Raw genomic sequence first — 57671 nt, 5'->3', positions numbered from 1 at the left:
CAACAACTTTTACACCTACGGCTTTGCCTTGTTCGTAAATAAATTCGTCTACCTTTGCATAGTTAATCGCTTTTGCACCGCATTCGACTGCCTTTTTCATAACTTCAATCGTCAAGCGGGCATCGTCAGTTCGATATTCGACATAATATCCTCCGCCTAATAATCCATCTTGCTTTAATAAAGGTTCTTTATCAATAGTTTGCTTCGCATTCAACATCGTTCTTCGTTCGCTTTTCTTCACGTCAGCAAGGTAATCATAAATTTTCAGTCCAATGGATGTGCTCCATTTACCGAATGTTCCTCCTTTATAAATCGGAAGAAGCATCCATTCAGGTGTAGTTACATGCGGGCCATTTTCATAGACGATCGCGCGTTCTTTCCCAACTTCAGCGACTAACTTCACTTCCATCTGTTTTAAATAACGGAGGCCTCCGTGCACAAGCTTCGTGGAACGGCTTGAGGTTCCTGCGGCAAAATCCTGCATCTCAAATAAAACTGTTTTCATTCCACGTGTTGTTGCATCAAGTGCAATTCCTGCACCTGTAATACCACCGCCAATAATGATGACATCAAACTGTTTTCCATCGACGTCTTTTAATATTTCTTGTCTTTGATAAGCAAATACATTTTTGTTCATTTGTTATTCCTCCTGTGATCCGTCAAAAGTCCTAAAAAAAGAGACCACATACACACTACGCTTCTTCTACAGACGTAATGCTATGTGGTCTCTCCTTGTCTCCAACCGAATATTAACTTTGAATGTATTATAGCATATTCTTCATCTTCTGAAAATTCTTTTGTATGCGAATTTAAAATTCAAAGCTTTTCCCCATAATGAACTTTTCTTTATTCAGCTGATAAAGAATCAGTGTTTGAAGACGCTATTGACACCATCGCACAAGCCATTTTTTCTTCATTCAATTGATGAAGATGGCTTGCGTCTTTCATGCCTTCTACAGCGTTTCTGAAACTGAAAGTCTAAAACTGCCGCCAAAACCTAAAGCATCGAAAAATTGGGTAGGCATTCAAAATAAATTATGACTGTTCAAATTCTTTCCATAATTGCTTATTGGATGTTGTCACGGCTGCAGCACCAGCTTGTAAAGCATTGTTGACATCGTCAATACTGCGGATAAATCCACCAGCAAAGATCGGGATTTGAATTCGTTGATGAATTTCAGCAATAATGTTCGGCATGGCGCCAGGTAAAACCTCAATCACATCGGGTTTTGTTTTTTCTAATAAGGAATAGCTTTTTTCTAAAGCGTTTGAGTCAATGAGAAAAACTCGTTGAATGGCCAATACGCCTTTTTGTTTCGCTTTCAAAACGACACTTGCTTTTGTCGAAAGCAGTCCATAGGGCTTGAAGGACTGGCATAAATATTCGGTTGCGTATTCATCATTTTTAAGACCATGTATTAAATCAACATGCAATAACAAGTTTTTACAATGCTGCTTAGAAATATTGACGATATTTTTCAACTGGGCAATATGGACATCTAATAACACACCATATGCATAGGAACTCTGAAGAAAAATTTCAAAATCCTTCATATTGCGAATCGCTGGAATAATTTTTTGATCTTTATATTCCATTGTTCGTTCCACCTTTTTTATTATTGGCAAAAAATCAGTGTGAATTCAGCTTTCAAACTTAATTGAAACAGAGAAGAGGTCTTTGCTTCAAGTCTCTAGAAAAAAAGAAATCCACAACAAAACACCCCTTCATCCAAACGACTAAAGGGAATTGATGTGGATCTCCTTCTCTCCGCTACAATTTATTAACTTATTAATATTGTACCATAAACAAAAGCGCTGTCAAAGCAATGAGAACATCCACGCATGATCGTTTACAGGGTGAAAAAATTTTTTTAATCGTGAGATTCATAACTACTATCTTTTTCAAAAAATTTTCCAGTAATCCTGTTAACAAGTATATTAAAATGGAAAAAGGGAGGGGATTTCATGTTCATTAAATTAACAGTTTACAAAAAGAACGGTCTTCATGTCCGGATGGCAGCAGCTTTTATTTCGCTGCTTCAAAATCTCATACAAAATAAAGAGATATTAAAAAAGACGTACGTTCTCTATCAGGATAAAAAAGTTCAAGTGAATAATCTATTATCTTTAGTGTCCTTAAAGATTGGACAAGGAGAGGAATTTATCCTGCATTTTGAAGAAAAAATAGACGATCAAATCGTCCAGCAGATAAAAAATTTTTTTGAACAAACGGATCTTGAAGATTCCCAGCAAGCAGAAACAGATCGACTTCTCATGGAAAATTCCATTACCCTTCATGAGGCCATATCTGCTTTACCGAATGGAATCGTCGTTGTGAATAGCGACAATATCATCACTTATGTCAATGCAGCTGCAGCAAAACTTTTGGAAAAAGATCCTCATGAGCTTATCAATCAACGTGCTGACGAAGTGATTCCCCATTCAAGATTGCATGAAGTACTGAAGACAGGAAAAATGGAATTATCCAAAAAGCAAGAAATCAACCATCATACATTGTTAACAACCCGTTCGCCAATTATTTTTAATGGAAAAACGATTGGGGCTGTTGCTATTTTTCAAGATATATCTACCATTGAGAAAATCAGTAAAGAATTGAATGAAGTAAAAGAGCTGCAGCAGCGATTAAATCTTGTTTTAAAATCTGTCTCAGATTTAATCGGATTAACAGATAAAAATGGAAATTTTATATACAAAAATGATGAAATGGATGTTTTGTTAAAAAAATTAAACAGTGTCCCAAACATTCAATCAATAATCGGCCAACACGAGTGGGAAAATATTAAAAGCACTCAAAATCAGATTATGAAACTAATTCAAGTAAACCAACAATCTAGTTATATTACAAAAATAAATCCTATTTTCGTTGACGATGAATTTCGCGGAACAGTTGCCACCATGACTCCATTCGATGATATTAAAAAGCTCCTCGAAAAAATTGATCTAATGGAGCAAAGAACGAAATATTTGGAAATGGAGCTGTCCAAACATCAAGGATTTGATGAAGCATTTCATAAGATTATAGGAAACAGCGAGACATTAAAAGATTCCTTAACAATCGCCGCAAAGGTTGCAAAAACAAATTCGACAGTGATTATTACAGGAGAAAGCGGAACAGGGAAAGAACTTGTTGCTAAGGCTATTCATGAAGCAAGCGACAGAAAGAATAACCTATTTATTCGAGTGAATTGTGCAGCCATCCCTCCTCAATTAATGGAGAGCGAATTATTTGGTTATGAAAAAGGAGCCTTTACAGGAGCGTATAAAACACATCGAGGAAAATTTGAACTCGCTAATAAAGGTACGATTTTTTTAGATGAAATCGGTGATTTAAGTTTGGATTTACAAGCAAAAATTTTACGTGTGCTGCAGGAAAGGGAAGTGGAAAGAATTGGCGGATATGCGCCCATTCAGCTTGATGTTAGAGTAATTGCCGCGACTCACCGTGATCTCAAAAAAATGGTAGATGAGGGCAGTTTTCGCGAGGACCTTTATTATCGGTTGAATGTTGTCCCAATTCATCTGCCCCCTTTAAGGGCAAGAAAAGAAGATATTCCGCTTTTGGTGGAGGCGTTTCGAAAACAATTGAATGCTAGATTGGGAAAAAATATCAAAGGGTATGAAAAAGGATTTATGGAAGCATTGTGCAGTTACCATTGGCCAGGAAATATTAGAGAATTACAAAATGTGATTGAACGGTTATTTAATCTCGCAGATGAAGAAATTATGCGATGCAAGGATTTACCTTACTACATTTCGAACCCTCAATGTCAAGAAAATAAAAAAATAATGCAGAAACAGAGTATCAATTTTGGCAACGAAGTGCTGACCTTCAAAGAATATGAAAAACAAATTTTTTCCTTTGCTTGTCAATATTACCCAAGCTATAACAAGTTAGCAAAAGCGCTTGGGATCACTCATAAAACGGCAGCTAAAAAAATAAGAGAATATGGATTAGAGCATTTAGTTGGGAAAAAGTATCAAATGGATTGATATTTTTTCCCAATGAACTCGCCATAAAAATATGAAAACGCATCCGTAAAGCGCTTTCGTTGTTGGCATCATTTTTGCATTAATAAAAAGTGCAAAGTTAAGAGGAGGTATGTCTATGAAAAAATTAATCAATGATCCTAATCAAGTAGTTGAAGACATGTTAGCAGGGATGTTGGCGGCTCATTCTAATCGAATGAAGAGATTGCCAAATACAAACGTAATCGTAAGAAAAGAAGCACCTATTCAAGGAAAAGTTGGCTTGGTTAGCGGCGGAGGAAGCGGTCATGAGCCTTCACATGCTGGTTATGTAGGTAAAGGCATGCTAGACGGAGCGGTATGTGGAGAAGTGTTCACTTCCCCAACCCCAGATCAAATTTTTGAGGCGATTCAAGCGGTTGATAGCGGAAATGGGGTGTTATTGATTATTAAAAATTACACTGGCGACATTATGAATTTTGAAATGGCTGCCGAAATGGCTGAAGCAGAAGGAATCAACGTAGCAAAAGTGGTTGTGAATGATGATGTAGCTGTGGAGGATAGTACATATACGACTGGCCGGCGGGGAATAGCAGGTACGGTTTTCGTTCATAAAATTGCCGGTGCATTAGCGGAAAAGGGTGCAACGCTAAAAGAAGTAGAAGCAGTAGCTAAGAAAGTTGTGGAAAATGTTCGGTCAATGGGAATGGCCTTAACTCCATGCACTGTTCCAGCAGCAGGAAAACCTGGCTTCGAGCTCGGAGAAAATGAAATCGAAATTGGAATGGGGATTCACGGAGAACCTGGCATTGAAAAAACACAAATCCAGCCAGCGGATGAAATCGCACAAATACTTCTTGAAAAAATTTTAGATGACTTAAAACTTGAGGAAAACGACAAGGTTGCGGTCATGATCAACGGTCTAGGTGCAACACCATTAATGGAATTATATATTATGAACAAAAAAGTCTCTGAGGTCCTAAAGGATAAGAACATTTATATACATGAAACGTTTGTTGGTGAATTTATGACATCGCTTGAAATGGCTGGCTGCTCTATTTCGTTATTAAAATTAGACGATCAACTCATTGAGTTGTTAGACGCACAAGCGGATACAATCGCATTCAAAAAATAGCAATCTCGCTTTCTTGCAGTCTGTCTATAGAAGGAATATGAGGAGAGATGATCAATGACATTTGACGTTGAACAGGCTAAAAAATGGATCATAACTTTTAACGATAAAATTCAGGAAAATAAGGAGTATTTAACGGAGCTGGATCAAGCAATTGGCGATGGAGACCATGGATTAAATATGGCACGGGGATTTCAGGAAACCGTCAAGAAAATTACAGAAGGCAAATATGATGATCTTGGTTCTTTGTTTAAAGATGTTGGCATGACTTTAATTGCTAAAGTAGGCGGAGCTTCAGGTCCGTTATATGGAACAGCTTTCATGAAAGTTTCTCTTGCTTTAAAGGGTAAAAAAGAAGTTGATATAAAGGCTTTAGTTGAGGCATTAGCAGCATCATTGGATGGGTTAAAAGTTAGGGGAAAGGCACAAGTAGGAGATAAAACGATGATCGATGTTTGGGAGCCTGTCATTGAGTATATGAAAAATCGTGAAACGATTCATTCTAAAGAGCTTACTGATTTATCTAAAGAGAAAATGGACGGCACAAAAGAACTTGAGGCAAAGAAAGGCCGTGCGGCTTATTTAGGAAAGCGTTCTATTGGTCATATTGATCCTGGGGCAGCTTCATCGTATTTATTGTTTGCTTCCTTAGCTGAATTGCTCGAAGAAGGAGAGGTGGCCCAATGAAATATGTAAGTCTTGTCTTAATTTCACACAGCTATGAAATTGTAAGCGGCCTAAAAAAGCTTCTGAATCAAGTTCAACCTGAAGTATCTGTAGCCATCGCTGGAGGGGTTGAAGGCGATATCGGAACAAATGCATTAGACATTAAGGAAGCAATTGAATCAGTCTATTCTGAGAAAGGCGTTGTCGTTTTGTTTGATTTAGGGAGTGCACTCATTAATGCTGAAATGGCTATTGAGATGCTAGAGAACAATGAAAACATTATAATAGCCGATGCTCCTCTCGTAGAAGGAGCTTATGCAGCGGTCGTTGAGGCTGGTTTGGGAAGCTCGATTGAAGAGGTCGTTCGAGCTGGCGAGAGTGCAAAGGAACTTGTCAAAATCAATGACTAGCGAGAAAAATTAGGAGTGAACTCAATGATCGAAAAAGAGATTACTGTGACCATTGAAAATGGTCTGCATGCCAGACCAGCAGCAGATTTTGTGAAAAAAGTAAACCAGTATAAAAGCAAGGTTGAGTTAATGATCGGCGACAGAAGGATTAACGCGAAAAGTATTCTTCAGCTTATGAGCGTTGCCATAATGGAGGGACAGACGATCAAAGTGATGACTGATGGAGAAGATGAGAAAGACGCATTAGCGTTTATTGATTTTTTTCTCCAATCAGGTAAAGAATCGTAATCAAGCCTTTGCTTTTGAATTGTTGCAAAAATTCATATTAGGTTCATGGGTCCCATTTCCTAGAACTTACTTCAAAACAAATAATATCATAATTCAAAAAAAGTGATTGACAACGCTTTCTTTTTGTAATAATCTGAAATCAAGTTAATATTTGTGATGGAGAAATGGAGATCCACAGTAATTCCCTGTATGCAGCCTGCATACTAAGGGGGGAATTTGCTGCGGATCTTTTTTATTGACCAAAATTGTAGTCTTTTCGCAAGAGAAAAAAATATATGAAAAAGGAGGGGGGAATTTGCTGCGGATCTTTTTTATTGACCAAAATTGTAGTCTTTTCGCAAGAGAAAAAAATATATGAAAAAGGAGGAAACTTTGATGTCTGCATTTTTAGGTGAGTTAATTGGCACGATGATTTTGATTGTTTTTGGGGGTGGAGTTGTCGGCGGTGTTGTACTTAAAAAATCAAAAGCTGAAAATTCAGGCTGGATTGTTATTACGATGGGATGGGGTCTTGCCGTAGCGATGGCGGCATATGCTGTAGGTCAATTTAGCGGAGCCCATCTTAATCCGGCTGTAACCATCGGATTAGCTGCAATCGGTTCTTTCCCATGGAGTGATGTACCGACCTATATTATTGCCCAAATGATTGGCGCATTTATCGGTGCTGTGATCGTTTATTTGCACTATTTGCCCCACTGGCAAGCAACCGATGACCAAGGTGCAAAATTAGCCGTATTCTCAACAGATCCTGCAATCAAAAATCCTGCAGCGAATCTTTTAAGTGAAGTCATTGGTACATTCATTTTGTTGCTTGGATTGTTGGCACTTGGAGCGAATAAATTTGCAGAAGGAATGAACCCGTTCATTGTTGGATTTCTCATCGTTGCAATAGGTCTCTCCTTAGGCGGAACTACGGGTTACGCCATCAATCCTGCCCGTGATTTAGGTCCGAGAATTGCTCATTTTATTCTGCCGATTCCAGGTAAAGGAAGCTCTAACTGGGGTTATGCTTGGATTCCTGTTGTAGGGCCGATTATTGGGGGAACGTATGGAGCGTTGTTTTATAAATGGGCTTTTGAAGGAGTCAGTACCTCTGCTTTTTGGATTTTCACAATTGTTGTAGCAGCTATCGTTGTGGCAGCGCTAGTAAGCAATAAAGAACAAAGCTTGAATGTCTATAAGAAAACGAAAGCAACACTTTAAGTTTATAATTTTAATAAAATTAATGAGGTGAAGAAAATGGAAACATATGTTTTAGCTCTAGACCAAGGAACGACAAGTTCACGTGCGATCATTTTTAATAAAAAAGGGGAAATCGTTCATATTTCACAAAAAGAATTTGCGCAATATTTTCCTAAACCAGGCTGGGTAGAGCATAATGCCAATGAAATTTGGGGTTCCATCTTATCCGTCATCGCCACTTCCTTGTCTGAGTCAGGAATAAAACCTGAGCAAATTGCAGGCATCGGAATTACGAACCAACGCGAAACAACGGTTGTTTGGGATAAAAACACAGGTCAGCCGGTATATAATGCCATTGTTTGGCAATCACGGCAAACGGCAGATATTTGTGAGGAGTTAAAGGCGAAGGGATTAAATGATACATTTCGTGAAAAGACAGGTCTGTTAATTGATGCATACTTTTCAGGAACAAAAGTCAAATGGATATTAGATCATGTTGAAGGGGCTAGAGAAAAAGCGGAAAGAGGAGAGCTTTTATTCGGAACAATTGATACTTGGTTAATTTGGAAGCTCTCGGGTGGAAAGGCACATGTGACGGATTATTCAAATGCTTCAAGAACATTAATGTTCAATATTCATGAGCTGAAATGGGATGATGAACTGTTAGAAATTTTAACTGTGCCTAAATCCATGCTTCCGGAAGTACGTCCATCTTCAGAAATTTATGCACATACAGTTCCGTATCATTTCTTTGGGCAAGAAGTTCCGATTTCTGGAGCGGCTGGGGATCAGCAAGCAGCACTATTCGGTCAGGCTTGTTTTGAAGAAGGCATGGCGAAAAATACGTACGGTACGGGCTGCTTTATGCTTATGAACACGGGCGAAAAAGCTGTTGCTTCTAACCACGGACTATTAACAACGATTGCTTGGGGATTAAACGGAAAAGTGGAATATGCTTTAGAAGGAAGTATTTTTGTTGCAGGATCTGCCATTCAATGGTTAAGAGATGGACTTCGTATGTTAAAAAATGCTGCTGATAGCGAACAATATGCAGAACGTGTAGAATCCACAGACGGTGTATATGTAGTACCGGCGTTTGTCGGGCTAGGAACACCGTATTGGGACAGCGATGTTAGAGGAGCTATATTTGGTTTGACACGGGGAACGCAAAAAGAACACTTTGTTCGTGCAACTTTAGAGTCCCTTGCCTATCAAACAAAAGATGTGCTGACTGCTATGGAAGCGGATTCGGGAATTTCCTTGAAAACCTTGCGTGTAGATGGCGGGGCAGTAAAAAATAATTTTCTAATGCAATTCCAAAGCGATTTGTTAGGTGTCCCTGTTGAACGTCCTGTTGTCAATGAAACTACTGCTCTTGGAGCGGCTTATTTAGCCGGCTTGGCGGTTGGATATTGGAAAGATCAATCAGAGATCGCGACACAATGGAACATTGACCGTACATTCGAACCATCTATGAATAAAGAAAAACGTAACAAATTATATGAAGGCTGGCAAAAAGCTGTAAAAGCTGCGATGGCTTTTAAATAAGGTTCTATGTCAATTGTTGGGGTGCACTTGATGTGAAGTGCACCTCTTCTATATGTATGAAAGGTAGATCAGAGAGCATTATTCCTTATTTCTGAGACGATCAAAGTTGCGGAAAAACCATAAAAAATTTTTTCTCGGTATAAGTTATTCATCTCAAAGTGTATTCAGCTTACTCTAACTTACGGATATCATTTTATATGAAGTATAGTATAGTTATTCTAAATTCTTTAGTATACTTCAATGAAAAAGGAATCCAAAGTTAGAAAGATGATATTTAATGTTCAAATTGGTAAGAATGCTAAAATTGCGAGATCTAGAATTGTTTCGTATAGATAATCAAGATAATGAAACTATCTGTATGCTGTTGATTTTAGATTACAGAAGACCAAGTGTTTTGGATGATTTTCCAATTTTAAAGGAAATAGAGGATGAAAATTCATTTGAAGGCGCGGAGAATTATATCCACACTGTAATAATTTCAGAGGAAAGATTAGAAGAAAATATTGTCGGTCGAATTATTGAAGTAATTGAAGGATTAGTGGAGCATAAGCCAAATTGTGACAATAACAATTCATTTTATATTAGTAAATTTCCTGATCATTTTGAGGCTGGTGCACATTTAATAGAATATATTAAACCTATTTTAAATAAGATGAATTTTGGAATTGATCTAACATATATCACTGATAAACATTTCAATTATTTAACTCAAGAATAATTTTTTCATTAAAAGTAAAAGCGGTATCAAAAATGGAGATCTACTTTTAACTTCTGCTGAACTCGGGGGAACGAAAGGAAGGAATCCGGAGAAGCTAAAGGCAGAGCGATAACCCCGCCTTCTTGTACTAAAATTTAAGTTCGGCATTGCATGTATCAAGGATTCCTGCTGAATGTAGGAATCCCTTTTTGACACGATTCCGCACTAGAAAATCTGATTAAGTATTTCTCAAAGTATCCCTTGTGAAATAGTTGAACATGAGAAAATAAATTTGATGGCTAAAAAAGGATAAAACATGTGGTAAAATAGTGAAAATTAAAAATTAGAGGAGCGTTGTTTGTGATAAATTATAATGGCCGCAAGTTTGTTTCAATTGAAAATACAGATAATGGAGAAGTTTCTTCAGAAACGCTTTTTGAATATAAACAAGAAGGAAATATAATCTCAGCAACGTATAGCGGTGGAGAAATTATAAAAGGATTCTTAATTGGGATAGTAAAAGAAGATGGATGCTTAGAGTTTAGGTATAACCATGTGAATATCAAAAACGAGATTAGGGGCGGAAAATGTACTTCTACTCCAAAAATCTTACCAGATGGGCGAATTAGACTGTATGAGAATTGGAAATGGCTCGATGATAAGGAAACGGAAGGAAATTCAATTATTGAAGAAGTTGTTGAAAATCATTGATATATAAACTTGAGTTGAAAAATAAAGATTGCTGCGCTGCTGGTAGTATAGTGATGAAAAAGAAAAAAAGAATTTAAAGTAGGTGCAACAGCTTTAGTGGAGGAGCAATAATGATTAGCATACAAAAAGATTCGGATGCTGCAATTATCTTGTTCACGAAATTTATGGAATCAATCAACATATGAAACATGTTTGTCAATCATTATCTGAAATTCGACTTTGATGTCTTCTGTTCGAATATGTTAGAACAGGAAACTCCTTTTGATTATTCTCAAGAGGAAGATGCTTACTTTAATTTTATGGAGAACATAGGTTTTACAAACGCTTTGGTCATGATTAAAAGTTTGTTATCGGAGATTAAGGATGGATATAAAAACATATTTGTCGCCGGATTCAGTGCAGGAGCAACCGTTGCATGGCTATGTAGTGAAGAACGACTTGTTGATGGAATTATTGGGTATTATGGTTCCGTATTAGAAATTATATGGAAATATCGCCTCAATGCCCGGAATTGCTGTTCTTTCCAGAAGAAGAAAAATTGTTTAATGTTGATGAGTTAATTTTAGCTTTAGAAAACAAGCATAATGTTGAGGTTCATAAGTTGAATGGACAACATGGATTCAGTGACCCATTCTCTTTAAAATATAACGAAGCATCAGCAAAAAAAGCTTTTTACTAGATGTTGTTTTTTCTTTTGGAAACATTTAGACGTATTAACTCCGATGGAAAAGCGGACTAACTTCTTTATCTGTGGTGAAGCTCCCTTCATGATTGACTAATTGGCAGGCTAGCTGGAGAAGGCAAGGTTTAGTTTCAAAACAATGACGATATTTTTTCTGGTATGAATTTTGAAACAAACGCAGTACATCACATCACCCAAGTGTGAAAAAAAGTCGTCGACCTCCAATCGTGTAAAAATCCCTGGAGATCGACGACAGCTGTTTTTTGAAGGAAACAGCAGAATAATGGGCCATTGCGAAAATTTTCCATGTTCGTTATAATTAAAACCGACATCCGCCATTATTTAGAAAACATACTAACATCAACGTTTTTTTGGGTTTTTATCTTAACTATAAGGAATTGAAACTTATATGCCCAAACTGCGGAGAAAATAAAATTCAACCGTTTTTATCTTAACTATAAGGAATTGAAACTAAAGACGGTAAGAATCCGTTACTACTAAACTACCGTTTTTATCTTAACTACTGTAGTTGAGCAATTTTCATTACAATAATTACCATGTAAAAAGAGACAAACGGAGTACCCCTTATGCCACATGGAGCTGTTTTTTAACGACATCAATGGGAATATCTTGCTTCGCTGCATGGTAAATGAACTCGACGAGACTATCCCTTTCTTCGTTCGGAGAAGATCAAGCCCAGTAGAGAAATCCCGGTTGGACTCGACCATACTGTACACATAAGCGAGTTGCACCAAGATCCAATACCGTTTCACCGCACGACGTTGACGAACGCGGTACCCATCGAGCTTCAGCTGGTCTTTCGCTTGTCGAAAAAAGCATTCGATCGACCAACGCTGGGCATAGTAGCGCAAGATCTCTTCATCGCTTAGCTCCCGGTCGGTGCTCAAGACGCAGTGAAGATGTTCAGGTGTCATCGGCTGATCGGCTTTCCAAGCCAACAACACAACGGCATCATCGAGACCTTTCAGCGATCCCTCGTAGCGATACACGCGATAACGCTCTTCTCCCACCGTGACGAGACGGGTGTCGTTCGGTTCGATATAGCGGGCAAACTGTTTGGCTTGGATGGCGATGCCTTTCGGATAGAGAATCCGGTTCGTTTTGAGCATCTCGATGACGTGAAATCCTTTTTTCAGACAGGCTTCCACGAGCGCTTGCGATGGATACCACGAATCCATCAGCACATAAACGGGACGGCGTACATCCAAAGAAGAAAGCATCTCGATCGCGAGTTCCCCCTTGCTTTTCCCAGCCGCCTTGTCGTAGAGGCGGAACGCAAAGGGAAAAGCCTGGGTCATCGTATGAACCATGAGCCAAACGAGAGAATGTCCCCAGATCGACTTTTTCTCTGTGTGAGAATAGTGCCAATCACACCCTTGAATGGCGTGCGTTGCCTGTGACGAAGGCTTGGTTTTTTGGCAAATCGTATCATCGATCGAAACAAAAAGGGGTTGATTCTCCTGTTTGGCGATGCGTTCGACACGACGAAGCATCCACTGTTGAAGTTTGCGAAGCAGCGTCTCTTCATCCCAAGGGCTTTTCGTGAAAAAATGGCTGAGTGTCGTTCGATGATTGGGGTGAAAGCTCCAATGATGAAGATCGGTCAACGTTCCAGAAAAGCCTTTCGTGATCATCGCATCCACGATATGAACGAGATGCTTCATGACAGGTTTTGAAAAATAAAGTGCCAACCCCAACATCGTGAAAAACTTGTGGATTCCTTGATGATGTGCTAATCTATTCATGAGACATGAACCTCCTTGTGAATAATTTTGGTGACACATCTATTCTAATCAAGGAATCGGGTTCATGTCTCTTTTTTTGTTTGGTTGTAAATTTATGTTAGCGAATTTGCTCATCTACAGTTAACTATAAGGAATTGAAACGATTTTCCAAAACGAAACACAACTGAAATTGACGACTTTTCCATTATTAAAATTCAAAACAAGGGTCCCACGAAAAGAAGGGTGAAAATTCAGCTTAACTAACCTGTTGAGTAGGTCCATTACATATTAATTTGAATACCTATGTTAAATGTATCTCTATGTTTTAGTTTGCGGTGAAATATACTTAAAGTTACGGATGCTTTAATCAAAAAGGAGTAGAGTTGTTCCACTATGGGCAGGTTAGTCGAACCGAAGAGTTCTGAACGACTTCATCGGCGACGGCTGTTAGTGAATTAAGTGGAAGGGGCTGTACAGATGTTTGGAATAACTGGTTACGGAATTTATTTACTTATGGCCATATTTATGAATTTAACCCCTGGCACTGACACTATGTATATTATTAGCAGAAGTATATCACAAGGCAGAAAAGCAGGTATTTACTCTGTACTTGGAATTTCAACGGGTTCTTTCATCCACACTTTATTAGCTGCTTTTGGTTTGTCTATTATTTTAGCAAAATCTATTGTATTATTTACTGCAATTAAAATAATGGGTGCTGTTTATTTGGTTTATCTTGGTATAAAAATGTTGTTTCAACATTCATCCCTAGCATTTGAAGCTTCAGCATTACAGCATTTAGAATTCAAAAAGATCTATATGCAGGGAGTTATAACCAATGTTACAAATCCAAAAGTGGCGTTATTCTTTATTTCTTTTCTCCCGCAATTTATTATGACAGACAATCCTTACGGTCCCATTCCCTTTATGATTTTAGGAATTTCGTTTATTATTACAGGCACTCTTTGGTGTTTAATCGTTGCATATTTTGCTTCATTCGCAACCGAAAAACTAAGGGAAAACACAAAAATAGCAAACCTATTAAACAAATTATCGGGGATTATTTTTATAGGACTAGGTATAAAATTATTTCAAACGAAAGCGTCTCAATAAATTTAGACGGGGTTTGCATCAACCAAAAGCATAAACTAGGCGAAAACCGTATTGAAATTCCGTAATTTTTGCACCAGATTGGAAGCAGATTACTCGGACTTATGCAAGATAAAACTTTCCGTACTTATGGAACTCTAAATACCGCCAAACTGGATAAGCGTGGAAAAATAAAATGAAAGCTCTCTGCTTCTCTTTGAGGTTCACCTTTTCAAAGAGGAGTATTTGTTTTGATAGTATTCTTTCTTAACTAGTAGGTGCTCTCTGATGTCAGTCTATATAGACACAATGAGCAGATAATTGTATAGTAAATCTATCGATCATGTCTATAATGAAATGGCAAAAGGTTTCTGCCAATGTGAAGATTTTTTACAAAGAATTTTTTAATCGTTGCGCTACATGTAAACACTGTACATGACTAACTTTGATCGTTTGGAAATGAATCGATGCTCTGGCAAAGCTTCAGCAATCGCAGCTCATATAGTTGAATGGAATCATGATTAAAATGCTAATTTTTGTTTTTTTCTAATGAGCTTTATATCGCCTATTATCATTACTACTCGACACTAAGTTTAGGTCAATGATCCGAATTTTTTATTTACGGCTGATGAAAAGAAGTAAGTTTAAGTTGACAATATAAACTGTAATCATTATTATTACACTTAGGAGGAAGGTTCAATATGAATAGCGATTTTTCGATTGCCGTTCACTGCGTTGCGTATCTGGCTGAAAAGCAAAATCAGCGAGTAACCAGTGAAGACATTTCTCAAAGTGTTTCTGTCCACCCAGTAAGATTAAGAAAAATCTTAAGCATATTAAGAAAAGAAAATATAATTGCTTCTAAAGAAGGGGCAAAGGGCGGATTTTCGTTAAACGCTCAGCCTGAACAAATTACGTTAGACAAAATTTTTAGAATCACTAGTGAGGAAACGCTTGTGCCGAAATGTCCCGATTCCAATGACAACTGTATAATAGGCAAACATCTGTCAGATGTACTCATTCGTATTTTTCATAATGCAGAAGAACATTTTTTAAACTATTTAAAAGGTGTGACGGTCCAAGATATCATTAATGAAATTCATAATAATAGCTCAAAAAATTCGTTTCATGCCTGAAACAAAATAGTTTGTTGCGGCAAAAATTTTTTTTAAATAAAACTGTAATCAAAAACGTTTCAGTTTAAGGAGGTGAATGATGTTGAAGAAAAAACGAGTAGTCGTCGGATTGTCTGGAGGAGTGGATTCCTCTGTAGCTGCTTACCTTCTTAAAAAAGAAGGGTACGACGTCATCGGGGTATTTATGAAAAACTGGGATGATACGAATGATGATGGTGTATGTACGGCAGCTGAGGATTATGAAGATGTTAAACGAGTTGCCAACCAACTCGGGATTCCTTACTATGGCGTCAACTTTGAAAAAGAATATTGGGATCGTGTATTTACGTATTTCATGGATGAGCTGAAGCGAGGCCGAACACCGAATCCAGATGTAATATGCAATACTGAAATTAAATTTAAAGCGTTTGTTGACTATGCTCTTTCACTTGATGCGGATTATATCGCAACGGGTCATTACGCAAGAATCAACAGAGAAAATGGCCAAATCACCTTGCTGCGTGGAAAAGATGCGAATAAAGATCAAACGTATTTTCTTAGCCAGCTAACGTCGGACCATTTGTCTAAAGTTCTGTTCCCGCTGGGTGAGTTAACGAAGGGTGAGGTGCGAAAAATCGCCCAAGAATTGAACCTTATTACCGCCAATAAAAAAGATAGTACCGGAATCTGTTTTATTGGAGAACGAAATTTCAAAAACTTTTTAAAGAATTTTTTGCCGGCACAGCCTGGAGAAATTCGTTCGCTTGATGGAGAAGTGCTCGGTACTCATGATGGTTTAATGTATTACACAATCGGCCAACGAAAAGGGCTTGGCATCGGCGGCAAAGGAACAGGAGAACCTTGGTATGTCGTCGATAAAGATTTAGACAACAATGTTTTACTTGTTGCTCAAGGCAAAGACCATCCGGCATTGTTCTCTACTGGACTGATTGCATCAAACCTGAACTTGATAAATGGGGATGTTCGTCTTGGTACGTTTGCATGTACAGCTAAATTCCGCTACCGTCAAGAGGATCAAAAGGTGCGTGTCCATATTCGTCCGGATGGAACGGTGTTTGTAGAATTTGAAAAACCAGTTAAGGCTGTGACACCGGGGCAAGTAGCGGTATTTTATGAAGGTGAGATTTGTCTTGGCAGCGCCATTATTGACAAAGTGATAAAAGACGATGCTGCTATTGCCGCGGCTGCATCATAAAAAGTTCGTTACAGATATAATATATGTTTTTTTTGTTCATATCGGTAAAACAAATTATTTTTAACAGGGCCTTTCCTTTATATACGGCCCACCTTTTCTTAAGGAGTGGTAAAAACAATGGAAAAATTTAAAAATCATAAAGGGTATTCACGCATGTATCAAGAGAACAAACTGACTTTAGGGCTGTTCTTTCCGATTGAATCGTATATGGGAGACGTCCCTGAGATGAATATCGAAAAGCAAATGAAGCTGGCAAAACGAGCAGAAGAGCTGAATTTTGCTTCATTGTTTGTGAGAGATGTGCCGCTGCGCGATCCAAATTTCGGTGATGTTGGACAAATGTATGATCCGTTTACGTATTTAGGGTATGTTGCGGCTCACACAGATAAGATTGCTTTAGCAACTGGAAGCATTATTTTAACGCTGCGTCACCCACTTCATGTAGCAAAAGCGGCAGCTTCTGTAGACAGATTATCTGGTGAAAGACTCATTCTCGGCGTCGCAACTGGTGACCGTCCAATCGAGTTTCCGGCATTTTCTGTGAATCCTGAAGAACGGAGCGAATTATTCCGAGAATCAGTAGCTGCTATAAGAAAGGTTTGGCGTGACCATTTTCCTACGATTAACACGACACGAGTGCATATGACAAGCGGAGATATGCTGCCAAAACCAAAATTGTCAGATATACCATTAATGGTAACAGGTCACAGTGGACAATCTCCTGAATGGATTGCTGAACATAGTGATGGATGGATATACTATCCGCGTGGAATTAAGTTTCAAAAAGCATTAATCGATAATTGGCGTTCGCTAACAGAAGAATTTAAGCCATTTTCCCAATCTCTTTACATTGACTTAACGGAAGATCCAAATCATGTACCAATTCCGATACATCTTGGATTCCGTACGGGGCGAAATTTCGTAATTGAATTTCTTGGAGCTTTACAGGATGCAGGTGTGAACCATGTCATCATCAACTTAAAATATGGACAGCGTCCAGTCGAAGAAGTGATTGAAGAATTAGGCGAGTATGTGCTTCCGCATTTCCCTGCTTTAACATGATAAGAAAATTTAAAAACCATCAATATGAGAAAGGATGGATATGATGAAAGTTTTGGTCATTGGAGCCAACGGACAAGTAGGACAACAAATAGTAAATTTGCTTCATGAGCATGAACAGCATTCTGTTCGTGCAATGGTTCGAAAGCAAGAGCAATTGGAGGATTTTCAGAAAAAAGGAATTGAAGCGGTGCTCGCTGATTTGGAAGGCACTGTCGATGAAATTGCTGAAGCGGCCAAAGGCTGCGATGCGATCGTATTCTCAGCTGGTTCAGGGGGACACACAGGCGCTGATAAAACATTGCTGATAGATTTAGACGGCGCTGTAAAAGCCATGGAGGCTGCGGAAAAAATCGGAATTGAACGTTTTGTTATCGTGAGCTCATTCCAAGCCCACAATCGTCAGAACTGGCCGGAAAACCTTAAGCCATATTATGTCGCCAAACATTATGCAGACCGTGTGTTGATGAATAGCGGCCTAAATTATACGATTATTCGTCCTGGTTATCTAAAGAATGAAAAAGGTACAGGACTGGTTACTGCAGCTGAAAACTTACCTGTCGGTTACATTCCTCGGGAGGATGTAGCAAGAACGATTGTTCAAGCTCTTGATGAACCAAATACGTATAGAAAAGCATTCGATTTAATGTCAGGAGATAAAGAAATTAGCGAAGCGTTGAAATCACTGTAATGTACCGTTCAATGGAAAAGGGAGGGAGAAATTAGAAAATGGCTTACCCTTTTTACGCAATGGATTTTGCTTTCTATAATTCAATGGGTATTTATAGTTTTGAAGCTCGATGTGAAATGTTAAAGGAAATTGGCTATGACGCAACCCATTTATCCGTCTGGCACGGAGAGCGATGGAGAGATGTAGAAAAGCTCAAAAACGTTAAGGAGAAATATGGGCTGGACGTCGCAGGCGTGTACGTTGTGTTAGATCTTTCACTAGGCGAGGACCATCCAAGAAATGCAGGCATTTTAAAGATGCTGGAGATTATGGAAGGGTGCAGCACGGTTGAGCTGGCGATTCAATCTGTCGGAGAGCATATCCGCCCTTCAGATCCAAAAGGGGACGACATCGCAGTAAAATGGCTGGAAAAAGCATTGAAGATTGCCGAACGAAGAAATATTAACATTTTGCTTTACACGCATCTATCCTTCTGGATTGAACGCCATGAAGATGCAGTGAGACTATGCAAACGCCTGAACCATTCTAATCTTGGAATTGTCTTTTGTGGCTACCATTGGTATGCGGCAGATGGAACAAATCTAAAAGGAACGATTCAAGCGGTAGCTCCTTACTTAAAACAAGTAAACATGTCCGGCAGCAGCCGCAATCCGCACGGTTTTGGCGGAGTGGCAACAATCGAGCCTTTGGATGTTGGGGAGTTAGATAATTTTGCGTTGCTTGGACAGTTAAAAAAGATCGGTTATAACGGAATGATCGGCTACTTAGGTTGGAGTGAAGGCGGCGACGCTTATAGTAAGCTGAGACGTTCACTCAATGCGTTCCGTGATATGGAGCGTAGAGTTGAGGCACACCCGCACTGGGCGGATTTAAAATTAACTCCATAATGAAAAATATTGAGGTGCTAGTCGAACAATAATAAGTTCAACTAGCACCTCGTGCATTCAGCTAATGTACTGCGGTATTCACCGAAGTACATTTTTTTTTGAAGTTTTTAAGATCCTTTATTTTTCAACAACTGCCTTTTCATTTACAGCCGTTTTTTTCACATACATCGTTACGCCGATGATGATAAGAATAAGAAGCAGCTGCGGCACTACTGTTTCAATCGTCGGATAGAAACCGATTGGTTCAATATAAGGAACATTCGGCAATGAATGTGTTGGCAGCGTGTTTGCTATCTGCATGGCATGAATACTGATTCCGAGCATTTTGAATGATAATACATAAATAAGCAGCGTTGCGCTCATAAAGAACGGACGGACGGGAATCGCTGAACTAAAGCGGATGATAATAAACCCGAGGATCACTAAGATCGCCATGGCGATAGCGATTCCTAAAATTAACTGGCTGATTTCCATCGACGGAGCCATTCCGGCATAGAAAATAATTGTTTCGGCACCTTCGCGAAAAATTGAGAGAAAACTTAGCAAGGCCATGGAAAACAAGCTTCCTTTTGCCAATGCGTGTCCGAGATGCTCTTTAATATATTGATTCCAGTGGGCGATATTTGACTTTTTGTGAAGCCAAGCGCCAACCGTCAGCATCATTACAACAGCAGTGATGCCGACGATTCCTTCGATCGATTCGCGGCTTCCGGCAACAGTTATTTTGGAGAAAAACATGTTCATGACAACAGCTAGAATAGCACTAGAAATGATGCCGCACAAAACGCCGATCCAAATCCAACCTTGTTTGTCGGCATGATTCGTTTTCTTCAAAAATGAAAGCAAACCGGCGATGATTAAAAGAGCTTCAAATCCCTCACGCAGTAAAATAAGCATAGCATCTATATACGTATAGCTTGTTTTGGCTGCGATGAGCTGAAGGGAATCATACAATTCACTAATCATCGTTTGAGCTTTTTCTACGTTTTTATTGTCAGACTGCAATAAACTGATTGCGGAGGGAATTTCAGTTTCCATGCGATTGTATAGGGAGTAGTCTTTTGTCCGAACCTCCCCTTCAACTACCGGCCATATAAGCAATATTTTGTTTAAATGTTCTGATGCCTCGGATGGGTTATGATCTTTTAGCGACTGTACGCTTTTTTCCAATAAATCTGTTACATCACTTAATGTGTATTCATTTCCAGCGGATTTTCCCGCATTTTTCCCGCTTAAAAAATTTTCAACAGAAGCTGTCAGATCCTTGAGGCTCTTTAAAGCCTTCTCTCGATCAGGCGGAGTTTGCGTCAGTGAAATTCTTAACAAAGCAAGCTGTGTTTCAATTTCGCCATACGAAACAACGCTTTCGGTACGAACAATGTTCTCGTTTGCCGTCCAAGTGGAAAGTAATTGCTGATATTTCATGGCCGCCTGATCAAAATTATTGTTTTGAATCATTTTTTCGATTTCATCAATAAATTGATACATCTGTTTTAGCTTTTCTTTTTCTTTTTGCGGATCTGTCGGATTTTGTTCTTCTTCGTACGAAGTAAGCGCTTTTGATAAAGCGGACAAATTTTCACTTATTTTCGTTGCATCTTTTTCAGATTGAGCCAGGGCGTTTTTCGCATTTTTTAACTGTTTATCGACTTCAGCTGTTTTTTTGCTATCAACAGCTTTTACTTCGTTCCATTGCTGTGAGAATTGTTCCAAATTGTCCTGTACGACATCCCAGTTCGCTTCCTTTGTTTTCATGATGGCATCGCCTATCAAAACATATAAATCATCAAGGTTCTCTGCGGCTACGGCTTTATTTGAGAAAATACCCATTGTGAAAAGAATTGCGAAGGCAATAAGCCCTAATTTTTTATACATCAGCTTCAACTCCTATGAAAGAGAGAAAGGGATTATGAAAATAACGTTTCTCCAATATATCCGCCTTTTTTTACTCCAGGAAGACAGGCAAATACAGCACTTCCTCGATGGACGATATATTCGTTTAATTCATCCATTTGCGAAAGCCGCTTTTGAATTGGGATAAATTGCTTGCTTATGCTGTGCTGAAAGCTGATAAACAATAATCCGGCATCAAATGTTCCAGTTTTTGCATCTATTCCATCCGCATATGAATAAGAACGGCGCAAAATTTTCTGTTTTCCGTCACCGTGAGCGACTCGAACATGGGCGGTCATTGGAATGTAGTATTCTCCGTTTTCATCCTTCTTTTCAAAATCCGGCGGATCGAACTCATTTTTTTGCCCAAGGTATGCACCTGAATCCCGATATCTGCCAAACGTATTTTCTTGTTCCTTTAAAGTAGTCCGATCCCAAACTTCGATAAACATTTGAATCCGCCTTACTACTAAATACGTTCCGTTCACGAGCCAATCAGGTCCGTCACCGGGCTGCACCCAAACGTATTGATTCATTTCAGCAGAATTTTTCACATTTGGATTCACTGTTCCATCCTTAAAGCCAAATAAATTTCGCGGCGTTTCCTTTTTCGGACTCGCTTGCTTTGTACGCTGGAAGCCGGCCTGTGCCCAGCGAAGAACCGCTTTGCCGCGGGCAATTCTCGCTAAATTTCTAACCGCATGGAAGGCAACCTGCAAATCATCCGAGCATGCTTGAATACAAAGATCTCCGCCTGTCCACTGCTCTTCCAATGAATCAAGCGGAAACTTCGGCAGTTCTTTTAGTTCATCCGGCTGCTTTTTTTGCAAACCAAATCTATCCTTGTTGTTTTTTGTAAAAAGCGTCGGGCCGACGCCGAAAGTAATGGTTAAATTTGACGCATTAAGTCCTGCAGCTTCCCCCGTATCATCTGGAGGAAGGTATTTATTATTAGCTGGATCTCCAACCGATTTGCCTTCTGTCATAGCTGCGGCAGCCTTCGTCCATTCTTTAAAAAGCTGAATAAGCTCGTTTCTGCCTTCAGCCGTCACGTCAAAAGCAGCAAAATAAATGTGGTTTTGCACTTCAGTTGCAATGCCTGCCTGATGTTTTCCGTAAAACGGAACAACCGCATTTGTATTTTCTTTTTTTTTGAGAGGTCGGCAACACGTCAGCCAATGCTAGCGCTCCACCAATGCCGGATGCACCGATTAGCACGCCGACTCCTCCGATGCCCGCAGCCTTCAACACATCTCGTCTAGATACGTTCTTGTTAAAGACAGATGTCGTTTCTTTTTTATCAGGTTCAGACATTGGTTATCCCTCCAGTACAACCCCTAGTTTAGAAAGAGGCTCTGCCAGTTCATTGATCGATTGGCTCAATTCTTTTACTTGATCCTTGGTCAGCTCAGTATATGAAATATACCCGTCGCCTTTTTTATATTTGTCAAGAAGTGCATAAACTGCTTGAAACCTCTGTTCGATTTCCTTAGCGAGCGCCTCATCCTTTTCCTTAAGGGCAGGGCTCATTAATTCATAAATCTTTTCAGCACCCTCAACATTGGCAACAAAATCGTATAAATCTGTATGGGAATAACGATCCTCTTCCCCTGTAACTTTTGATGTTGAAACTTCATTTAAAAGGTCGACTGCGCCGGTGATCAAAAGATCGGGTGTCACATCAACAGTTTCAACTTTTGCGCGCAAAAGCTTCACATCTTTTATAAGCTGCTCAGCATATTTTTCATAGCCTTTCGTCGTATTTTTAACCCAGAGTCCCTTTTCAATCCGGTGATAACCTCCCCACTCTGCATCAGGGACATCACCTTCACGAGCGTCAATTTTCGGATCGAGTTCTGCAAATGCTTCAGCAATCGGTTCAGAACGCTCATAGTGCATGCGAGCCGGCGCATAAAGTTCTTTTGCTTTTTCCACATCCCCAGCGATCACTGCATTGGCAAACTCTTCTGTCTTTTTAACAAATTCATCTATTTCAGCGATCGCAAACGTGCGATAATCTGTAGATATTTGATTTAAATCAACTTGGGAGCTTTCTTTCGCTGTCTCTTTTTTTGCCGGTTCCGTTGTTGAACTTTCATTTGATTGGGAACAGCTAAACAACAAACTGCTTGATAAAAATAATATGACAGGCAATTTATAGCGCTTCATGCGATCAACAACAACCCCTCAAATTAATGATTTTCATTCTCAATTATATTGAGAATGAAAATCAACTTCAATAGTTTTTTCCTGTTACTAGAACTTAAAGGTGAAAATTGTATGTCAATATTGCTCGCTAGATACACCTATACGTTTTACTGCATGAAAATATTGAATGACTAACATCCTCGAAATGCAAATGTTAAGATACTTCCAGAATTTCAGTCTTTTAGTTTCATATATTTGATTATGACGAAAAACCATTTAATCAATGTTTGGTCAACACAACGTTTCATTGTTTTCACCGCATCATAATGATCTGATTTTGACAATGAAAAGTTCCATGGCTGTCGCTTGGATCGTTTTCATTTTCACGATGACCTATGAAGCGTTAATCTAAAAAACTTTTTCAGACAATAAAATAAAAAACTGTTCAACAGTAAAAGCTTTAATTCAACGATTAGCGTATTTCAAAAGGAATTTTGCATAAAAAGTCGAATGTTCATATTGGTGGAAAATGTGGGAAGGAGGAGAAAAATGAGTATCGTTGATCCTTTGAAACACGAAATTTGGCGCCGTTTTGTTCGGGAGGGAGTATTGGATCATGGGAGGATGAATAAAAGAATTGAAGAGTCATGGTATATTTGCCGGCGACAAAATGTCGATCCTTACGATGGGAAAGGAAGGGTTGTGCTCGATTCGCAGCTGTTGACGGAAAGAAGGAAAAAGAATCAAAGGTTGCTTCAAATTGCTGGTCCGATATTAGAACATTTGGAAAAAGTGTTTCAAGAAACGAAATCAATTCTTCTTCTCGCTGATAGTAACGGATACGTTTTGTATATGAACGGCCATAAACAGGCCATGAACAAGGCAGAAACAATCAAATTTATTGAGGGGGTGAAGTGGACTGAAGATGAGGTGGGGACGAACGCAATTGGAACAACATTGAGGATTCGTGAACCTATTACGGTTACTGGGTTAGAGCATTACTCTCTTGCTTCTCAGCAGTGGGTATGTTCAGCCACGCCGATCTATGACGAAAAAAAAGAACTTGTCGGAATTATCGACTTATCTTACCCCATCGACTGCTCTCAATTTTCCAACCATGCCTTAGCCACTGTTGTCGCTGCAGCGTATACGATTGAACAACAATTTCACATGAGAAAAAAGGACGATATGTTGGAGTTGCTTAAATATTCATCGAAAGTGAAAAATCCTCATTTCCCTTCAATGATATGTGATGATCAAGGGAAGATTGTATGGATCAACCATTGTTTACGTTCTTTCTTCGCGAGCATGATGGATCAACCGCTTGAAGAAATTTGTGATAAAAATTGGCGAATCAAAACGAAGACTCCTATTTTTTCTTCCATTTACCATGATTTGATTGGCTATGAAGTTACCCTGCAGAAGACGAATCATCATGAAGCTTTTCCATTTCCTACAACAATTTATCACTTTGAAGGAGTAGTTGGAAAAAGCTTATCATTTCAAAATCTTCTGAAGATCTGTGAAAAAGTTACAAAAACGGAGTCGACTGTTTGTATCATGGGAGAAACAGGAACAGGAAAAGAACTCATTGCTCGTTCGATTCATCAAAATAGTGTGAGAAAAAATGAGCCGTTTGTTGCAGTAAATTGCGGAGCTATTCCAAAGGAATTGATCGGCAGCGAGTTATTTGGTTACGTTGACGGAGCATTTACAGGAGCCAAACGGACGGGACATAAAGGGAAATTTGTTCAGGCTGACGGCGGAACCATTTTTCTTGATGAAATCGGCGAAATACCGTCGGAAATGCAAGTAGCGCTTTTAAGAGTGCTTCAGGAAAAAGAAGTTGTACCGATTGGCGGGGAAAAGCCCGTTCCTGTTGATATAAGAGTCATAACTGCAACACATCGCAATTTATACAAATTAGTAAAGGAAGGAAAGCTGCGTGAAGATTTATTTTACCGCATTTATGTATGCACGCTTAACGTTCCGCCATTAAGAGAGCGTAAAGAAGATATCCCATTCTTTATTGAGTATTATTGTCAAAAAAATGATTGGCTCATTTCTTTTCCAGATGATGTCATACAGTTGTTTTCAGCTTATCACTGGCCCGGAAATATAAGGGAGCTGTTTAACGTGCTCGAGCGTATACGAGTGGAATATGGAGACCGTATTCCATCCATTTCCCACTTGAAATCCATGCTGATTGCTTGGGAGCAAGAACAGGAAAATTCCGAAACATTCCATAAAGGTAATTTGTCGTATCGGGATCAGCTAGAAAGAGAACGCATTCTAAATATGTTGAAGAAAACAAATGGAAATATTGGTGAGGCGGCTGCTGCGTTAAATATCTCTCGAAGTACACTGTATCGCAAATTAAAAAAATATAAATTAAGCTAATTTGCGACAAAACGATAAAAATTAGGACAAAATGAGATGAAAAAAATATTTTTTATAAAGCGCTTACAAAGAATGTTGATTTGTAAGCATTTTTTTATTGGCATGAAAGTTGCAAATGAAAAAAGTGAAGCCAATCAAATAGGAGGTTATCTTTATGACGATTGCCAAATCAACATCTACTCCCATTACACAAGAAAAAGCAAAATGGATATTTCAGAAAATGCATGAAATTCGCCAGTTTGAGGACAAGGTTCATGAAATTTTCAGTAAAGGAGTGCTGCCTGGCTTTGTCCATTTATATGCTGGCGAGGAAGCGGTCGCTGTAGGAATTTGCGCGCATTTAGATGACAAAGATTATATCACAAGTACGCATCGCGGACATGGACATTGCATTGCCAAAGGCTGTGATTTGAACGGAATGATGTCTGAAATTTACGGAAAGGCAACAGGATTGTGTAACGGAAAAGGAGGATCGATGCATATTGCCGATGTTGAAAAAGGAATGCTTGGGGCCAACGGAATTGTCGGCGGGGGGTTCCCGCTAGCTGTTGGGGCAGGCCTGACAGCAAAATTGAAGAAGTCGGGAGCGGTTGCAGTTTGTTTTTTTGGAGACGGCGCGAACAATCATGGAACATTTCATGAAGGTATTAATCTTGCAGCTATATGGAAATTGCCTGTTGTTTTTGTGGCGGAAAACAACGGATATGCAGAAGCGACCCCATTTGAATATGCATCCAGCTGTAAAAACATTGCGGATCGGGCTCAAGCCTATAATATCCCGGGAGAAGTGGTCGACGGCAAAGATGTGGTAGCTGTATATGAGGCGGCAGAAAGAGCAGTTGCACGAGCTCGAAATGGAGAGGGCCCGACATTAATTGAATGTAAGACATATCGGAATTACGGACATTTTGAAGGTGACGCCCAGACTTACAAATCTGCGGAAGAAAAACAAAAGCATTTACAGGAGAATGATGCAATTGCAAAATTCCGCCATTACATTCTTTCCAATCAATTAATATCCGAACAAGAATTATTAAATATCGAACAACAGGTAACAAAAGCGGTTGAGGAGGCGGTACATTTTGCTGAAAAAAGCCCGTTTCCGTCTGCTGAGGATCTTTTAAAGGACGTTTATGTATCTTATTAAATCAAAGGAGTTAGGAGGAACGAAAAATGGCAAGAAAAATTTCTTTTTCTGGTGCGGTCAATGAAGCTATGAAGCTGGCAATGCGCAAAGATCAAAATGTTATTTTACTTGGAGAAGACGTTGCAGGAGGAGCGAATGTGGATCATTTGCAGGACGATGAAGCTTGGGGAGGAGTAATGGGGGTTACGAAAGGTCTTGTTCAAGAGTTTGGAAGAGAAAGAGTGTTGGATACGCCTATTGCGGAGGCCGGCTATATTGGCGCAGCAGTTACCGCCGCAGCAACAGGACTAAGACCGATTGCCGAATTAATGTTTAACGATTTTATCGGCAGCTGCTTAGATGAAGTTATGAACCAAGCGGCAAAACTTCGTTATATGTTCGGAGGCAAGGCGAAGGTGCCTGTAACGATACGAACAATGCACGGTGCCGGTTTTCGAGCGGCGGCGCAGCATTCTCAAAGCCTGTATGCCCTTTTTACCCATATCCCCGGTTTAAAAGTCGTTGTTCCTTCTACACCGGCGGATGCGAAGGGACTGTTGCTTACCTCCATCTTTGACGATGATCCCGTTATCTTTTTTGAAGATAAAACACTTTATAACCTGAAAGGAGAAGTAGAGGAAGGATTTTATACGATCCCGTTTGGAAAAGCGGATATCAAACGGGAAGGAAGCGATTTGACCATCGTAGCGATAGGGAAGCAAGTGCACACGGCCTTGAAGGCTGCCGACATATTAAAAACGAGAGGAGTCGAAACGGAGGTAATTGATCCGAGAACACTGTCCCCGCTTGACGAAGAAACGATTTTATCTTCTGTATCGAAGACAGGCCGGTTAATTGTCATTGATGAGGCAAATCCTCGCTGCAGTGCAGCTGCTGACATTTCCGCTCTTGTAGCAGATAAAGGATTTGATTATCTGGATGGACCAATTAAGCTGATTACGGCTCCGCATTGTCCGGTTCCTTTTTCGCCTGCGCTGGAGGATCTTTACTTGCCGACACCGGAAAAAGTGCTTAAGGCAGCGGCTGAAATAATTGGAGACGAAGCGATCGTGACCGCATAAAAAAAGCTGTGCGTGTTGATGAATGGAGACATCAACACGCATGGCATTTCTAGTATTCATCAAAGGAGAGATGAAACATGACAGTTGAAATTATCATGCCAAAGCTGGGAATGAGCATGGAAGAAGGAACGGTAGTAGAGTGGTTAAAGAAAAAGGGCGATCCAGTAAAAAAAGGAGAACCAGTTGTGGTGATCAGCTCTGATAAGATTGAAAAGGATATCGAAGCACCGCAAGATGGCGTGTTATTAGAGATTGCTGCCGAGCAGGATGAAACAGTGGAAGTAGGAAAAGTCATTGGCTATATCGGTCAAGAAGGGGAGGTAATCAACAACATAACGAACGAAGCTGCCCAAGAAGTGGCGACAACCATTTTGAAAGAAGAAAGCTTATCTTCTCAAACAACAATTCGCGTTTCACCTGCCGCCCGAAAACTAGCACGTGAAGCCGGGATTGATTTGAGCAGTATTTCGGGTTCAGGGCCAAAAGGAAGAATTACAAGAGCGGACGTTGAAAAAGCGATTCAATCGAAAAAAGCATCCCCCCATTTAGAACCTGAACAAGAAGCAGTAATCCCGACAAATAAGCCGGCGGAAGAGCAAGAAGATATTGCAGTAAAAACTGTCACTGGCATGCGTAAAGTGATTGCATCAAGGATGTTTACAAGTCTGCATCAGACAGCACAGCTGACGATTCATATGAAAGCCGATGTGACCTCTTTATTTGAACTGCAAGAAAAGATTAAAAGCGAACTGCAGGATGAGCAGAATTTAAAATTGACTATTACTGACTTTGTAGCTAAGGCGGCCATTCTGTCGCTGCGAAATCAAAAGCAAATGAACAGTTTGTATGAAAATGGGCAGATTCAAACGTATGATTCAGTGCATTTAGGCATTGCAGTTGCATTGGAGAACGGGCTCGTTGTGCCGGTTTTGCGCCATGCCGACAAGCTTTCCTTAAACGAAATTTCGAAAAATATCAAGGAACTAAGTAAGAAGGCAAGAGAAGGAAATTTAAGCAGCGAAGAAATGAGCGGCTCGACCTTTACGATCACCAGTTTAGGGGCTTACGGCGTTGAATTTTTCACCCCGATTTTGAATCCTCCGGAAGTGGGCATTCTCGGAGTAGGAACAGCTGCGGATACGGCAGTGTTTTCAGGAGATACCATTCAAAAGAGAAAAATTTTGCCGCTCAGCTTAACGTTTGACCATCAAGTAATTGATGGAGCTCCGGCAAGCCAATTTCTCGGGCTGGTGAAAAAATATTTAGAAAAGCCGTATCAGCTTTTATGGCTGTGAGTTTTCGGCTTTCAAGCTTGCTTGATTTTTTCACAATCAAAGTAATGTGTTAATAAAACAAGCGGATCTTTCATGATCCGCTTGTTTTAGCTTACGGGCAGCATTTAATTCTCATTCACAATAATTTTTATTTATTTAAGAAGTGCTTAATTTAAATTTTCCCTTTTTCATTAAGCAAATATCGTAGCTGCCGAGTTGTAATGTTTAGTGCTTCTGCTGTTTTTTTTCGATCTCCTGTATGTTTTTTAAGTGATTTGAGGACAAATGATCGGCCAATTTGTTTTTCTAATTCTTTAATGGAATCCAATACTTGTTCAAGGTCGATGTCATCTTGCTGCTTCCATAACGATAAAATATGTTTCGTCCAATTCGATAAATAAGCTTCTAAATCATCATGAACTGTGCTAGCTTTTGGAAATTTTGTTAGTTGGAAGCTGAAGCTGGTTTTTAATTTGTCGGGTAAATATTTTGGCGTAATTATGTCTGTCTCTCCATCTGCCAATGTTGCGGCTCTTTTGACAATGTTAAATAGCTCTCTTACATTTCCCGGCCAGTTATAGTTTTTCATTAGTTCAATGCTTTCATCTGAGAATGTAAGATGTGAAGCGTTTATCTTTTTTAGAAAATAATCCAAAAACAGCGGGAGATCTTCTATTCTGTTTCGCAGTGGGGGAATTCTTAATTTCACTACATCTAAACGATACAATAAATCTTCTCGAAACGTTTTTTCTTGGACAGCCTCGGCCAAATTTTTATTCGTGGCCGCAATGATCCGTGTATTCGTTTTACGAATCGATTCACCGCCTACTCTGAAATATTCCCCCGTCTCTAGTACTCTTAGCAGCTGTACTTGAATGGCCTGGCTTGCTTCACCAATTTCATCTAAAAACAGTGTACCGTTATTGGCTATTTCAAATATTCCTTTTTTCTGTTTAATGGCTCCAGTAAAAGCACCTTTTTCATGCCCGAATAATTCACTCTCCAATAACGTTTCGGAAACAGCTCCGCAATTTATTCGGACAAATGGTTGATCGTATCTTAAGCTCATGTTGTGAATAAAATGGGCAAGCACCTCTTTGCCTGTTCCTGTTTCTCCTTCAATTAATACATTTATGTTTTTCTTAGCAATTTTTTCCGCCAGCTTGACTAATTCATTCATCTTTTTATTGTTGCCGATAATAAATCCAATCGTATCGGCCAGTTTGTCGGTGTTTGCTGGTGAAGAAAATTTCTCGCTATTTAATAAATCTTCTAATGTTTTCTCTAATTGGCTTATATCATCGAACGGTTTTTCAATATAATCATTTGCACCATTCTTAATGGCCTCTACAGCCGTTTTCACTGTGCTGTATCCTGTCATAATGACAGCTTTACAGGAAGGATGAGCTGCTTTTAATTGCTTAAGCAAATGCAGACCATCTGTACCAGGCAGCTTGACATCAATTAGTGCTAAATCAAAGGAATGGAGCGAAATTAAGTTGGAAAAATCTTCAGCATTCAAACCTACTTTTACATCATATCCTTTTTCTTCTAAAAGATGTCGAAAAAAGTTTCCTACTTCACGTTCGTCGTCTATTACTAGTACCTTTTTCATTGCAAATCATCTCCCTTTCTATTCGTGTCTAACTGGGAGCTTTAAAATAAATTCACTGCCTTCTCCGTATTTACTGTTCACGACAATTGTACCGCCGTGTGTTTCAGCGATCCCTAAACTAACGGACAACCCTAGTCCAGTGCCTTTTCCTGGACTTTTCGTGGTAAAAAAAGGATTAAATATTTCCTGCAAATGCTGGTTTTGAATTCCGATTCCATTATCTGTTATGGACAGTGTGATCCATTTTTTGTTGTCTTCAATTATTTCTTTTGTTTCAATCTTGATGATCTTCTTCGGTATATTTTTTTCTTCCAAGGCATCCTTTGCATTAATTAATAAGTTTAAAATGATCTGTCCGATTTGCTGAATATTTCCTTTCACATGATCTATATGCTCAGCCAGTTCTTGTTGAATGATGATATTTTGTTGCTTAAACTGGTCGCTAAAAATTCCTAATACTTGTTCCACCGCTTCATTGATAGAGCATTCTTCGAACACATATTCATCTTGACGCGAAAAAGTAAGTAAATTTTGGATAATGGATTTACACCTTTTTCCACATAAATATATGTCTGATAAAAGTTTGTAGGAGCGGTCGTCCTGTTTGAATGATCTTAATAAAAGCTGAGAATTGCCAAGGATAGCTGTTAAAGGGCTGTTCAGTTCATGTGCGATTCCGGCTGCCATTTCTCCAATAGCCGCTAATTTTCCAGACTGAATTAGTTGAGCCTCCATCTTTCGTTTTTCTGTAATATCGATAATGTAGATGATATATGAATAAACCTCATGCCTCCTATTAAAGATCGGAAATGAGCGGAATTCAAAGACGTGATTTTTTAAATGAAACTCATCAATAATATTTTCTTTGACTGAGAGATATTTTTCCTGAGTAGCTTCCTTTTTATCGATTTCTAATAACTTGTGTATATTCTGTCCGATAAGATCGGTTTTAAAATATTCTTTTGCAGAATCATTCGATTTTAATATATTTCCTTCTAAATCTGTAATAAACATCATATCTGATACCGCACGAAACGTTTCTTCCCATTCTTTTTTGGCTGTTAAGACTTTATGATAAAGACGGACATTTTCGATGCAAACGGCAATTTGATCGGATAGCTGCTGAAAAAACGCAAGGTCCGATTCATCGAAATGATTGATTTTTTTGCTTCCAATGCTTAAAAGACCGATAGCCGCTTCTTTGCTTACGAGGGGAATGACTAAGGCGCTTTGAATACCTAATGATTGATACGCCTTTTTTTCAATGAAATAATGAAGATCATTATTCATTTGGTAAAAAATTTTTTGTGACGACTCAATTGCCTGCCAATATAAAGAATCTTTTTTTGGAAAAATAAATCCAATAGGAAAATATAAAGAATTGGGAGGATATACATTTGTTAGCGTCAGCTTATCATGTTCATATAAAGATAAACTGATTCGTTCAAGCGGAAAAAAAACTTTTAGCTTTTCAAATATATTTTTCAGCATTTCATCTATTGACATATCGATATTGAAGCTTCTATTTACCTCATTTATCACCTCTAGCTGCATGTTTTTCTTTTTGAGCTCTTCAACCATGATTTTCAATTCATTATAGTAGCTTTTTTTAGAAGACTGGACGCCAGTCAGCTTGCTGATCATTTCTTCCCGATCTTTTAGCAACATTTCTACCAAGCCTTTCTGAAAAGTTCTTCAATAATTTCGACAGTGACATCCCTTGGATTTGTGATCATACATGCATCATTTAAAGCAGTTAAGCTCATTTGAGGAATTTCTTCTTTTTTTACATGAATTTCAGAAAGCCTTTGCGGAGCTCCAACATCTTGAATTAATTCCTTCACAAGGTCAATCGCCTTTTTGGCTGCTTCCATTTTCGATATGTCGCAATCATTTAATCCAAGGAGATACGCAATATCTGCAAATTTTTGAGGATTTGCTAAATAATTAAATTCCATGACATGAGGCAATAAAATAGAATTCACATCGCCGTGCAAAATAGGATATCTGCCACCAACTGCATGAGACATGGCATGAACAGCTCCTAAAATGGCATTGGAAAAGGCAATTCCAGCTTGTAAACTTGCCATTGCCATATTGGTTTTCGCCTCTTTATTTAATTTAGAGGCGACAGAAGGCCGTAAATATTTAGCGACAAGCGATATAGAATTTTTGGCATGAACATCAGTTAGCGGTGTTGCGGCCAAACTAATATACGATTCAATCCCATGTGTTAAAACGTCGATTCCTGTTGAAGCAGTTAAATGGGAACTTTTCGTCACGAGTGTTTCAGGGTCAATAATAGCAATATCAGGTATTAACGATTTTGAAATAATGGTCATCTTTTTCTGTTTTTCTGTATTTAAAATAATAGAAAATTGTGAAACCTCTGATCCCGAGCCGGCTGTAGTAGGAATCATGATTTGAGGCGGGAGGGGATGCTTAATTTTGTCGACGCCTTCATAATCATGAATGACTCCGCCATTTGTCGCTAACAGAGCAATAGCTTTGGCTGCATCAATAGCGCTGCCTCCGCCAATCCCGATCACCGAATCGCATCCATATTTAAGATATATATTTCGACCTTTATCCACTTCTGTATCCTTTGGGTTAATCGTAATATCAATGAATGTCTCATATTTTAAACCGGCTTTCACGCAGCTATCAATGACTACATCCAGCCAACCGACCTCCGAAATACCGCGATCACTGACGATGAGCACATTGGATGCGCCCAAACGTAAACAGCAGTTGCCGACTTCAGAAATAGAACCGTTTCCAAATATTATCTCCGGCATGACAAATTTATGAATGTTCATTATGTCCCCCCTTTAACATTGACAGTTTTTCCATAAATACATAATTCCATATAAAAATAAAAAAATCCTTTTAATATGTAAAAGGTAAACAAAATATAAGTGGCAAGCAACAATTCATTGCTTACCACAACATACTGAAAGTAGCCGGCATCCGCCAGCTACTTTCAGACAAAAATACGAAATCAAGTAGAGAAAAACGATTTGTTTTTCTCTACTTGAATTATTTAGGGGCTTATTGAGCACTCCCCTATTTTGTATTAATTCTGGGCAATCCAGACGCTTTTCACTTCTGTATAGTTGTCTAATGCATAGGATCCCATTTCTCTTCCTATGCCGGATTCTTTATATCCGCCGAACGGACTTGCAGCATCAAAGACGTTGTAACAGTTTACCCAAACTGTTCCAGCACGGAGCTTGTTAGCAATGTAATGAGCTTTTGTAACATCGCGCGTCCAAACGCCTGCTGCTAATCCATAATTTGTATCGTTTGCACGTTCAATCAACTCGTCTATATCTTCATATGGCAAAGCGGCGATTACCGGTCCGAATATTTCTTCTTTTGAAATGGTCATAGAATCTTCAACGTTGGCAAAAATAGTCGGCTCTACAAAATACCCTTGTTCGGAAGGTTTTTGTCCTCCTGTTAAAAGTTCAGCACCTTCTTCCAGCCCTTTTTCAATATATCCAAGGACTCGGTTTTGCTGCTCGGAAGAAACAAGCGGTCCCATTTCTGTATCTGCTTTTAGTCCAAATCCTTGTTTAATAGATTTTGCATGGGATACCATATCAGCCACAACATTGTCATACTGTTTCTTCTGAATGAAGACGCGGCTGCCTGCACAACAAACTTGTCCTTGGTTGAACATGACGCCATTTAAAGCACCCGGAATTGCTTTTGAAAAATCAGCATCAGGCAAAATGATGTTCGGTGATTTACCGCCTAGTTCTAACGTAACGCGTTTAAGAGATTTCGAAGCGTTTGCCATAATTAATTTTCCGACTTCAGTTGAACCTGTGAAGGCAATTTTATCAACTTGTGGATGTTTGACTAATGCATCACCTGCTGTTTCACCAAATCCGGGAACAATATTGACAACACCGGCAGGAAAACCAGCTTCTTCAATAAGTTCAGCTAAATATAAAGCTGAAAGAGGTGTTTGTTCAGCTGGCTTTAATACAACTGTACAACCGGTTGCAAGCGCGGCGCCAAGCTTCCACATTGCCATGAGCAATGGAAAGTTCCAAGGAATAATTTGCCCTACGACGCCAACTGGTTCATGACGTGTATAGTTAAAATACGGTCCATTGACTGGAATTGTTTGTCCGACAATTTTCGTAGACCATCCAGCATAATAACGCATGTGTTCAATTGCCAACGGTACGTCGGCATTGATTGTTTCACGAATTGGTTTCCCATTATCCAATGTTTCTAGCTGAGCCAGTTCTTCTTTATTTTCCTCCATTAAATCCGCCAGTTTATACATGAGCCTGCTTCTTTCTGCTGCGCTCATTCTTGACCACGGTCCACGGTCAAACGCTTCTCTGGCTGCCTTCACAGCGCGGTCGATATCTTCAGCATCTCCTTCATAAACTGTTGCCAATCTTTCTCCCGTTGCAGGGTTAGGAGTGTCAAATGTTTTTCCTGAAGCGCTTTCAACAAAGCTGCCGTTTATATACATTTTTTTCTTACCGGATAAAAACTTTTCAACTTTTTCTTTTAATTTAGGGGCTGCAATTGAGCTCATCATCAATCCTCCTTCAATTTTAGTACGATACGACCGTTGATTTTTCCTTTTTCCATTCTTTCAAATACTTCATTTATTTCTTCTAATTCAGCGGTTTCAACAATTGGACGGACTTTTCCGCGAGCAGCAAAATCTAATGCTTCCTGCATGTCCTTTCTTGTACCGACGATGGAACCTTTAACGGAAACGCCGTTTAATACTGTATCGAAGATCGGAATAGGCAGATCAGCATTTGGCAGACCGACAACAACTAATGTGCCTCCCCGTTTCACTGACTGATAGGCCTGTTCAAATGCTTTTTTATTCACCGCTACACTAATAGCAGCATGAACACCGCCTACTCGATCATGTATCGCTTTGACAGGATCTTCTTTTAAACCGTTGATTGCAATATCTGCACCTAAATCTTTGGCTAATTTTGATTTTTCATCACTGATATCAACAGCTACCACATTAAGTCCCATCGCTTTGGCGTATTGTAATGCAATATGACCAAGTCCTCCAATACCGTAAATGGCCACCCATTCACCTGGCCGAGCACCTGATACTTTCAACGCTTTATATGTCGTTACGCCTGCACATAAAATTGGCGCCACTTCAACTGGATCTAAGTTATCAGGAATTTTCGCCACATAATCTGCGGGAGCTTTACAGTATTCCGCATATCCGCCATCAACGGAATATCCGCCATTCAATTGATGCGGGCAAAGTGTTTCTTGACCAGTTAAACAATATTCACATTCACCACATGCAGAATATAACCATGGGATGCCGACGCGATCTCCCACTTTTATTGATTTAACTCCCTTTGCGACTTCTACAACAATTCCGACTCCTTCATGCCCCGGAATTAACGGCAATTTCGGTTTAATCGGCCAGTCACCATGGGCTGCATGTAAATCCGTATGGCACACACCGCATGCTTCGATCTTAACTAAAACTTCACCTTCCTCTAGTTTTGGTCTTTCCACCTCTTTAATTTCAAGTGCTTTTTTAAATTCGTTAACTACTGCTGCTTTCACTCAAAACAACCCCTTTCATTTTTTTTTCGACTTTATATCATGCAAGAACCGTACCAAAATTGAAAGCGCTTAATTTGCGGAATATTAGAAAAATACAAAATAGATTTTTGCCGAATTTTTGGCAGACTTGAACAAAATATTGGCAGAATTGTTGCATGAAAAGAAAAAGCAGGTTGTTCCAGTGGGAAACCTGCTAAAAATATAGTGTTCAGTTTTTGCTCAAGCATGAATGATCACATTGCTTTCGGCACTGACGATATGCTTCCATGCAGATATTTTTTGGGGCGACATGTTCGGATTAAAGAGATTTTAAATCCTTCATCCAACTTTTTTTCGTAATTCCGAAATAATTGTGTAATTGCTGATATATTTGAAATAATTTTTTATATTTTTCTACATGGCTGAGAATTGGTTTGTAAGTTTTCAAAATTGGTTGTTTCATCCTTTCAACAGCCTCTTCTACGCTATCATATCCTCCATTTTCCTTGCCAGCTGCAACAGAGCCAAGAATGGCAGCGCCAACTGCAGGGGTATAATCGCTGGCTGAAACAATAATCTCTTTATTTAAAACGTCTGCATATATTTGCATGAGTAAATCATTTTTTTGGGGCAAACCACCGCAAGCAAATATTTCATTAATTTTTAATCCTGCTTGTTCATAATTTGAAATAATGATTTTTGCGCCAAATGCTGTAGCTTCCATATATGCTCTATAGATATCCTCAGGTTTGGAAGCTAGGGTCAGTCCTACAATCATTCCTGAAAGATCTGCATCTGAAAGTATAGATCGGTTTCCATTATGCCAATCTAATGCAATGAGACCAGATTGACCAGGCTCTAGGTGAGATGCCTTTTTTTCCAGTAAATCAAATACTGAAATTCCTTGTTCTTTCGCTTCTTTCATCAATGATTGTGTGAGTAAAATGTTTGTGGGAGAAATTCTTAGAATCCCCCCTCATCGGGCTCACCAAGCGAAAGCGCGGTAGGATCCCAAGCAGGAAACATGAAAAAAGGACTCTCTCCCTGGTAAGATGATCATTGTCCACACCATCAAACAGGAGGAGAGAGTCCCATGAATATTCAACAACATCTTACTACAAATTCGTTGACGCTGAAAGAGATCGAGCGTGACTTATTTCGAGCCCTGCAAATCGCCTTCGCTGAGTTGTTTACGGCTCTGTTGGAGGACATCGACTGACAATTGGCGGAAACCCGGGACAAGCGCCGGTACCACTTGAAAGACAAACGACGCATCACGATTCAAACTCTTTTTGGCGAAATCGCCATCGAGCGCAACTACTATCTAGACCGAGAACAAAACCGTTACACGTTTTTGCTTGACTCCTTTCTAGCGTTTGATGGATCGCAGTCAATCAGCCCTTGTGGGATTGGCTTTGGAGTGCTCTTCCTATCGCAAAGCGGCTCGTACGCTTGCCCAGATGGTCGGGTATCCGGTGATGAGCCATGAGGCGATCCGCCAGTTGGTGCTCGAGGCTGAAGCTCCGCTGCACTGCCCGGTTGACCAGCGATATGGACGGGTGCTGTTTGTGGAGGCCGATGGACTGTTTGTCTCTCGACAAGGGAAGGGAAAACGGGCCAAGGAAGACAAAATCCTGACCGTTCATGAAGGGGAAGCGCAACGGCATGAAAAGAGAATAATATAAGAATAGAAAAATTTAAATTGTTAGGAAGTTCGACTATGTTAGCTCTTGAAAGGCAAAAAAAAATAGTAGAATACGTAAAGGAAAAGAAAATTGCTACTGTGGCTGAATTGGCTGTATATTTTCATGTCCATGAGGCAACGATTCGAAGAGATTTGTCGCTATTAGAATCAGAGGGGAAATTGAGAAGGACCCATGGCGGCGTTGTCATTGAGGAAGATAAAGTAAAATCGGAGCCGTCTTTTCAGGATCGGGAAACCGTTCAGTTCGAGGAAAAACGAAGAATTGGCATGCGTGCTGCACAGTTTATACAAGATGGCGAAAATATTATACTAGACTCAGGAACAACGACTGTTCATATTGCTGAAGCGATATTAGATAGAAAAAACATAACAGTAATTACAAACGATATAAATGTTGCGGCAAAGTTGCGTTTTTCAAATGGGATTAAAGTTATTGTAACAGGTGGCACGCTATATCCGGAAAGCTATATGTTAAATGGACTCATTGCTGATGAAGTGTTAGGCAATCTCCATGTGGACAAAGCATTCATCGGAACGCCAGCCCTTCATCACAAATTTGGCCTTACTCATTTTGATGAACAGATTGCTGCAACGAAGCGTTCTATGATAAAAGCTGCGAAGAGCGTCTATGTTGTAACGGATCATACGAAAGTAGGAAGGATTGCTTTGCATACTGTTGCCAGTCCAAATCAAATTGATGCGGTAATTATAGGCTCTGAATTAAGTGAGATTGAAATCAAAAAATGGGAAAATAGTGGCGTTAATCTTCATCTTGTATAAAGGAAAATTCAAAATTTTACTCAAAATGCTTTCATTTTTCATTAACAATAATAATGAAAAAAGCAGATCGCACCGTACGGGCAGTCTGCTTTTAATTTACTATCGGCAATTTTGCGAAATCAAGAACGAACAAAAAAACCTCTGAGTTTTGATTAGGAGCTGATCATGCTTTTTGTCCATTTAAAGCATTCGCAAATTCCTCTACTGCTGCGTCCAATCTTTGCACTAGCTCTTCTGACAAGCTGTATTGTTCATTTTCTTCTCTGGTTACCCAGGCATCAACGGCATAAACGCCTCCTAGAATATATCTGCCTCCCATTGTGGATAACACTGGTTTTAGCGCATAATCTATAGATAGAAGGTGAGCCAATGTGCCACCAATAAACAACGGAAGTATTGTTTTACCCAAAAGCCCTTTTTGCGGAAGTAGGTCAAGGTATGTTTTCAATACGCCTGTATAAGCTGCTTTATACACTGGGCTTGCGATGATAATTCCGTCAGCTTGTTCCACTTTTTGGTTGGCGTTCAGAATCGCCTCGCTGTCAAATTTTGCTTTGATTAAATCTTCCGCAGGCAGCTGTGCTACTTGAATGTAATCAATCTCAATTCCTTTTTGCTGCAATTGCTGTTCAGCATATTGGATTAATCCATTTAATCTTGATGATGGAAACGGACTTCCATTGATAATTACAACTTTACTCATGTACTACTATGCTCCTTTCTACGATTCTAAAAAAACATATAAATCTTATTGAAATAGTTCGCTTTATGCTATCATCATTTTTATATTCTGTCAATATATGGAGGCTCTTAGTTGTTATTCTAATAGCCTTTAATTTGAGCATAAATCAAGAGAAAATAAGAAGCAACTTTAAGCTCTTGGAGATTTAGCTTTTTCCAAAATTTTTTTGAGAAAGCTACATATTGTTCACATTCTTTTAGATTCAACAATTCGCGAAGATATGAGACGCCTCTTTACGTGCTATTCTTTAATCCCGATGACACGAATTCGCTTATAATCGGCAAACCAGATGCCATTTTTATATATGACATTTTTTAAGTTGTTTTCCACGTTTGTGAAGATAAGATTTTTTGTTTCGTTTGTTGTCAAACTGTTAAACAGGCTGCCAGCGAACATCTCTATCCAATTTTTTACCCCATTCTCCCCATGTAATGGCGTTGGACGGTCAAAATGCTGGGCGAACACGACACGGAACCCCACTTCTTCCATCAACGATGAATATTCACCAATGCTCGGGAAATACCAAGGAAATTGGTCTGCTAATTCCTCCATGCCCAATTTATTGAATTCATTTCGGATGGCATCGGTAATCGTTTTGACATTGTCTTTGCCGCCGAATTCCGCTACAAAACGGCCGTTCTCCTTTAAGGCCTGGTATATATTGATTAACGCCTGTTTTGGCGGCTTGATCCAGTGAAGAACTGCATTGGAGAAAACGGCATCAAACTCGTTGCGGTATCCAAGATTTAGAACATCCTTCACCTCAAAGCTTAAACCGGGGTATTTTGCTTTAGCCTGATTAATCATATTTTCTGATTTATCAATTCCGACGACGTCAACTCCTAATTCGTAAAGCTTCCAGGCTAAATCTCCCGTACCGCAGCCGAGGTCAAGAATACGTTCACCTTTTTTTGGCTCCAACAGATCAAGCAAATGCTCTCCAAATTTGGAAACAAATGAATGTTTTGCATCATACAAAGCTGCATTCCAACTGTCTTTTTTCATGTGATAGGATCCCTTCTTTCATTTGTGGTAAAAATATGGGGGAATTTTGCAAAATGCATTTCAATGGAACATTCGCTTATTTTTGGCCATTTCTAAACGGTTCCAGTACTTCATCCACCCATTGACGAAATTTTTCATACGCTTCCTCATTTGTTTGAACATTTTCTATAAATACACCTTTAAATTTATCATAATAATGCTCTTTATTTGCAAATAATTGTTGAAATTCTTCCTCTTTTAAATCATCAAAAAATAAATCCATTGTGCCATCAGTTCTTTCCCAGGCAATTCCTTCGATAAAAGGGGAAAATTCATCTTTAAAGTTGTCTACATGTAAATGATTCCCGGTGTAATTTTTCGAATGAAAGTAGTCATTCTTCTTCATGAATGTGTCCTCCAAATTGATTTTTACATAATTTGAATTTTTTGCTAAGTATCTCGTTAAGAAAGATTACACAATATAACAAGATGTTTCTTGTTTACCAATTTGAAAACTATTTTCGGAGCAGGTAACCTGCATCACGCTGCGCTTTTTAACTTCATTTTATATTTTAGAATATTTCAATTGTTTCTAGTAATGCTCTATTTCAAAAAAGATTGTAGCTTGGCCCTAGGAAAATGCGATGTTGAATCATTACACAGAAACAGGAGGCACTCCCCTTCTTAAAAACAAGGTGTCATTCCCTTATGATAAAATGGACGAGAAGAATGTTTATCCCTACAATCTGGCAAAGGCGGGTAAAAAAGATGAAAAAAATAATCCCTCATATTTATTTGCATAACTGTAAGGAAGCGTTGCAATATTATCAGCAAGTATTTGGAGGAGAACTCAAAAATGTAGAGACATCCGATGGAAAAGAAATGTTTAAAGGTCACGAAGGAAAGTATATTCATGCCGAGCTGCATATTAACGAATCCTGTGTACTTTATTTTGCCGATGTTTTCTCATCGGTGACGAAGGGGAACAATATATGGCTGACATTGGATTTGGAGTCAGAAGATGAAATAAATTCAATTTTTACAACATTAGCGAAAGACGGACGGGTCAAAATGGAATTGCAAGATACTTTTTGGAATTCAAAATATGGTGTGGTAATCGATAAATTCGGTGTAGTTTGGGAGCTAAACTATGCAAAATAATAAGCGGCAGAAATTCTAAAAATAAGTGTTTGATTTGAACATGTTTTGCTATAATTGAATAAAAGCTTAGAGGAGATGAGTAAGATGAGTCAGCAAACAGTTGAGAAGGGTTATTTTGGCCAATTTGGAGGAAGCTTTGTTCCAAAGGATTTGCAAAGAGCATTGGACATACTGGAAGAGAATTTCGAAAAATTTAAAAACGATTCAACGTTTAATGAAGAATTGGCATATTATTTAAGAGAATATGTCGGTAGAGAAAATCCGCTGACATATGCGAAAAATCTAACGGAAGCGCTCGGGGGCGCGAAAGTTTATTTAAAACGTGAAGATTTAAATCATACCGGAGCACATAAAATCAATAATGCAATTGGACAGATCTTGCTTGCCAAACGGATGGGGGCTACTAGAATCATTGCAGAAACGGGTGCTGGACAGCACGGTGTTGCAACAGCAACCGCGTGTGCGATGTTTGGAATGGAATGCACCATCTATATGGGCAAGCTCGATACAGAGCGGCAGGCATTAAATGTGTTTCGGATGGAGCTGCTTGGTGCAAAGGTAGTACCGGTTGAAAAAGGACAAGGACGTTTGAAGGATGCGGTGGATGCAGCTTTAGCTGATTATGTGGAAAATTACCAAAACACGTTTTACTTGCTTGGATCTGCTGTCGGCCCGCATCCGTATCCAACAATTGTCAAGCATTTTCAATCGGTTATTAGTGAAGAGTCGAAAAAGCAGATTCTTGAAAAAGAAGGGAAGCTTCCAACAGCAGTGATTGCTTGTGCAGGAGGAGGAAGCAATGCAATCGGAGCTTTTGCGCATTATCTGGACGAACCAAACGTAAGATTAATAGGAGTGGAGCCGGAAGAGGCACCAACGCTTACGAAAGGTGTTCCAGCTGTTATTCACGGATTTAAATGCTTAACTTTGCTTGACGAAAATAATGATCCAATGCCGACTTACTCTATTGCAGCAGGGCTTGATTATCCTGGAATTGGTCCAGAGCACAGCTATTTGAAGGAAACCGGACGGGCAGAATATGTTACGGTGTCTGGAAAAGAGGCTTTGGAAGCTTTTCAGCAATTATCTAAGCTAGAAGGAATCATCCCTGCTCTTGAAAGTTCACATGCTGTAGCATATGCGATGAAACTTGCCCCACAACTAAGCAAGGAGGATATTGTGATCGTTAATCTCTCCGGCAGGGGGGATAAGGATGTCGAGCAAGTGTTTGAAATGTTGAAAAAATAAGGTAAAAATCGGCGTTTTTGAACGTCGATTTTTTACTTTCTTTTAACGATTCATCAGCTGAATTTTTTTGAAGAGCAAGTTGTTTATAGTAATATAAAAAAGGCAGATTTTTGATCCACCGGATAAGTGTATATTTATCTTTGAAAAAATTCTTGACAGCTCTGAAATGGGCAAGGTATGGGAGCTGTAGTCACGAAAGTGCTATAGAAAGTTAAAAGATATGGGATAAGTGCGTTCATCACATTTTTTCAATGAATCAAAATGGTGTAGCTTTTGAGGTATAGTTATCATTTGGTCTTAACTTTACTCTGATTTTATAGGAATCTTCTCAGCTCTTAGTATTTTATGTTGGTTGATAAATTTAGTTTGCGAAGGAATGACTGAGGGGGTCAATCTAACTGTTATCTAAGCTTGCCATGATTTCGGAGTTTACATTTAAACGCCGGACATTTACCACCAGCTTTGTAAATATATGAACAAAATAAGAAAAACTGTTGATTTAATGCTTTTTTCAGCGGTACAGGGTGTTAAATGGACAGCTTGGTATCTATTTTGTTCACAATTTCGACAAAAACATAAAAAAATGTCGTTTTTTTTACATTTTTCCGTTGCACCGTCATTTTCGCTTTGCTATAATAAAATCCGTCATTGCATTACGGCTACCACGAGCGATGCCTCGATGAATAAGCATCGAGTTGCCTCGACGCATCTACTTCCTCGAATAAGCTGGAAGAGGAAGAGGCATGGAAATTGCGTGTTTATCATTTAAATAGAAAAATAAATATTTTCGCGCGGGTGTAGTTTAGTGGTAAAACCTCAGCCACGAGCGATGCCTCGATGAATAATCATCGAGTTGCCTCGACGCATCTCCTTCTTCGAATAAGCTGGAAGAGGAAGAGGCATGGCAAATGCGTGTTTATCATTTAAATAGAAAAATAAATATTTTCGCGCGGGTGTAGTTTAGTGGTAAAACCTCAGCCACGAGCGATGCTTCGATGAATAAGCATCGAGTTGCCTCGACGCATCTCCTTCTTCGAATAAGCTGGAAGAGGAAGAGGCATGACAAATGCGTGTTTTTCGTCTTGATAGAAAAGAAATAATGTATGCGGGTGTAGTTTAGTGGTAAAACCTCAGCCACGAGCGATGCTTCGATGAATAAGCATCGAGTTGCCTCGACGCATCTCCTTCTTCGAATAAGCTGGAAGAGGAAGAGGCATGACAAATGCGTGTTTTTCGTCTTGATAGAAAAGAAATAATGTATGCGGGTGTAGTTTAGTGGTAAAACCTCAGCCTTCCAAGCTGATGTCGTGGGTTCGATTCCCATCACCCGCTCCATACATATCATTCATCAACGCAGTGTTTCGTTTTTATAAGCAAACGAAGCATTGCGTTTTTTCATTATAGAAATTTTGTATATGGCTGCCATGCCATTAAAAGAAAGAAAAGGGAGAGGCTTAAGCGAAAATTTGTTGGCGAGCATCTCCACCGTGAATTTGAACAAACATGTTTGCCATCGCTTCAAGTAATTTTTTTGCTTCTTCTGTCCGCATCGATGGCTTTAAATAAACGATATGTAAAGCGCTTGTTGTTGAAAGTTGTACTGCTGTTCGCTTGGAATCAACATAGGGGCTTCCGAAAGGTCCGTTTGCATCACAGGTTACTAGTTTATTTTCCAAATTTACTTGGCGGCCGTTGATGGCATCATATGAATCACCATTTTCACCGATTTTTAACGTAATAGGTCCTTTTATTTTGTTTCGGTCGTAGATGCCTAACGGAATTTCATATTTCAAGGAGAAAAAATTATTTAAGTCAACGGCTGAATGGATAGACTGTAAGTATTGCTGTTTTTGAACGCGGCGAAAAAGAGCCTCATTGGATGGACGGTATCGATTAGGATCAGTGCCAACACGCTTAAAGATTTCCCGCCATTCTCGAATGCCGTCTAATTCAGCTGCATTTTTGTTTTCTAGATCGAAAAAAATAGATTCTTGAAAGAAACGAAGTCTCCCTTTTAACATTTGGGGGGATTCGGATACTTGAATATGATCATACTCAATTAAGCCTATTTTAAAGTGAGGAATTCGTTGTTTGACCTCTTCAGCAATAAAAATTTCCATTGATTTCCCTCCTATTTTCAGCCATTTTATCTTAACATAGTTTATATATTTTTTGAAATAAAAACAAAGGGGGTGGAGCGGTGTGGATTTCGCAGTTCTCAAACAAGAAATTATTGAATACAGCAAGCAAATTGGAATCGATAAAATCGGTTTTGCGAGTGCTGATGTTTTTGAAACATTGAAGGAGCGGCTAATTGTACAGCAGCAGTTAGGATATCAGTCAGGATTCGAGGAGCCTGATATCGAAAAGCGGACAAATCCTGAGCTGCTCCTTCCAAAAGCAAAATCGATTATCTCTATAGCGTTGGCATATCCTTCAAAAATGAAAAATGCTCCCAGAAGTACAAAAAAAGAGCGGCGCGGTTTATTTTGCAGGGCTTCATGGGGGACAGACTATCACGTGATTCTAAAAGGTCGGTTGAAAAAGCTGGAAAGATTTATTTTAGAAAAAGTAGACGGAGCACAGGTTAAATCGATGGTCGATACGGGGGAACTGTCGGATCGGGCCGTAGCAGAGCGAGCCGGTATCGGATGGAGCGGAAAAAACTGCATGATTATTACACCGGAATTCGGCTCTTATGTATATTTGGGCGAAATGATTACAAATATTCCTTTTCCTCCCGACACCCCGATTGAAGACCGATGCGGATCCTGCAACATATGTGTCGATTCATGTCCGACTGGTGCGCTCGTACAAGGCGGGCAACTCGATTCAAAGAAATGTATTGCTTTTTTAACGCAAACAAAAGGGTTTCTACCAGATGAATATCGTGGGAAAATTGGAAACAGGCTTTACGGTTGTGACACTTGTCAGCTTGTTTGTCCGGAAAATAAAGGAAAGGATTTCCATATCCATTCTGAAATGGAACCGGATCCTGAAATTGCAAAGCCAAAATTAAAGCCGCTTCTTCATATTTCAAACCGCGAGTTTAAAGAAAAATTCGGCCATATAGCTGGTTCATGGAGAGGAAAAAAACCGATTCAGCGAAATGCGATCATCGCTTTAGCCCATTATAAAGATAGAACGGCTTTGCCTGACTTAATTAAACTGATGCACGAAGATTCAAGACCGATTATTCGGGGAACCGCCGCATGGGCGATTGGAAGGATAGGAGATCAATCAGTGCTTTTTGAATTGGAAAAAGCTCTGGAAAAAGAACAAGATGAAGAAGTAAAGAATGAAATTGTCAAAGGAATTGAAATGTTGAAAGCATGATTTTAATTGTCACCATCATACGTATATAGAAGAAACGAAAATGGTGGTGACAAATGTGGACGTACAGGCTGTTTATCGAAAAATAAATGAAAAGCTGCAATTTTTAGTGAACAAATCTGTCAATCACAATCGGCAGCAATCTTCAGAGCTTGAATGGTGTGAAAAGAAAAAAGAGCTGGCAGCAAAACGAAAAGCGGAAATAGTGAAAGCGACTTGTCTCATAAAATGGCCGAAACAGATCGAAGATGAGGCAACCGTTGTAGATTATTTATGTGATTACAGGCTTCTTTATAAGCAGGGTGATTTTTTATATATAGAAGAAATTGGGGAAGAGCGGGTAGCGAAGTTTTCCAATAAAGGTCATTTAATATCTGATGAAGTTAAACTAAAAGACTGTTTTCATAAAGATGAAGAGGATGATTGGTCAAACGAAGAGTGGCATGGAAAAGATGAACGGGTTTCTTTTCAATATGATCGGTTGAAAAGCGTCCAATATGCGGAACGGTGGTGGAACAGCAGAAATCCGAATTATCCTTATTTTGACGTAAATTGTACAAATTATGTTTCCCAATGTTTACGTGCCGGTGATGCGCCGATGAGAGGCTACCCGAACCGGTCATCAGGATGGTGGCTTGCGAATAATAATTGGAGCTACAGCTGGTCTGTAGCTCATGCGCTGATGCTGTATTTGTCCACATCAAAAACAGGACTTAGAGCGGAAGAAGTTTCGTCTCCTGAGCTGCTTAAGCCCGGGGATGTGATTTGTTATGATTTTCAAGGCGACGGCAGATTTGACCATTCAACATTTGTTGTTGCAAAAGATAAAAGCGATATGCCGCTTGTCAATGCCCAAACATCCAACAGCCGAATGAGATATTGGTCGTACGAAGACTCAACTGCCTATACAGAAAACATTCAATATAAATTTTTTCATATCATTGATGATAATGAGGATTCTTAAAAATGTTATAATAGTTTTCGAGGTGAATCATTGTGGCATTACACGTTGTTTTATATCAGCCAGAAATCCCTGCAAATACTGGAAACATTGCTAGAACTTGTGCAGCGACTAATACAGCCCTTCATTTAATTCGTCCTTTAGGTTTTTCAACGGATGATAAAATGCTTCGACGCGCAGGGCTTGATTATTGGGAATTTGTAAACATTCATTATTATGATTCTCTTGACCATTTTTTTCAGCAAAACCAGAACGGGGATTTCTACTATATAACTAAATTTGGAAAACGATATTATACGAGCTATGATTTTAGTGATCCTTCCAAAGAGATTTTCTTCATTTTTGGACGTGAAACAACAGGACTTCCAAAAGAATTGCTTGCAGAAAATGAAGATCGGTGTTTGCGCATTCCGATGACGGAAAACGTTCGGGCATTAAATTTGTCGAACACTGCCGCTATTTTAGTGTATGAGGCGCTAAGACAGCAAAGCTTTCATGGATTATCTTAAACACTTTTAGTTTTGGGCTTCTTTCGGATTGTAAATATACATTATTTTTGGCGGTTATTAAAGGAAGTATGAGAAGGAAGCGGACTACCATAAGGTTAAAAAAGCAAATACAAAGGCCAGGGCTGTCAAAGCGCCTGGCCTTTTTTGCAGTCAATAAGGTATTCCATGAAGAAATGCCAATTCAAAACGTTATTTGCGGTGTTTTTCTTTATATGCTTTCGCATATTGATCAGCAGCAAAAATCGCATCTGCTACATCATCAGCTGTCACATTGAATGCATTATGGATTGTTTCCCCTTCTGCGGTTGCTGCTTTAGCGACTTTTAGTATATCTTCGCGCGAAGCATCTTTTAATTTAATGTCCTCCAACGTGACTGGCAAATCAAGGCTCAAATAAAGCTCAATATAGCGTTCAATTTCTTGTTGTGAATGTTCTTCGAGAGCGAGCTGGACAAGAGTACCAAATGCCACTTTCTCTCCGTGTGTCAAATGATGTATTTCGCCTTCTAACGCGGTAAATCCGTTATGAATAGCATGAGCCGCTGCCAAACCGCCGCTTTCAAAACCTAGTCCGCTAAGGAGCGTGTTTGCTTCGACGACCGCTTCTAACGCAGGGGTGACGACTTTTGCTTTTACTGATTCATAGGCAAGCTTCCCGTACTTGAATAAAGTTTGTTCACATTTTTCTGCAATTGCTTCAGCTGCAATTGTAGGGATACCGCCCGCCATCGTTTTTCCTCCGGATTTTATAACACTGCGTGCTTCCACCCAAGTTGCAAGTGCATCAGCGATTCCAGAGGCAAGTAAACGTGGCGGAGCATTGGCGATAATTTTCGTATCGACAAGTACAAGATCTGGATTCTTTTTATAAAAACGGTAGCTTTCAAATACGCCGTCATCAGAATATATAACAGAAAGAGCACTAGTTGGCGCATCAGTTGAAGCAGCTGTCGGCACAATCACTATATAAGCATCTAATTCATCCGCTACCGCTTTTGCGGTGTCTAACGTTTTTCCTCCACCAACGCCGATTACAATAGCAGCTTCTGCTTTTCTTGCAATATTCGCGATTCTTTCTACCTCGTTTCTTGAAGCTTCTCCGCTAAAAACTACTTCTTCGGCTGCAATATTTCCTTTTTTTAATTCGTTTACGATTGTATGCCCAGCTATTTTCCAAACTATTTCATCAGCTATCACGACTGTCTTGTTTCCAATTCCTTCAAGATAATTCGCGATTTTTGTAATGACATTTTTACCTTGAACATATTTTGCAGGGCTGATAAATACTCTTTCTGTCGCCATAATTAGCACCTCTTTTATGTTTTGGAGTTATTTTCATGGAACTAAAACAAGCCGCAATTCCCTTCCTGCTTTACCGCTTCACAAAATTACCGGGAGGACTACTTGTGAACAAATCATCAATATGCACAAAATTATTTTTTGTTGACACCAGGTTTATCGTTGTATCCTGCCGTGAAAATAGCAACTAAAAATGCGATGCAGACACCTAAAACTAAAGCAGTTTTCATGAAAAAGATCCCTCCTTCATATGTACAACGTAATCAAAAATTACTAGTTTTATTATACATTAACATTCCCAACGAGTGAAAGAATTTCCCTAAGGTTTGTCATTTTGTCAAAATTTTTTAACTCATTTTCAAATATTAAGCTAATCAAAAAGCATCTTTAAGGACATCCTCGCATAAATTGTATTAATCTGGTGCTCAAACCAACGATGGAGGAGGTCCCTGATGGATATTTTGAAAAAAATCGAAAAGCATAGAGAAATGGAAGAGCGCTTAAAATGGGAAGGCACCTTCGCTGAATATTTGGAAATATTAAAAGAAAAACCATGGATAGCCCAATCCGCCCACTCTCGCGTTTATAATATGATAAAAGATGCAGGGATTGAGGAGATTAATGGCCGAAAACGATATAAATTTTTCAACCAGGAAATTTTCGGACTGGACGAAGCATTGGAACGGCTTGTGGAAGAATATTTTCATCCCGCTGCTAAGCGGCTGGATGTAAGAAAAAGAATTCTGTTGTTAATGGGTCCTGTCAGCGGCGGGAAATCTACACTTGTCACTTTGTTAAAAAGGGGATTAGAAGAATATTCGAAAACTGATAGAGGTGCAGTTTATGCAATTAAAGGCTGCCCGATGCATGAAGATCCTTTGCACTTAATTCCGCACCATCTTCGCGACGACTTTTATAAAGAATACGGCATTCGAATTGAAGGCAATTTATCTCCACTTAATATGATGCGCCTTGAAGAAGAATACGGCGGAAGAATTGAGGATGTTTTAGTTGAACGAATTTTTTTCTCAGAAGACAAACGGGTAGGAATCGGCACATTCAGTCCGTCTGATCCAAAATCGCAGGATATTGCCGATTTAACGGGAAGTATAGATTTTTCTACAATTGCTGAATACGGCTCAGAATCCGATCCGAGGGCTTATCGATTTGATGGAGAGCTTAACAAGGCAAACAGAGGAATGATGGAATTTCAAGAGATGTTGAAATGTGATGAAAAATTTTTATGGCATCTGCTATCTCTAACTCAGGAAGGAAATTTTAAAGCGGGCCGATTCGCGCTCATTTCAGCTGATGAGCTCATAGTCGCTCACACGAATGAAACAGAATATCGTTCATTTATTTCAAACAAAAAAAATGAGGCTCTCCATTCGCGAATTATCGTCATGCCGATCCCGTATAATTTAAAGGTTTCCGATGAAGAAAGAATTTACGAAAAAATGATTAAAGAAAGCGATGTATCCGATGTTCATATCGCTCCGCATACATTGAGAGTAGCGGCAATGTTTACTATTTTAACCCGTTTAAAAGAACCGAAGAGATCGGATATCGATCTCGTGAAAAAGATGCGGCTTTACGACGGAGAATTGGTTGAAGGGTTTAATGCTGTAGATGTGGAAGAGCTAAAAAAGGAATATCCGGAAGAAGGAATGAGCGGCATCGATCCTCGTTACGTCATCAATCGGATTTCTTCTACCATTATTCGGAAAGAAGTGCCTTCTATCAATGCGTTAGATGTACTTCGTTCGTTAAAAGAAGGTTTATATCAGCATCCTTCGATTTCAGAAGAAGACCGTGAGCGTTATTTGAATTTCATTTCCATCGCGCGGAAAGAATACGATGAAATTGCGAAAAAAGAGGTTCAAAAGGCGTTTGTCTATTCATATGAAGAATCGGCAAAAACTTTAATGGACAACTATTTAGATAATGTTGAAGCTTATTGCAATAAAAGTAAAATCCGCGATCCGCTGACAGGCGAGGAAATGAATCCGGATGAAAAATTGATGCGTTCGATTGAGGAGCAAATCGGCATCTCAGAAAATGCAAAAAAAGCTTTCCGAGAAGAAATTTTGATTCGCATTTCAGCATATGCAAGAAAAGGGAAACGTTTTGACTACAATTCCCATGAGCGGTTGCGCGAAGCTATTCAGAAAAAATTGTTTGCTGATTTGAAGGACGTTGTGAAAATTACAACGTCAACTAAAACGCCTGACGAACAGCAATTAAAGAAAATTAACGAGGTTGTAGCGAGACTCATTGATGAATATGGATACAATTCAACATCTGCCAATGAACTTCTTCGCTATGTAGGCAGTTTACTAAATCGTTGACAATTGAAGCTGGTTTCGTTCATGATTCGCCCGAATGGGCGCTATTTTTTTCAAAATTTCTAATCAAAAAAGGTGTGCAACAGCATGTCAATTTTGGAAGATTCGAGCATATGATAGAATAATCTTTTATTTGTCCAAACGAGCCCATTCGTTTGAATATAATAAAAGAATTACCAATTTTTTAAGGGAGGAAAAAAATGACATCCAAAGGGAACCATCACTTTGTTGTTTCTAGAGAGGATTGGTCCCTCCATCGTAAAGGCCATGATGACCAAGTTCGCCATCAAGAAAAAGTGCAAGAAGCGATTCGCAATAATCTCCCTGATCTTATTTCAGAAGAAAGTATCATCATGTCAAACGGAAAAAATGTAGTGAAAATTCCGATACGGTCGCTTGATGAATATAAAATTCGATATAACTATGACAAAAACAAGCATGTCGGCCAAGGAAAGGGAGACAGTAAAATTGGCGATGTCGTTGCGAGGGATGGCACAAATGATGCACAAGCAGCTGGGAAAGGCGAAGGCGCTGGAGATTTGCCTGGAGAGGACTATTATGAAGCTGAAGTGTCGATTATGGACTTGGAAAAAGCTTTCTTTCAGGAACTTGAACTTCCAGATTTACAGCAAAAAGAAATGGATGAGAATATTGCTGAAAAAATAGAATTTAACGATGTTCGCCGTACAGGCCTTATAGGAAACATTGATAAAAAACGGACAATGCTTTCGGCATTTAAACGAAATGCGATGGCAGGAAAACGAAGTTTTTATCCGATATATCCGGAAGATTTGAAATTTAAAACTTGGAACGAAGTGGAAAAACCAGAGTCAAAAGCTGTTGTGCTTGCAATGATGGATACGAGCGGTTCTATGGGAATATGGGAAAAATACATGGCGAGAAGTTTCTTCTTTTGGATGATTAGATTTTTAAGATCGAAATACGAAACGGTAGATATTGAATTTATTGCCCATCATACGGAGGCAAAAGTTGTCACTGAGGATGAATTTTTTTCAAAAGGTGAAAGCGGAGGCACCATTTGTTCTTCTGCCTATCGAAAAGCATTAGCACTTATTGAAGAAAAATACCCGCCTTCCCGGTACAATATTTATCCGTTCCATTTTTCCGATGGAGATAATTTAACTTCAGATAACAGACGATGCGTGAAGCTTGTCGAAGAACTAATGAAAATTTGCAACATCTTTTGTTACGGCGAGGTTAACCAGTACAACAGATACTCCACCTTAATGTCTGCTTATAAAAACATCAACAATCCAAAATTCCGCTATTTTGTGTTAAAGCAAAAAGCAGATGTGTTTCATGCGATGAAAACTTTTTTTAAAAAACAAGAAAGTAAAACCGGCTAAGTGTGAAAAGGGAACCTGACATAGGTTCCTTCTTTTGTTTAGCATTTTCTGGTAACAGTTGTTCAAAAAGATTTTTTGAAGGAAAATTTCAGCAGATTCATTTGCATGTTGGAGAGAAGATAAGCACGAAGATTTTCACAGGCCCCTTCAACCAAAAAATTTCCTCCTGCGCTAGACAGGTTATTCTACTGTCTAACACAAGAGGAAAGATCAATTCGCTAGTTTATTCATATTGTTCGCAAAAGGTATTTTTGTACGGCTACTGATTCTACTGTTCAGAGTTCTTGCCTTTTTCTTTTTCTATTGGTTTATAGTAGAGCTTTTGCGCAAGCATTGTTTGTAGGATAAGGAATGATCCGCTCACTGTCCAGTAAAGAGGCAAGGCAGCTGGTGAAGCTAAAGAAGCTGTTCCTATCATTAGCGGCGATAGCATTCCCATCATTTTCATCGGTCCTTGCAATTGATCTTCAGGTACCGTTCTAATGGAAACTTTAAATTGCACATAATAAATAGCTGCAGCACAAAGCGTCAAAATAAGGTCAGGTGTTCCGAGGTTAAACCATAAAAATGAATGTGTTGCAATTTCTTTCGAACCGCGAATGGCATAATACAGCCCCATGATGATCGGCATTTGAATAATAATGGGAAGGCAGCCCATTTTCAATGGATTGATGTCGTGCTTTCGATAGAAATCCATCATTTCCTTTTGAATTTTTTGTTGTTCTGCTTGATCCTTCGCCTTTTTAAACCTTTCTTGCAGCTCCTTCATCTCCGGCATGACTTTCTCCATTTTCAATTTCATATTTTGCTGGTCTTTATATTGGCGAAGCATGAACGGCATAAGAATCAATCGAATCAAGACCGTAATTAAAATAATCGCGATTCCATAGCTGCCGTGAAACCAGTCCGCAAAAGTTTTAATAATAATTGAAAAAGGTTCAACGAATGTTTGATGGAAAAAGCCTGATTGATTTGAGCTGCCAGCGCTGCATCCAGTTAGTGCAACAAAAGTGATCATGACTACGATATACAAAATATTTCGCATCTTTTTCCTCCTTATAAATAAACAAAATGTGTCTCCAACAGGGAAGGAAAAAGATGATCCTCCTTATCGTCCGGCCCCTCTTTCCGCTTTCTTTTCTTTATAAGAAATGAAAGAAAAAGGAAAGTGAAATACGGGATCTCTCTTGAAATGCTGTCAAAAAAGCTGTTTTTGAACTGTTCAAATTTCGCTTTGGCAGAAATTTGATAACCAGTACGGACATAACGATGAAAAAAGTTTAGCCCGATCTGTATGCAGATCTGCAGTGAAAGGGCGATGATTAATGTATCAAAAGTCAGCTCTAGTTCGGGCACAAGAGTCACCTCAATAGCAATTATAAAGATATTGTATCGTGAACAAGCCTAATTGTCATTTCTTTATGAAAAAACATTTTAATGTAAACCTAAATAAATTTTAGGTTTACAAAAATCGTTATTTCAACTATTATGTGATTATAAAATTTTTTCGAAAGGAGTTATTTATATGAAGTTATATGATATGGTATTAGTATCAATGTTCGCGGCTGTTGTTGCTGTGCTCGGCCTCATACCGCCGATTGCGCTTCCGTTCACGCCAGTGCCAATCACCGCTCAAACATTAGGTGTGATGCTGGCAGGGGCAATATTAGGATCCAAACGAGGATTTATCAGTTTATTGTTGTTTGTATTACTTGTAGGAGCCGGAGCACCGATTCTTGCTGGCGGAAGAGGCGGGCTGGCAGTATTATTTGGTCCGAGCGGTGGATATATTTTATCTTGGCCTTTTGCATCCTTTATAATCGGTTTTTTAGTTGAAAAGAATTTTGAAAAATTAGCATTTTGGAAAGTGTTAGTATTTAATATAATTGGAGGCATTTTATTTGTTTATTTATGCGGCATTTCCTATTTGTCTTGGATTGCCAATATGAATTGGATAAGTGCGAGCATATCGGCGTTGGCTTATATTCCAGGAGATTTAACAAAAGCGGTGATTGCAGCATTTTTGGCAGTAAGAATTCAAAAATCGTATCCATTGATTAAAGCTCGTAATAAACAGGCTGCTTAAGGGGTGAGCTGATGGGGATCGGGAGAAACATTAGTCAATTTGCATACGAACATCCTCAAAAACCGGCAATTCAACAAATAAATGGAGAGACAGTTACATATTATGAACTGTACGAAAATATAAAAAAAATACAAACAGCTTTCGTTCGAATGACAAACAAAAAAAATATAAAAGTTGGCATATTAATGGGAAACACTTCAGAATTTTTAGAAGTGTTTTTTGCCGTTATTACACTTGGCGGGATTGCTGTTCCTTTTGATCCAAAATGGAGAAAGCGCGATATCCGGCATGTATTGGAAAGCGGCCAGCTGGATGTATGCATTGGAAGCCGCGATTTTTTGGAGCGGACCGGAATAAAGCAGGAGAACGTCATGTTAATTGATGAAATAAAAAAAGATGTCCAAACGGATCATCACGAGAAGTGGGAAGAGTTTGATGAAGAATTGTTTTATCTCGGCTTTACTTCAGGTTCAACTGGAAAACCGAAAGGATATATGAGAAATCATAAATCCTGGCTGGAAAGCTTTAATGTCGGAGAACAAATTTTTGGATATGGAAAAAATGATGTCATCCTTGCTCCCGGCCCTTTATGTCATTCGTTGTCCCTGTTTGCGGCTGTTCACGCCTTACATATCGGGGCGACTTTTTATTTGCTCCCGGCTTTTTCTCAAAAGGAAACATTAAATATTTTGTTAAAGAGAGAGGCAACTGTATTTTATGGTGTTCCAACGATGATTCAAGCTTTGCTTCAAATGAAGAAAAATGAAGAGAAATGCATAATGAACAATGTAACAATCATTTCGTCTGGTGCAAAGCTTTCTTATGAAGCTAGAAAGCAGTTAAAAGAAATGTTTCCGAACGGACAGTTGTTTGAGTTTTATGGCGCATCAGAATTAAGCTTTGTCAGTTATGTCGATGATGAAATTTTTAAAAAAGCGCCAAAAAGTGTCGGCATTCCTTTTCCAGGTGTGGAAGTAGCAATCAGAAAAAAAGATGGATCGGAAGCATCCTTTAATGAAGTTGGGGAAGTAGTCGTACGTAGCAACTTATTATTTTCAGGGTATTTCAACAACCCGATTGAAACAAAAAATGTATTGAAGGATGACGGCGCATCAATTGGTGATTTAGGGTACTTAGACGAGAACGGTTTTCTAACGATCGTTGGGCGCGAGAAAAATATGTTCATCAGCGGCGGTTTAAATATTTATCCGGAAGAAATTGAAAAAGTTTTGAAGGAACGGGATGAGGTTGAGGAAGCGGTTGTTATTGGAGTAGAGGACGATTATTGGGGGCAAAAGCCGGTTGCATTTATTAAATGGAAAGAGACAGCTCAGCATAGAAGCTTCAATGCATTAAAGCGCTATTGCCGATCTGAGCTCCCGTTATATAAATGCCCGCAAACGTTTTATGAAGTGGACGAGTTCCCTTATACATCCAGCGGAAAGATTGCGCGAAAAGAACTTGAATTCATTGTGAAAGGGGAAGAAAAATGACGATCCCTGTCATTGTTATGGCAAAAAGAACGGCTATTGGAAAAATGGGGGGAATGTTTAAAAACGTCCGCCCTGAACAACTGGCTGCTGCAGTCATCAAAGCGGTTGTAGACGAGAGCGGAATTGATCCGCAGGAAATTGATGAAGTTATTTTAGGAAATGCGGTCGGTCCAGGAGGAAATATCGCTAGACTCTCACTCCTTTTAGCGGGGCTTCCCGATCAAGTTCCGGGTATTACTGTTGATCGCCAATGCGGATCAGGATTGGAAGCGGTGAATCTCGCTTGCCGGCTTGTCCAATCAGGAGCCGGCGACATTTATATTGCCGGAGGAGTCGAAAGTACAAGCCTTGCCCCTTGGAAAATTGAAAAACCTTTATCTTTATATGAAATGAAGCCACCTAAGATCTATACGAGAGCACGGTTTTCACCGGAGTCGTTCGGTGATCCTGAAATGGGGGAAGCGGCGGAAAATGTTGCGGAAGCGTTTCAAATTTCAAGGGAAGAGCAGGACTTGTTTGCATACAGCAGCCATCAAAAAGCGGTTCAAGCGATGGAGAATGACAGATTCAGCAGTGAAATTGTCCCTGTAAATGGCATGGATCGTGATGAATGTCCAAGGAAAAGGTTGAGCTTGGAAAGGCTTCGTGCCATGAAGCCGATATTTAAAGAAAATGGCACAGTGACTGTTGGCAATTCTTGTCCATTGAACGACGGGGCTTGTGCCGTCCTTGTCATGTCTGAAAAAAAATGCCGAGAGCTTGGGCTTCTGCCCGTTCTGAAATTTGTCGATTGTACAAGTGCAGGTGTCGATCCGAACCTTTTAGGCATTGGTCCTGTTCCAGCAGTGCAACAGCTGCTGAAACGAACCGGCTTGCAAATGGAGGATATCGATTTAATCGAATTTAATGAAGCCTTTGCCTCTCAAGTATTGGCTTCTGTTAAGCAATTAAACATCCCATTGGAAAAGCTGAATGTGGGAGGAGGGGCTATTGCCATCGGACATCCTTATGGTGCTTCAGGCGCTATTCTTGTTGCAAGGCTTTGCACAGAAATGAAAAGATTGAGAGGCAAACGGGCAATCGCAACATTAGGAATCGCAGGTGGTCTGGGCCTCGCTACATTGTTTGAATTGTATGACGCATAAAACAAATCATTGGAAAGCGCGTTTTCGAAGCAGCTTTCCAATATCCTTTCATTCGACCAGACAAATGGAAATAATCGCTTATCAGCGATGAATGGAATAGCTAAGCCTCAATCATTATTGCGAGCGGTATTTGTTTGATTGAGGCGAGCAAAAAGTATAAAAACGTGCATATATTATTTTTCAGCGCTTCAGGCAAATCGTTATGATTTGGAACGTCGGAATCGAAAAAAATACCAAATGATGATGGCAGCAAATACAAGAACGGCGATCACAGCATAAATGATTTTTGAATAAATATCTATGTA

General features: G+C 39.3%; 47 protein-coding genes, 1 tRNA gene and 4 pseudogenes (2 of these 52 running past the window's edge). 33 read left to right on the top strand and 19 right to left on the bottom strand.

Translation table 11 applies throughout. From position 1 onward, the window contains the following. Both NSQ44_RS14825 and NSQ44_RS14820 read right to left on the bottom strand, forming a co-directional pair. On the bottom strand, positions 1-637 hold the beginning of the coding sequence (locus NSQ44_RS14825; RefSeq protein WP_340857448.1) for a glycerol-3-phosphate dehydrogenase/oxidase. It extends 1034 nt beyond the left edge of the window; 637 of the gene's 1671 nt are visible here — the first part of the coding sequence; it begins with the start codon at positions 635-637; its stop codon lies beyond the left edge, outside the window. 398 nt (positions 638-1035) lie between these two features. Further along, the gene (locus NSQ44_RS14820) at positions 1036-1596 is read right to left on the bottom strand and encodes a glycerol-3-phosphate responsive antiterminator (RefSeq protein WP_063387204.1); all 561 of its coding nucleotides are present in this window, start codon (positions 1594-1596) and stop codon (positions 1036-1038) included. Between the two features lie 369 nt (positions 1597-1965). Between NSQ44_RS14820 and NSQ44_RS14815 the strand changes: the two genes are divergently transcribed. The 10 genes and pseudogenes from NSQ44_RS14815 to NSQ44_RS19070 all read left to right on the top strand — a co-directional run bounded on the left by NSQ44_RS14815 (position 1966) and on the right by NSQ44_RS19070 (position 11300). Then, entirely contained in the window at positions 1966-4011 is a 2046-nt protein-coding gene (locus NSQ44_RS14815; protein WP_340857447.1) for a sigma 54-interacting transcriptional regulator, read from the top strand. A 115-nt stretch (positions 4012-4126) separates the two neighbouring features. Next, entirely contained in the window at positions 4127-5122 is a 996-nt protein-coding gene (gene dhaK / locus NSQ44_RS14810; protein WP_340857445.1) for a dihydroxyacetone kinase subunit DhaK, read from the top strand. Positions 5123-5176: 54 nt separating this feature from the next. After that, complete coding sequence (dhaL, locus tag NSQ44_RS14805) at positions 5177-5806, top strand: dihydroxyacetone kinase subunit DhaL (protein ID WP_340857444.1); 630 nt, start codon at positions 5177-5179, stop codon at positions 5804-5806. Then, positions 5803-6195 (top strand): dihydroxyacetone kinase phosphoryl donor subunit DhaM, encoded by a 393-nt coding sequence (dhaM, locus tag NSQ44_RS14800; protein ID WP_063387208.1) that lies wholly within the window; start codon positions 5803-5805, stop codon positions 6193-6195. The genes dhaL and dhaM overlap by 4 nt, the downstream gene beginning before the upstream one ends. A gap of 24 nt (positions 6196-6219) precedes the next feature. Further along, positions 6220-6483: an HPr family phosphocarrier protein gene (locus NSQ44_RS14795; protein ID WP_066250986.1), complete on the top strand. Its 264-nt coding sequence runs from the start codon at positions 6220-6222 to the stop codon at positions 6481-6483. A 375-nt stretch (positions 6484-6858) separates the two neighbouring features. Next, on the top strand, positions 6859-7686 hold the full coding sequence (locus tag NSQ44_RS14790; protein WP_130157088.1) for an MIP/aquaporin family protein: 828 nt from the start codon (positions 6859-6861) through the stop codon (positions 7684-7686). A 36-nt stretch (positions 7687-7722) separates the two neighbouring features. After that, positions 7723-9213, top strand: a complete 1491-nt coding sequence (glpK, locus tag NSQ44_RS14785) for a glycerol kinase GlpK (protein WP_340857442.1) — start codon at positions 7723-7725, stop codon at positions 9211-9213. 277 nt (positions 9214-9490) lie between these two features. Beyond that, on the top strand, positions 9491-9931 hold the full coding sequence (locus NSQ44_RS14780; RefSeq protein WP_340857441.1) for a hypothetical protein: 441 nt from the start codon (positions 9491-9493) through the stop codon (positions 9929-9931). 339 nt (positions 9932-10270) lie between these two features. Next, on the top strand, positions 10271-10621 hold the full coding sequence (locus tag NSQ44_RS14775) for a n-acetylglutamate synthase (RefSeq protein WP_198318546.1): 351 nt from the start codon (positions 10271-10273) through the stop codon (positions 10619-10621). Between the two features lie 110 nt (positions 10622-10731). Next, positions 10732-11300, top strand: a pseudogene (locus NSQ44_RS19070) (dienelactone hydrolase family protein). Positions 11301-11888: 588 nt separating this feature from the next. Here NSQ44_RS19070 and NSQ44_RS14765 read toward each other — a convergent pair. After that, positions 11889-13069 (bottom strand): annotated as a pseudogene (locus tag NSQ44_RS14765) (IS701 family transposase). 456 nt (positions 13070-13525) lie between these two features. Here NSQ44_RS14765 and NSQ44_RS14760 point away from each other — a divergent pair. The 6 genes from NSQ44_RS14760 to NSQ44_RS14735 all read left to right on the top strand — a co-directional run bounded on the left by NSQ44_RS14760 (position 13526) and on the right by NSQ44_RS14735 (position 19105). Next, positions 13526-14161: a LysE family translocator gene (locus tag NSQ44_RS14760; protein ID WP_066250976.1), complete on the top strand. Its 636-nt coding sequence runs from the start codon at positions 13526-13528 to the stop codon at positions 14159-14161. Between the two features lie 677 nt (positions 14162-14838). Then, positions 14839-15273, top strand: a complete 435-nt coding sequence (locus NSQ44_RS14755; RefSeq protein ID WP_094244571.1) for an RrF2 family transcriptional regulator — start codon at positions 14839-14841, stop codon at positions 15271-15273. Positions 15274-15355: 82 nt separating this feature from the next. Next, positions 15356-16468 (top strand): tRNA 2-thiouridine(34) synthase MnmA, encoded by a 1113-nt coding sequence (gene mnmA / locus NSQ44_RS14750; RefSeq protein WP_340858278.1) that lies wholly within the window; start codon positions 15356-15358, stop codon positions 16466-16468. 117 nt (positions 16469-16585) lie between these two features. Beyond that, entirely contained in the window at positions 16586-17530 is a 945-nt protein-coding gene (locus tag NSQ44_RS14745) for an LLM class oxidoreductase (RefSeq protein WP_063387217.1), read from the top strand. A gap of 43 nt (positions 17531-17573) precedes the next feature. Beyond that, entirely contained in the window at positions 17574-18218 is a 645-nt protein-coding gene (locus NSQ44_RS14740) for an SDR family oxidoreductase (RefSeq protein ID WP_340857439.1), read from the top strand. Positions 18219-18256: 38 nt separating this feature from the next. After that, the gene (locus NSQ44_RS14735; RefSeq protein ID WP_066250971.1) at positions 18257-19105 is read left to right on the top strand and encodes a sugar phosphate isomerase/epimerase family protein; all 849 of its coding nucleotides are present in this window, start codon (positions 18257-18259) and stop codon (positions 19103-19105) included. A gap of 117 nt (positions 19106-19222) precedes the next feature. On the opposite strand, the gene NSQ44_RS14730 is transcribed toward NSQ44_RS14735, so the two are convergent. The 3 genes and pseudogenes from NSQ44_RS14730 to efeO form a co-directional block, all read right to left on the bottom strand. Continuing rightward, the gene (locus tag NSQ44_RS14730) at positions 19223-20980 is read right to left on the bottom strand and encodes an FTR1 family protein (RefSeq protein ID WP_340857438.1); all 1758 of its coding nucleotides are present in this window, start codon (positions 20978-20980) and stop codon (positions 19223-19225) included. Between the two features lie 32 nt (positions 20981-21012). Next, positions 21013-22312: pseudogene (efeB, locus tag NSQ44_RS14725) on the bottom strand (iron uptake transporter deferrochelatase/peroxidase subunit). Positions 22313-22315: 3 nt separating this feature from the next. Then, a complete protein-coding gene (gene efeO, locus NSQ44_RS14720; protein WP_340857437.1) occupies positions 22316-23167 on the bottom strand; it encodes an iron uptake system protein EfeO in 852 nt (283 codons plus the stop codon). Between the two features lie 528 nt (positions 23168-23695). On the opposite strand from efeO, the gene NSQ44_RS14715 reads away from it, so the two are divergent. From NSQ44_RS14715 to NSQ44_RS14700, 4 genes are all read left to right on the top strand, one after another. After that, entirely contained in the window at positions 23696-25546 is a 1851-nt protein-coding gene (locus tag NSQ44_RS14715) for a sigma-54-dependent Fis family transcriptional regulator (RefSeq protein WP_340857436.1), read from the top strand. Between the two features lie 154 nt (positions 25547-25700). Beyond that, a complete protein-coding gene (locus NSQ44_RS14710) occupies positions 25701-26693 on the top strand; it encodes a thiamine pyrophosphate-dependent dehydrogenase E1 component subunit alpha (RefSeq protein ID WP_063387224.1) in 993 nt (330 codons plus the stop codon). 26 nt (positions 26694-26719) lie between these two features. Further along, complete coding sequence (locus tag NSQ44_RS14705; RefSeq protein WP_063387225.1) at positions 26720-27754, top strand: alpha-ketoacid dehydrogenase subunit beta; 1035 nt, start codon at positions 26720-26722, stop codon at positions 27752-27754. Between the two features lie 77 nt (positions 27755-27831). Continuing rightward, complete coding sequence (locus tag NSQ44_RS14700; protein ID WP_340857435.1) at positions 27832-29049, top strand: dihydrolipoamide acetyltransferase family protein; 1218 nt, start codon at positions 27832-27834, stop codon at positions 29047-29049. Positions 29050-29200: 151 nt separating this feature from the next. On the opposite strand, the gene NSQ44_RS14695 is transcribed toward NSQ44_RS14700, so the two are convergent. The 6 genes from NSQ44_RS14695 to NSQ44_RS14670 all read right to left on the bottom strand — a co-directional run bounded on the left by NSQ44_RS14695 (position 29201) and on the right by NSQ44_RS14670 (position 37133). Beyond that, the gene (locus tag NSQ44_RS14695) at positions 29201-30643 is read right to left on the bottom strand and encodes a sigma-54-dependent transcriptional regulator (protein WP_094244577.1); all 1443 of its coding nucleotides are present in this window, start codon (positions 30641-30643) and stop codon (positions 29201-29203) included. Between the two features lie 18 nt (positions 30644-30661). Further along, positions 30662-32311 (bottom strand): sensor histidine kinase, encoded by a 1650-nt coding sequence (locus NSQ44_RS14690; protein WP_340857434.1) that lies wholly within the window; start codon positions 32309-32311, stop codon positions 30662-30664. 2 nt (positions 32312-32313) lie between these two features. Continuing rightward, on the bottom strand, positions 32314-33462 hold the full coding sequence (locus NSQ44_RS14685) for an iron-containing alcohol dehydrogenase (protein ID WP_340805611.1): 1149 nt from the start codon (positions 33460-33462) through the stop codon (positions 32314-32316). 257 nt (positions 33463-33719) lie between these two features. Then, positions 33720-35207, bottom strand: a complete 1488-nt coding sequence (locus NSQ44_RS14680) for an aldehyde dehydrogenase family protein (protein ID WP_063387230.1) — start codon at positions 35205-35207, stop codon at positions 33720-33722. A 2-nt stretch (positions 35208-35209) separates the two neighbouring features. Then, entirely contained in the window at positions 35210-36229 is a 1020-nt protein-coding gene (gene adhP, locus NSQ44_RS14675) for an alcohol dehydrogenase AdhP (protein ID WP_340857433.1), read from the bottom strand. A gap of 298 nt (positions 36230-36527) precedes the next feature. Beyond that, positions 36528-37133 (bottom strand): FGGY-family carbohydrate kinase, encoded by a 606-nt coding sequence (locus tag NSQ44_RS14670; protein WP_340857431.1) that lies wholly within the window; start codon positions 37131-37133, stop codon positions 36528-36530. Positions 37134-37301: 168 nt separating this feature from the next. Between NSQ44_RS14670 and NSQ44_RS14665 the strand changes: the two are divergent. Next, positions 37302-37885: pseudogene (locus tag NSQ44_RS14665) on the top strand (UPF0236 family transposase-like protein); the annotation flags it as partial. Positions 37886-37928: 43 nt separating this feature from the next. Then, on the top strand, positions 37929-38693 hold the full coding sequence (locus NSQ44_RS14660) for a DeoR/GlpR family DNA-binding transcription regulator (protein WP_311066438.1): 765 nt from the start codon (positions 37929-37931) through the stop codon (positions 38691-38693). Positions 38694-38856: 163 nt separating this feature from the next. On the opposite strand, the gene ssuE is transcribed toward NSQ44_RS14660, so the two are convergent. The 3 genes from ssuE to NSQ44_RS14645 all read right to left on the bottom strand — a co-directional run bounded on the left by ssuE (position 38857) and on the right by NSQ44_RS14645 (position 40825). Beyond that, complete coding sequence (gene ssuE / locus NSQ44_RS14655; protein ID WP_117016930.1) at positions 38857-39396, bottom strand: NADPH-dependent FMN reductase; 540 nt, start codon at positions 39394-39396, stop codon at positions 38857-38859. A 279-nt stretch (positions 39397-39675) separates the two neighbouring features. Then, a complete protein-coding gene (locus NSQ44_RS14650; RefSeq protein WP_340857429.1) occupies positions 39676-40440 on the bottom strand; it encodes a class I SAM-dependent methyltransferase in 765 nt (254 codons plus the stop codon). A 76-nt stretch (positions 40441-40516) separates the two neighbouring features. Beyond that, entirely contained in the window at positions 40517-40825 is a 309-nt protein-coding gene (locus NSQ44_RS14645) for a hypothetical protein (RefSeq protein ID WP_066250938.1), read from the bottom strand. Between the two features lie 362 nt (positions 40826-41187). On the opposite strand from NSQ44_RS14645, the gene NSQ44_RS14640 reads away from it, so the two are divergent. The 3 genes from NSQ44_RS14640 (at position 41188) to NSQ44_RS14630 (ending at position 44163) form a co-directional block, all read left to right on the top strand. Next, the gene (locus NSQ44_RS14640) at positions 41188-41580 is read left to right on the top strand and encodes a VOC family protein (protein ID WP_340857428.1); all 393 of its coding nucleotides are present in this window, start codon (positions 41188-41190) and stop codon (positions 41578-41580) included. An 84-nt stretch (positions 41581-41664) separates the two neighbouring features. After that, complete coding sequence (gene trpB / locus NSQ44_RS14635) at positions 41665-42828, top strand: tryptophan synthase subunit beta (protein ID WP_340857427.1); 1164 nt, start codon at positions 41665-41667, stop codon at positions 42826-42828. Between the two features lie 1261 nt (positions 42829-44089). After that, positions 44090-44163, top strand: a tRNA-Gly gene (locus NSQ44_RS14630). Between the two features lie 119 nt (positions 44164-44282). Here the strand turns inward: NSQ44_RS14630 and NSQ44_RS14625 are convergent. Continuing rightward, positions 44283-44948 carry a B3/B4 domain-containing protein gene (locus NSQ44_RS14625; protein WP_130157119.1) on the bottom strand — a complete coding sequence of 222 codons (666 nt, stop codon included), beginning with the start codon at positions 44946-44948 and terminating at the stop codon, positions 44283-44285. A gap of 82 nt (positions 44949-45030) precedes the next feature. Here NSQ44_RS14625 and queG point away from each other — a divergent pair, with 82 nt between their 5' ends. The 3 genes from queG to trmL are packed head-to-tail and all read left to right on the top strand — an operon-like array spanning position 45031 to position 47631. After that, positions 45031-46164, top strand: a complete 1134-nt coding sequence (gene queG, locus NSQ44_RS14620; RefSeq protein ID WP_340857426.1) for a tRNA epoxyqueuosine(34) reductase QueG — start codon at positions 45031-45033, stop codon at positions 46162-46164. A gap of 40 nt (positions 46165-46204) precedes the next feature. Then, the gene (locus NSQ44_RS14615; RefSeq protein ID WP_186439328.1) at positions 46205-47125 is read left to right on the top strand and encodes an amidase domain-containing protein; all 921 of its coding nucleotides are present in this window, start codon (positions 46205-46207) and stop codon (positions 47123-47125) included. A gap of 32 nt (positions 47126-47157) precedes the next feature. Continuing rightward, positions 47158-47631 (top strand): tRNA (uridine(34)/cytosine(34)/5-carboxymethylaminomethyluridine(34)-2'-O)-methyltransferase TrmL, encoded by a 474-nt coding sequence (gene trmL, locus NSQ44_RS14610; protein ID WP_094244585.1) that lies wholly within the window; start codon positions 47158-47160, stop codon positions 47629-47631. A 189-nt stretch (positions 47632-47820) separates the two neighbouring features. Here the strand turns inward: trmL and NSQ44_RS14605 are convergent, their stop codons facing one another. Beyond that, positions 47821-48933 carry a glycerol dehydrogenase gene (locus NSQ44_RS14605; protein ID WP_340857425.1) on the bottom strand — a complete coding sequence of 371 codons (1113 nt, stop codon included), beginning with the start codon at positions 48931-48933 and terminating at the stop codon, positions 47821-47823. A 449-nt stretch (positions 48934-49382) separates the two neighbouring features. Here NSQ44_RS14605 and NSQ44_RS14600 point away from each other — a divergent pair, with 449 nt between their 5' ends. After that, complete coding sequence (locus tag NSQ44_RS14600) at positions 49383-51278, top strand: PrkA family serine protein kinase (RefSeq protein WP_063387245.1); 1896 nt, start codon at positions 49383-49385, stop codon at positions 51276-51278. 197 nt (positions 51279-51475) lie between these two features. Beyond that, entirely contained in the window at positions 51476-52642 is a 1167-nt protein-coding gene (gene yhbH / locus NSQ44_RS14595) for a sporulation protein YhbH (protein WP_340857423.1), read from the top strand. 268 nt (positions 52643-52910) lie between these two features. On the opposite strand, the gene yidC is transcribed toward yhbH, so the two are convergent. Beyond that, a complete protein-coding gene (gene yidC, locus NSQ44_RS14590; RefSeq protein WP_340857422.1) occupies positions 52911-53687 on the bottom strand; it encodes a membrane protein insertase YidC in 777 nt (258 codons plus the stop codon). A gap of 480 nt (positions 53688-54167) precedes the next feature. Here yidC and NSQ44_RS14585 point away from each other — a divergent pair, with 480 nt between their 5' ends. Genes NSQ44_RS14585 through NSQ44_RS14575 form a run of 3 tightly spaced genes read left to right on the top strand, consistent with a single transcriptional unit; the run spans position 54168 to position 57366 of the window. Next, positions 54168-54728 carry a biotin transporter BioY gene (locus NSQ44_RS14585; protein WP_340857421.1) on the top strand — a complete coding sequence of 187 codons (561 nt, stop codon included), beginning with the start codon at positions 54168-54170 and terminating at the stop codon, positions 54726-54728. Between the two features lie 11 nt (positions 54729-54739). Beyond that, positions 54740-56221 carry an AMP-binding protein gene (locus NSQ44_RS14580; RefSeq protein ID WP_340857419.1) on the top strand — a complete coding sequence of 494 codons (1482 nt, stop codon included), beginning with the start codon at positions 54740-54742 and terminating at the stop codon, positions 56219-56221. Further along, positions 56218-57366, top strand: coding sequence for a thiolase family protein (locus NSQ44_RS14575; RefSeq protein WP_340857418.1), 1149 nt, complete (start codon positions 56218-56220; stop codon positions 57364-57366). The genes NSQ44_RS14580 and NSQ44_RS14575 overlap by 4 nt, the downstream gene beginning before the upstream one ends. Before the next feature lie 200 nt (positions 57367-57566). On the opposite strand, the gene NSQ44_RS14570 is transcribed toward NSQ44_RS14575, so the two are convergent. Beyond that, positions 57567-57671 carry the 3' end of a DedA family protein gene (locus tag NSQ44_RS14570; protein ID WP_094244593.1) on the bottom strand. Its footprint extends 513 nt past the window's final position, so 105 of the gene's 618 nt are visible here — the last part of the coding sequence; the start codon falls outside the window, past its right edge — the gene reads right to left on this strand; its stop codon occupies positions 57567-57569.

The organism is Aeribacillus sp. FSL M8-0254 (genome assembly GCF_038008845.1).
Taxonomy (GTDB): domain Bacteria; phylum Bacillota; class Bacilli; order Bacillales; family Aeribacillaceae; genus Aeribacillus; species Aeribacillus composti.
Note: the sequence above shows the minus strand (reverse complement) of the source record. Positions and strands in the feature narration are given on the sequence as shown.

What these genes read in the sequence shown, in the direction of transcription:
- NSQ44_RS14660 (WP_311066438.1), top strand. Translation starts at nt 37,929, where the DNA reads ATGTTAGCTCTTGAAAGGCAAAAAAAAATAGTAGAATACGTAAAGGAA.
- NSQ44_RS14730 (WP_340857438.1), bottom strand. Translation starts at nt 20,980, where the DNA reads ATGTATAAAAAATTAGGGCTTATTGCCTTCGCAATTCTTTTCACAATG.
- NSQ44_RS14685 (WP_340805611.1), bottom strand. Translation starts at nt 33,462, where the DNA reads ATGAACATTCATAAATTTGTCATGCCGGAGATAATATTTGGAAACGGT.
- NSQ44_RS14745 (WP_063387217.1), top strand. Translation starts at nt 16,586, where the DNA reads ATGGAAAAATTTAAAAATCATAAAGGGTATTCACGCATGTATCAAGAG.
- NSQ44_RS14600 (WP_063387245.1), top strand. Translation starts at nt 49,383, where the DNA reads ATGGATATTTTGAAAAAAATCGAAAAGCATAGAGAAATGGAAGAGCGC.
- NSQ44_RS14790 (WP_130157088.1), top strand. Translation starts at nt 6,859, where the DNA reads ATGTCTGCATTTTTAGGTGAGTTAATTGGCACGATGATTTTGATTGTT.
- NSQ44_RS14735 (WP_066250971.1), top strand. Translation starts at nt 18,257, where the DNA reads ATGGCTTACCCTTTTTACGCAATGGATTTTGCTTTCTATAATTCAATG.
- NSQ44_RS14780 (WP_340857441.1), top strand. Translation starts at nt 9,491, where the DNA reads ATGTTCAAATTGGTAAGAATGCTAAAATTGCGAGATCTAGAATTGTTT.
- NSQ44_RS14760 (WP_066250976.1), top strand. Translation starts at nt 13,526, where the DNA reads ATGTTTGGAATAACTGGTTACGGAATTTATTTACTTATGGCCATATTT.
- NSQ44_RS14615 (WP_186439328.1), top strand. Translation starts at nt 46,205, where the DNA reads ATGGTGGTGACAAATGTGGACGTACAGGCTGTTTATCGAAAAATAAAT.
- NSQ44_RS14740 (WP_340857439.1), top strand. Translation starts at nt 17,574, where the DNA reads ATGAAAGTTTTGGTCATTGGAGCCAACGGACAAGTAGGACAACAAATA.
- NSQ44_RS14645 (WP_066250938.1), bottom strand. Translation starts at nt 40,825, where the DNA reads ATGAAGAAGAATGACTACTTTCATTCGAAAAATTACACCGGGAATCAT.
- yhbH (WP_340857423.1), top strand. Translation starts at nt 51,476, where the DNA reads ATGACATCCAAAGGGAACCATCACTTTGTTGTTTCTAGAGAGGATTGG.
- NSQ44_RS14705 (WP_063387225.1), top strand. Translation starts at nt 26,720, where the DNA reads ATGGCAAGAAAAATTTCTTTTTCTGGTGCGGTCAATGAAGCTATGAAG.
- ssuE (WP_117016930.1), bottom strand. Translation starts at nt 39,396, where the DNA reads ATGAGTAAAGTTGTAATTATCAATGGAAGTCCGTTTCCATCATCAAGA.
- NSQ44_RS14715 (WP_340857436.1), top strand. Translation starts at nt 23,696, where the DNA reads ATGAGTATCGTTGATCCTTTGAAACACGAAATTTGGCGCCGTTTTGTT.
- NSQ44_RS14695 (WP_094244577.1), bottom strand. Translation starts at nt 30,643, where the DNA reads ATGAAAAAGGTACTAGTAATAGACGACGAACGTGAAGTAGGAAACTTT.
- dhaK (WP_340857445.1), top strand. Translation starts at nt 4,127, where the DNA reads ATGAAAAAATTAATCAATGATCCTAATCAAGTAGTTGAAGACATGTTA.
- efeO (WP_340857437.1), bottom strand. Translation starts at nt 23,167, where the DNA reads ATGAAGCGCTATAAATTGCCTGTCATATTATTTTTATCAAGCAGTTTG.
- NSQ44_RS14650 (WP_340857429.1), bottom strand. Translation starts at nt 40,440, where the DNA reads ATGAAAAAAGACAGTTGGAATGCAGCTTTGTATGATGCAAAACATTCA.
- glpK (WP_340857442.1), top strand. Translation starts at nt 7,723, where the DNA reads ATGGAAACATATGTTTTAGCTCTAGACCAAGGAACGACAAGTTCACGT.
- NSQ44_RS14640 (WP_340857428.1), top strand. Translation starts at nt 41,188, where the DNA reads ATGAAAAAAATAATCCCTCATATTTATTTGCATAACTGTAAGGAAGCG.
- trpB (WP_340857427.1), top strand. Translation starts at nt 41,665, where the DNA reads ATGAGTCAGCAAACAGTTGAGAAGGGTTATTTTGGCCAATTTGGAGGA.
- NSQ44_RS14585 (WP_340857421.1), top strand. Translation starts at nt 54,168, where the DNA reads ATGAAGTTATATGATATGGTATTAGTATCAATGTTCGCGGCTGTTGTT.
- NSQ44_RS14580 (WP_340857419.1), top strand. Translation starts at nt 54,740, where the DNA reads ATGGGGATCGGGAGAAACATTAGTCAATTTGCATACGAACATCCTCAA.
- dhaL (WP_340857444.1), top strand. Translation starts at nt 5,177, where the DNA reads ATGACATTTGACGTTGAACAGGCTAAAAAATGGATCATAACTTTTAAC.
- NSQ44_RS14710 (WP_063387224.1), top strand. Translation starts at nt 25,701, where the DNA reads ATGACGATTGCCAAATCAACATCTACTCCCATTACACAAGAAAAAGCA.
- NSQ44_RS14755 (WP_094244571.1), top strand. Translation starts at nt 14,839, where the DNA reads ATGAATAGCGATTTTTCGATTGCCGTTCACTGCGTTGCGTATCTGGCT.
- NSQ44_RS14815 (WP_340857447.1), top strand. Translation starts at nt 1,966, where the DNA reads ATGTTCATTAAATTAACAGTTTACAAAAAGAACGGTCTTCATGTCCGG.
- dhaM (WP_063387208.1), top strand. Translation starts at nt 5,803, where the DNA reads ATGAAATATGTAAGTCTTGTCTTAATTTCACACAGCTATGAAATTGTA.
- NSQ44_RS14575 (WP_340857418.1), top strand. Translation starts at nt 56,218, where the DNA reads ATGACGATCCCTGTCATTGTTATGGCAAAAAGAACGGCTATTGGAAAA.
- NSQ44_RS14625 (WP_130157119.1), bottom strand. Translation starts at nt 44,948, where the DNA reads ATGGAAATTTTTATTGCTGAAGAGGTCAAACAACGAATTCCTCACTTT.
- NSQ44_RS14795 (WP_066250986.1), top strand. Translation starts at nt 6,220, where the DNA reads ATGATCGAAAAAGAGATTACTGTGACCATTGAAAATGGTCTGCATGCC.
- NSQ44_RS14670 (WP_340857431.1), bottom strand. Translation starts at nt 37,133, where the DNA reads ATGAAAGAAGCGAAAGAACAAGGAATTTCAGTATTTGATTTACTGGAA.
- NSQ44_RS14820 (WP_063387204.1), bottom strand. Translation starts at nt 1,596, where the DNA reads ATGGAATATAAAGATCAAAAAATTATTCCAGCGATTCGCAATATGAAG.
- NSQ44_RS14690 (WP_340857434.1), bottom strand. Translation starts at nt 32,311, where the DNA reads ATGTTGCTAAAAGATCGGGAAGAAATGATCAGCAAGCTGACTGGCGTC.
- NSQ44_RS14605 (WP_340857425.1), bottom strand. Translation starts at nt 48,933, where the DNA reads ATGGCGACAGAAAGAGTATTTATCAGCCCTGCAAAATATGTTCAAGGT.
- yidC (WP_340857422.1), bottom strand. Translation starts at nt 53,687, where the DNA reads ATGCGAAATATTTTGTATATCGTAGTCATGATCACTTTTGTTGCACTA.
- NSQ44_RS14700 (WP_340857435.1), top strand. Translation starts at nt 27,832, where the DNA reads ATGACAGTTGAAATTATCATGCCAAAGCTGGGAATGAGCATGGAAGAA.
- NSQ44_RS14680 (WP_063387230.1), bottom strand. Translation starts at nt 35,207, where the DNA reads ATGAGCTCAATTGCAGCCCCTAAATTAAAAGAAAAAGTTGAAAAGTTT.